The organism is Streptomyces sp. NPDC000410 (assembly GCF_040300305.1).
Classification (GTDB): Bacteria; Actinomycetota; Actinomycetes; order Streptomycetales; family Streptomycetaceae; genus Streptomyces.
The window spans coordinates 55494-112057 of sequence record NZ_JBEPDM010000022.1 but is presented as its reverse complement, the minus strand read 5'-3'; the positions used below and the strand labels follow the sequence as shown (position 1 = coordinate 112057).

The following is a 56564-nucleotide window of genomic DNA, read 5'->3' as shown; positions in this document are numbered from 1 at the left end:
ACGCCCGCGCTCAGCATGAGCGCGGACGTGTAGACGGCAGAAGATCCTGCCGGGGCGGGGTTACGGGCGGAAGCGCAGCACCTGCGGGTCGTGGTCGCTGTTCTGGGCCGCGAACTCCGCGTTGATGTGCACGCTGTCGTAGCTGAACTCGTCGATCGACGGGCTGGTCAGGATCTGGTCGAGCACCTGGCTGTTGCCCTGGAAGACGTACGAGTAACGCTCGGCACGTGGCAGGGACTTGATCGCCGGGTACAGCGCCCCGCCGTCCGTCAGCGCCTTCGTGGTCGCCGAGAACTCGAAGTCGTTGATGTCGCCGAGGACCACGACGTCGGCGCTCCGCTGCACCTTCAGGATGTCCTTGACGAAGGAGTTGACCGCCTGAGCCTGCGGGAGGCGCCTGGTCTCGGAGGAGCGGACCGGCGGCTGGTGGTGCGAGGCCAGGCCCTCGTCGCCGCCCTTCGAGCCGAAGTGGTTGGCGATCACGAAGACAGTGCGGCCCCGGAAGGTGAACTCGCCCGCGAGCGGCTTGCGGCTGTTCTCCCAGGCGGCGTTCGCCGGGTCGATCCGCCCGGGGGAGAGGGTGAGCGCGGCACGGCCCCGCTCGCCCTTGACCACCTTCGTGGCCGCCGTCGCGTCGCCGCCCGGACGGTCGGTGAAGGAGACCCGCTCCGGGTTGAACAGGAAGACCTGACGGATGTTGCCGCCGGGCTCGCCGCCGTCCTTGTTGTTCTCCGGGTCGACCGTGCGCCACTCGTACGCGGGGCCGCCCGCCGCCGTGATCGCGTCGGTGAACTTCCGGAGCGTCTGGTCGGCGGCGACCGTGCCGTCGTTCTTGGCGCCGTTGTTGTCCTGGATCTCCTCCAGGGCGACGATGTCCGGCGAGGCGAGGTTGTCGACGACGGCCTTCGCCAGAGCGTCGAACTTCTCCTGCGGGTCGGACGGGTCCAGGTTCTCCACGTTGTACGTGGCCACGGCCAGTTCGCCCCGGCGCTGCGGGCGTGTCGACTCGCGCTCCAGGCCGCGGTCGTTGACCGTGCCGAGGGTGCGGGCGGTGATCGTGTAGCCGCCGAACTGGTTGAAGTCCAGCGGGCCTTCGGTCGTCCCGGACAGCACGTCGCCGACGTTCGCCTTGGGGAACGGCTGCTGGGCGAGCGGCACCAGCGACTGGATCTGGAGCCGGCCGGTGTTCTGGGACTCGTACGAGCCGTAGCGTGCGCCGCCGCGCACGGTCGGGTTCTCCTGGGGCTTCACCGTCACCCACAGCTCGGAGTACGGGTCGGTGGCGCCGACGACGCGCGAGGTCCCGATGCGGACGTTGCTGCCTTCGAGCGACTCGTAGTAGTCGAGGGCGTACGAGCGGGGCTTGAGCGGCAGCGCGTTGATGCTGTTCGCGGCGGCCGGGTCGCCGGCCGGGGCGTACGCCGAGGGCACGGTCCGGGCGGAGACGGTGACCGGCGCGGGCAGCGCGTTGCCGGAGGAGACCACGGTGACGGCGGGCTTGGAGAGCTGGGTGAGCGACTGGTTCCCGGAGTTCACGCCGCCCGGGACGAACTCGCCTACCGTGCCGGAAACCTTCACGGCGTCCCCGACGGCGACGGTGGGGTTGGAGCCGGTGAAGACGAAGATGCCCTCACTGGTGGCCGGATTCGTGTCGGCCTGGGGGTCCTGGAGCCAGAAGCCGCGGGAGGAGCCGTACGTACGGACACCGATGACGATGCCCTCGACGTCGGTGACCTGCTGTCCGACGAGCGGGGAGACCCTGGTGGCGCCCTGGATGTCATGGATGCGCACCTCGGCGGCGGCGGCCGAGGAGGAGCCGGCGAGCAGCCCGGCGGCCAGGGCGGTGGCGATGACTGCCGAGACGGATGCGGACCTCGGTATGGAAGGCATCAGGAAACTCCTGCGTGGGGGTGAGGGGTGGTTCATGGCGCGAAACATTCTGTCTACGCGCGTCAATCTCTTGGCAGAGCAACCCCCTTGTCAAGAGCCGTCGGGTGTACGGAGGTTGACGGGTACATGAACCGGCCTTCATGGGTGGAAATGCGTCTACGCTGGGGGCCGCCCCGAGCCGGGGGCCGTCCCGACCCCGAACCGCGCACGCCCGAGGAGAACCAGCAGATGTCAGCAGACCGCCCCGCCGGACGCCCCACCCTGCCGCCGGTGCGGCTGCACTCAGAGGCCGAACTTGCGCGGAACGCGCTCGGTGCGCCGCTGCTGGCCCGCGCCGTCCGTCTCGCGCGCTGGGCCGGCCCCGGGACCGAGGTCGGCGCGGGCGGGGAGCTCGCCGAAGAGCAACTGCCCGCAGCTGTCGAGGCGTTGGGACTCGTCGCGGACGAGGACGGGGCCGCCGACGCCAGCGAGGCCTGGCGGATCGCCGTGGACACGGGGCTCGTCGAGGTCGTCGACCCGGACGACGAGACGGCGGAACACGGCACGGTGACCGAGGGCGGGAGCCTGCCGCTGATCACCGGCGGCAGCCCGCAGGATGTGCTCGCCCTCTGGCAGGACGCCTTCGACGCGGTCTTCGCCGACGCCACCGCGCCCATCCTCGACGACCTCGCCGACGTCATCGGCGAGGACGGCGAGATCGACTTCGAGGCGCTCGACTGGGACCCGGAGGCGGAGAGCGAGTTCCTCGAAGGCGTCCTCGGCAATCTGTATCTGCTCACCGTCTCGGAAGGCGGCGCGGGGGAAGGGCCCGTGCCCCTGCCCGCGCTCGCCGCCTCGATGATCGTTCCCGACGACATGGGTGAGCCCACCGACGACATCCTCGAGCAGGTGTCCGAGGCGATGATGCGGCTGGACGACCAGTTCCGGCTGCTGGAGCCGATCGGACTGGTCGAATACCGGCCGGTCGACGAGGCGCTGATGGTGGAGGAGGGCACGGAGGCGGCGCCCGCGGTCGACGACGAGGACGTGTCCCGGTACGGGCTGGTGAAGCTGACCCCGCTCGGCCTGTACGGGATCCGGGCCCGGATGCTGGAGGCGGGCGTGATGGCGCCCGCGGTCGGGGACCTGGCGGACAAGGGAGCGGAAGCGCTCCTGGACGGCGTCGCGTACTACCCCGAGGCGTCGGCGCGGGCCGAGACGGAGCTGTGGCTGGCCCGGCGCGAACCGTCCACGGCCGCCGGTGAACTCCTCGCGGCGGCCCGCGGCTCCGACCCCGGTGCGCCGCTGCGCCGGCTCCACTGTCAGCAGGCACTCTCCCTGGCCGGCGCGGACGCCGAACCGGCGGTCCGGGACGTCCTCGGCGACGCGGAACTGGGCGGCCTCGCGCGGGTCTGGCTCGCCGAGCGGGGCGCGGCGGATGTGCCCGCGCCGCCCGAGACGATGATCTTCTGGCTGGCCATCGACACGATTGCCGCGCAACTGGACGCGGACGGCGACCTGGAGGAGCTCCAGGAGCTGGTCGAGGGCCTCGTCGGCCGCCACAGCGGGTTCTTCGACGAGGCGTGGCGTGTCGATCATCCCGCGACGGCGGATGTGCTGGAGGCGATGGGGCGGCTTCACCGCGACAAGAAGACGGCGAAGGACGCCCGCAAGGCCGCGTTCAAGGCCCGTTCCCGCCGGGGCGCGTAACGCTTGGGCGCGAGCGGGCGGGCGGTGGGGTGAGGGTGGGGGGCGCCTGCGGCGGGCTTTGTCCCCTACCCGCCCTCCCCCAGAGCTTCGCCTGGGAGGTACCCCCATCCCGAAACTGGGGCTCCGCCCCAGCCCCCGTTTTGCGGGGGCTCCGCCCCCGAACCCCCGCGCCTCAAACGCCGGCGAGGCTGGATATGGGGGGCCGGGGCAGAGCCCGCCGCAGGCGTCACGCGCGACCCCGGGCGGGACACCGGTGTGCGGTGAACCGTCCCGTGGTGTTCACGTGCCGTTTATGCGGGAGCGAAAGCGTGTGGCCCGACACCGGCCAGACCCTCCCGTCCGCCCGTCACCACGCCCCTCAGGAGACCGCGATGCCGCTCACCCGCAGGGAATTCACCGGAAAGTCCGCGCTCACCGGCGCGGGACTCGCCCTCACCGGCGCCGTCGGAGCGCTGGCCACCGCGCCGGGCGCGCTCGCCGCCGCGGAGGCGGAGGAAGGGGCCGGACACGACGACCCCGGCTACGGGCCGCTGGTCCCCGACCCCAAGGGCGTCCTCGCGCTCCCGGCGGGGTTCACGTACCGGACCATCACCCACAGCGGCGTCACGAGGCTGGAGTCGGGCGAGTTCACCCCGTCCAACCACGACGGCACCGCCTCCTTCGACGGGCCTCGCGGCGTGACGCTCCTGGTCGTGAACCACGAGCTCAAGGGCGCCCGGTCGAAGTGGACGTACCCCGTCCCGCTCACCGACGGCCTCGTCTACGACCCTGCGGCGGCCGGCGGCTGCACGGTCGTGGAGACGCACCGCGACGGCCGCAGCGCGGAGTGGGTCGGCATCGCCGGGACGTCCACCAACTGCGCCGGCGGCCGTACCCCCTGGGGCACCTGGCTCACCTGCGAGGAGAACTCCGACCGGGCCGGTGAGAACGGCATGACCAAGGACCACGGCTACGTCTTCGAGGTCGATCCGTACGACCGACGGGCCAACCGCCACCCCAAGCCGATCAAGGCCTTCGGGCGGTTCGACCACGAGGCCGTCGTCATCGACCCGAAGCGCGGGCACGCGTATCTGACCGAGGACGACTCCGACCCCAACGGCCTGTTCTACCGCTGGGTCCCGCCGCACGGCTTCCAGCACGGCCGCGGCCGGCTGCGCCACATCCCCGACGACGCGGGCGTCCTCCAGGCGCCCAAGTGCTACGACGCGGGCGGCCGTTTCGTCGACGACCTGTCCCGCGCCACCCGCATCGGCACGGTCTACGGCGTCGACTGGGCCGATGTCCCCGACCGCGACGGCAAGGACGTGCCGGTGCGCGAGCAGTTCGGCGCGGGCGAGGTCACCCGCGCCCGCAAGCTCGAAGGCATGTGGTGGGCCGACGGCGGCGCGTACCTCGTCTCCTCGTACGCCCGCGAGGAGAGCCCCGGTCAGCCGCACGACGGCCAGGTCTGGTTCTACAACCCCAGCCGCCGCACCCTCACCCTCAAGGTGCTGCTCGGCGTGGCCTCCGGCTTCGACGGCCCCGACAACATCACCGTCTCCCCGTACGGCGGACTCGTCATCGCCGAGGACGGCGAGGGCGTCCAGCATCTCTTCGGCGCGACCGAGCGCGGCCGTACGTACCCCATCGCCCGCAACGAGCTCAACGACAGCGAATTCACCGGCGTGGTGTTCTCCCCGGACGGGCGGACGCTCTACGCCAACATCCAGGAACCGGGAATGCTGCTCGCCATCACCGGCCCGTGGAAGCGCGTACGGGCCCGCTGAACGACGCCGCTCGAAAGGCGCCCGGAAAAACCCTTGGCGCGGACCCGGCCCGCCTCCCTAGAGTGATCCTCGTCCAGGTGCGCAGGCAGGACCTACTTCCACTCTTAATGGGGAGGCCACGGGTTCGAGTCCCGTCACCGGCGCTCGTGCCGGTGTAGCTCAGTCGGCAGAGCACCAACCGTCGGTTCCGCCGAACTGTCCTCTGGACACCACAACTTCATGCACCTCCCGGTGCGCCAGGCCGCGGCTACTTGTTCACAACAAATCCCGCCGCAGCCACCTTTGATCTCGGGAGGCCCAGCATGCGAAGAGAGTGCCCGGTGCGCAGGCAACGGATACTTCCGGATCTGGCGGTTGCGGGTTCGAGTCCCGTCACGTCCTGAGGGACGCGTAGCTCAAGCGGATAGAGCACCAGGCATAAGCACCGTCGCCGACTCCTGATCTCGGGCACCCTCTTCGATGCTGAGCTTCCCCTGGAATTTCTGAATTCGGGGGAATTCGCATGGCACGCTTCAACATTCGCAAGACCAAGGCCCACGTGGTCTCGCCCGTGAGGACGACCGGGCGCACCACGGTCAACCACCAGGGGGGCCGGGGACACCTCCGGGACGCCAAGTCCGAGCTCTTCCTGCTCGCGGTGGCCAACTTCGTCTCGCAGCAGACCTTCTACGAGTCCGGCGAGGCCCGCGACGACCGGTTCGCCGCCCTCGTCCGCACCCTCGCGGTCGAGGACCCCGAGTGGACCGCCGGCCTCCTGGGCTGGCTGCGCGGTGACGCGGGCATGCGTACGGCCTCCCTCGTCGGCGCCGCCGAGTACGTCAAGGCCCGCCTCGACGCGGGCGCGACCGACGGCCCCTCGAACCGGCAGGTCGTCGCCTCCGTGCTGCGCCGCGCCGATGAGCCCGGGGAGCTGCTCGGCTACTGGACCTCGCGGTACGGGCGCGCCGTGCCCAAGCCCGTCAAGCGCGGTGTCGCCGACGCCGTACGCCGGCTCTACAACGGCAAGTCCCTGCTGAAGTACGACACCGCCTCGAAGGGCTACCGCTTCGGCGACGTCCTCAACCTGGTGCACGCCGCCCCCGACCCGGACAAGCCGTGGCAGGGCGAGCTGTTCCGGTACGCCCTCGACCGCCGGCACAACCCGGACACGGCCGTGCCGCCCGCCTCGAACCGTACGCTGACCGCCCACCGGGCGCTGATGGCGCTGCCGGTCGAGGAGCGGCGCGCCGTGATCACGGCGCCGGACGGTGCGGAGCGGCTGGCCGCGGCCGGGATGACCTGGGAGGCGCTGGCGGGCTGGCTGCAGGGGCCGATGGACGCGGCGGCCTGGGAGGCCGTGATCCCGTCCATGGGGGCGATGGCGCTGGTGCGCAACCTGCGCAACTTCGACGAGGCCGGAGTCTCGGACGAGGTCGCGGCGCAGGTCGCGGCGAAGATCTCGGACCCGGAGGTGGTGACCGCGTCGCGGCAGTTCCCGTTCCGTTACCTCGCGGCGTACCAGCACGCGCCGTCGCTGCGCTGGTCGTACCCGCTGGAGCAGGCGCTCGGGCACTCGCTGGGAGCCGTGCCCGCGCTGCCCGGCCGGACGCTGATCCTGGTGGACCGTTCCGGCTCGATGTGGGCGCCGCTCTCCGACCGCTCGCAGCTCAACCGGGCCGACGCGGCGGCGATCTTCGGCACGGCCCTGGCGATGCGGGCGGCCGATGCCGATCTGATCGAGTTCGGTTCGACCAGCAAGCCGGTGCGGTACCGGCGGGGCGAGTCGGTGCTGAAGGTTCTGGGGCGTTTCGGGAACCTCGGCGGCACCGACACCGCCGAGGCGGTACGCGCGCACTACAAGAAGCACGACCGGGTGTTGATCGTCACAGACGAGCAGGCGGCGTACAGCTTCCGCGGCGACCCGACCGCGCAGATTCCGGCGCACACACCCGTCTACACCTGGAATCTCGCGGGGTACCGGGCCGGTCACGCTCCGTCGGGATCGCCCGGGCGGCACACCTTCGGCGGCCTCACGGACGCGGCGTTCCGCATGGTGCCGCTCCTGGAGGCGGGCCGGGACGCGCACTGGCCGTGGGTGAAGGCTTGAACCAGGGGTGGGCGGAGGGCGCATACTTCCGGTAATGACAAAGTCAGCCGGATCCCGGCGCCATCTGCCCACCAGTCCCTTCAACCGGCCCACCCCGGACAGCCTCCCGATCGAGCAATTCGATGTGGGCGACCGGGTCTCGCATGATCAATTCGGACTCGGAAGAGTCATCGCGGTCGAGGGCGACAACGCTGTGCTCATCGACTTCGCGGGGCAGCAGGGAAGGATCCTGAGCCCCTACACCAAACTGTCCAAACTCTGATCGAACCGGGCCTGGGGCCGCCGCGCGGGCGACGACCCCAGGCCCGGTCGATCTCCGTGCCGGTCCGGTCAGAGCGCCTGTGCCGCGGGCTTGACCATGCCGCGGACCGTGCGGGACTTCACGAACTCGCCCATCGCGGTCATCTCCCACTCGCCGGAGAACTGCTTGATCAGCTTGGCCATCATCACGCCGGTCTGCGGCTCGGCGCCGGTGAGGTCGAAGCGGACCAGCTCCTCGCCGGTCGCCGCGTCGATCAGCCGGCAGTACGCCTTCGCGACCTCGGAGAACTTCTGGCCGGAGAAGGAGTTCACCGTGAAGACCAGGCCCGTGGCGTCGTCGGGCAGCCGGCCGAGGTCGACCATGATCACCTCGTCGTCACCGCCGCCCTCGCCGGTCAGATTGTCGCCGGAGTGCTTGACCGCGCCGTTCAGGATCGACAGCTTGCCGAAGTAGCAGCTGTCCAGATGGTTGCGCTGCGGGCCGTACGCGATCACCGACGCGTCCAGGTCGATGTCCCTGCCGCGGAACGCGGGCTCCCAGCCGAGGCCCATCTTGACCTGGGAGAGGAGCGGGCGGCCGCCCTTGACCAGGGATACGGTCTGGTTCTTCTGCAGGCTGACCCGGCCCTTGTCCAGGTTGATCTTCCCGGTGCCGGGCGCGGCGGCCGGCGGGGCGGAGGGCGGCGCCGGGGGAGCGGGCGGCGCGGCGACGCGCGGGTCCGCCACCGGGGCTGCGGGGGCCGGGACGGGGGCGGCGGGCGCCGGTGCCGCGGCGGGCGGCTCCTCCTCGACCGAGACGCCGAAGTCGGTGGCGATGCCCGCCAGCCCGTTCGCGTACCCCTGGCCGACCGCACGGGCCTTCCACGCGCCGTTGCGCAGGTAGATCTCCACGACCACCAGCGCCGTCTCCGCGCCCAGCTGGGGCGGGGTGAAGGTCGCCACCGCACTGCCGTCGTCGGCGTTGCGGATCGTGGCCGTGGGCTCGATGCCCTGGAACGTCTGCCCCGCCGCGTCCGGGCTCGCGGTGACGACGATCTTCTCGATCCCCGGGGGGACGGCCGCGGTGTCGACGATGATCGCGTCGGGCGCCGTGCCCCCGCCGGAGCGGTAGGTGACGCCAGGGCCCGTCGGCTGGTTGTAGAAGATGAAATCGTCGTCGGAGCGCACCTTGCCGTCGGCGGTGAGCAGCAGGCCCGATACGTCGAGCCGCACGGGGGCGGTGACGTCCACCGCCACGCGCGTGGCGGACAGGGGGATGTTCGAGCCAGGGGTCATAGCTGTCATGCCAGAGGTAACGACCGAGGTGGCTTTGCCGTTCCCTTACCTTGGCCCGAACAGGTCTAGCGCCGCCCGGACCGGTTCCTCGGGTGCTCGCGGGCCGTCCGCTCGTTCCCGAACCGGTACGCACCGGTCCAGCGGGCCATGACCAGCTGCGCGTCCCCGGACTCCACCTCGGTCAGGAACTTCTCCGCGCGCGCACCGCGCAGGGTGCCGGCGGCGCGGCCCCGGTGGGTGATGACGACGCTTCCGTCGCCGCGCTGCCGGTACTCGAAATCCGAAGGTCTTGGCATGGCCCGCATCCTGCCCTGTGCGGGTGTTCCGGTCACCCGGATTTCGGCTCGGTGTGGCCACTGGGGCGGATGGGTGACGAAGTGTCTGCCGAGGTGCGCGCGGTCCGGGGTGTCCGGGTTGTCCGGGTCGGGTTCGCCCTGTTCGGCGACGAGCTTGGGCGCGTACCGCTGCGAGTCGTCCTGCGGCTCGTGGCCGAGCGCCCGTGCCGTCGTCAGGTCCCACCACGGGCGTGTGTTGGCGGAGGAGCCGTGGACGACGGTATGGCCGACGTCCTCGGCGGTGAGCGAGGCGTGGAAGAGGCGTGCGGCGTCGGCCGGGCTCAGCCGGACGGAGACGGTGCCGCTGCGCGGGGCGTTTTCCCCTACCCGCCCCTTCCCGAAACTGGGGCTCTGCCCCAGCCCCCGCTGCGGGTGCTCCGCCCCCGGACCCCCGCCGGGGCCGCTGCCCAGGACCCCGCTCCTCAATCGCCGGAGGGGCTCATTCTGAGCCCGTCCGGCGTTTGAGGACACGGCCGAAGGCCGTACGGGGGTCTGGGGGCTTGCCCCCAGCCACGCGGCGGAGCCGCAAATCGACACTGCGGGATGGGGGTACCTCCCAGGCGAAGCTCTGGGGGAGGGCGGGGCGGGGAGCAGCATCGATGTGCGGCTCCGCCGCGTGGCCCGCCGCAGGCGCCCCCCGCCCGGTCAGGCCGATCGGCGCCGGCGGTAGCGACGTACCAGCGCGGGCAGCCACGGCAGCGCGCCCAGCACCGCCAGGAGCGAGAGCAGCGGTACCCGCCACCACGGCGAGATCGTCGCCGGTGGCGCGGGCGGTGTGCGCTCCACCCAGGGGCGGGCCGTCTTCGACCAGGCGAGGAACGCGTCACCGACCGGCAGCAGCCCGAAGGCGTACCGCTTGGTCCACGGTGTGCCGACCGGCAGGCCGAGCAGCTCGCCGTGGTTGGCCAGCGCCCCGGCGAGCGCGGTGTCGCCGTGGACCTGGGCCGCGCCGATGGTGACCACGGTCGCCGAGAGGCTCACCCCGAGCGGGAGCGGACCGGAGTCGACGTCGGCCGGACCGTCCTCGCCGTCGGGGTACTCCCGCACGGCCGGCCCGAGGCCGAGCGGCGAAACGATGTACCGGTCGCGAAAGCACGGGTACTGCGCCTCGGCGAATTCCGGGTCGATGTCGACGAGGAAGCGCTGGATGATGCTCTGCGACGTGCCCCTGGCCACCTCGGCCGGCGCGCCGGTGTCCGGGTCGGCCCGGTGCGGGAGCAGCCCGGTGCGTGGATCGAGCCGTTCGCGCACCCCCTTCAGCCACCGCTCGGCCGTCCCGGCGAACCGTGGGGGCAGCAGGGAGTCGTGCAGCCGCAGCGAGGCCATCGCCACGGTCGAGTCGACCGGCCACGCCTGCCCGGGGTACGCCGCCAGATAGGGGGTCGCCGAGGCGTCGAACGCGGCGCCGAGCGCGGCGGAATCCTCGGCGAACCGGCGCAGCTCGGCCGGATCGCGTTGCGCGGCCGGTTGCAGGCTCAGCACCCCACCGCGCAGCCAGTTGGACCAGCCGCGGTAGAAGACGCCGTACGACGGGACGAGGTCCGCGCTGAACGGGGCGCGGCCGGACGGCGAGTCCAGCCGCTCCAGCGCCCACCGGGCCTCCCGCAGCGCCTCCGACCGTTCGCCGGCCGGCTCGCGCATGCCGGTCTCGACCCAGCTCAGGCCGTACAGCACGTGCAGGAAGAAGTACCCCTCCGGGAACATCCGCTGCGCCTCGTCGCCGCCACCACCGTCGAGCGCCGAGCGCAGGAACGCCAACTGCCGCTCCACCCCGGGCGGTTCCCCGGCCGGGCCCGCGGTGGCCGGCGCGATCAGGCGTATCGCCCCCACCAGCGCGCAGAGGCTGACCACCACGGCGACGAGCCGACGCGACCATCGCAGCGACCGGCGCACAGTTGATCGAGTTCCGGACATGCGCCGACCCTACAGCGGCGTGTCGGACGGGCGGGACGCCGTCCGCCGCCCCTCGTGCCACAGCGCCGCGCCCGTCACCAGCGCTCCCAGCCCCTCCCACAGGCCTACGCCGAGGAACCCGGCCGGGGCGCGGCCGGTGACGACGGCGAGGGTGAAGACCGTGCAGGTCAGCAGACGGAAGGGAACCGTCCAGCGGAAGAAGGGCTTCCAGTCGGCCAGCGAGGCCAGGATGTAGTAGACGCCCATATTGACGGCGGCCATCGACGAGGCGGTGAGGAAGACCAGGGTGTGGTCTCCCTCCGCGCGGCGGGCGTCCGGCATGGGCTCGAAGCCCATGGACGTGAGGAGAGCGTCCGGGGAGATCAGCCCCACCACCCCCAGGGCGGCGGCGAGGACGCCGAAGACCGCCATGGTCCAGCCGGACAGGGAACGGGGCAGGGCGCGCACAGAAGTCCTCCGTGTTCGGATGGAGTTGAAGCATCGACGGCTCCTGCATACCGTGCGCTCCGCCCAGGCCCGCGACCGGGGTGGTCCGTGACCCGGGTGCCCCGCGACCGGGGTGGTCCGTGACCCGGGTGCCCCGCGACCGGGGTGGGCCCGAGCCGGGGTGCCCCGCGACCGGGCGGAGGCTAACCCAGCGCCGCCTTCATCATCTTCTGCGCGATCGGCGCCGCCAGCCCGTTGCCGCTCACCTCCGAGCGCGCCGCGCCCGAGTCCTCCACGAGCACCGCGACCGCCACCTCCTTCCCCTCCTCGCCGGTGGACTTCGCGTACGCCGTGAACCAGGCGTACGGCGTGCCGCTGTTGTCCGTGCCGTGCTGGGCCGTGCCCGTCTTGCCGCCCACCTCGGCGCCCTCGATCCGGGCGTTCGTGCCCGTCCCGTCCTCGACGACCGTGACCATGGCGCTGCGCAGCTGCTCCGCGGTGCCGGACGACACGATCCGCCGGGATCCGGTGTCCTCGTAGCTCCGCAAGGTGGTGCCGTCCGAGTCGACCACCTCGGAGACCATGTGCGGGGACTCCAGGACACCGTCGTTCGCCAGGGCGGCGGACACCATCGCTATCTGCAGCGGGGTCGCCGTCACATCGAACTGGCCGATGCCCGTCAGCGCCGTCTGCGCCGCGTCCATCCCGGACGGGTACAGGCTCTTCGCCGTGCGCACCGGCACGTCCTGCTCGGCGTCGTTGAAGCCGAACTTCTCGGCCATCGCACGGACCTTGTCCTGCCCCAGGTCCGCGGCCATCTTCCCGAAGACGTTGTTGCACGAGTACTGGAGCGCGGTGCGGATGGTGGCGTTCGCGCAGGGCGCGGACTTGTTCTCGTTCTCCAGGACGGTCCTGGTGTGCGGGAGGGTGTACGGGTCGGGGCTGTCCGTGCGCTCGTCCACCGACGCGTAGAGCCCGTCCTCCAGCGCCGCGGCCGCGACCACCAGTTTGAACGTCGAGCCCGGTGGCAGCGGCTGCCGCAGCGCCCGGTTGAGCATCGGCCGGTCCTTGTCGTCCTCGCTCAGCCGCTTCCAGGCGTCGCCGTCCGTCGTCCCGCTGATCTTCGAGGGGTCGTACGAGGGCGTGCTCGCCATCCCCAGGATCCGGCCGGTCCTCGGGTCGATGGCGACCGCCGCGCCCTTCTTGTCGCCGAGCGCCTCGAAGGCGGCCTTCTGCACGGCCGGGTCGATCGTGGTCAGTACGTCGCCGGGCTCGCTCTGCTTGCGGGTGAGCGCGTCCAGCGGGCTCTTCAGCCGGGTGTCCGTGCCGTCGAGGACCCCGCTGTAGATACCCTCCAGCTGGGTGGACCCGTACGCCTGCGAGCTGTAGCCGGTGACCGCCGCGTACAGCTCGCCGTCCGTGTACGTGCGCTTGTACGCGAGGTCGCTCCCCTCCGTCCGTTTCGAGCCGGTCACCGGGGATCCGGCCACGATGATGTCCCCGAGCGGCTGCGCGTACTGCGCGATGATCTTCCGCCGGTTGTACTTGTCGTCCGCGAGCGCCTTGCCCTCGTACCCCTGCACCCAGGTGGCCCGCACCAGCAGGGCGAGCACCAGGAGCAGGCTGAAGACGGCGGCGCGCCTGATTGTCTTGTTCATCCCAGGGGAGGACGAGCGGCCCGGAGGGGTACGTTCCGTTCTGCCGGGTTTCTCAGGGAATCCTCATCGCGGCCCACCAAGGCCCACCAAGGCCCACCAAGGATCATCGAGGGGCGATGAACCCCGACTCGTACGCCGCGATGACCGCCTGTGTACGGTCCCGGGCCCCCGTCTTCGCCAGGACCGCGGCCACGTGCGTCTTCGCCGTCGCCGGGCCGACCCCCAGCCGCTGCGCGATCTCCGCGTTCGTCAGGCCCGTCGCCATCAGCCGCAGCACGTCCGCCTCCCGCTCGGTCAGCCGGGCCGCCCACGGCGGGGCGGCCGGGCTGCGGCGGGAGTGCTCGGCGGCCAGACCGCGCACCGCGGCCGGGTAGAGCAGCGAGTCGCTGCGGGCGACCAGCCGGACCGCCGACACCAGGTCCTCCGCGGCCGCCCGCTTGAGCAGGAAGCCCGCGGCGCCCGCGCGCAGCGCGTCGTACACGTACGCGTCGTTCTCGAAGGTGGTCACGACCACGATGCGCGGGGGGCTCTCCAGCGTGGAGAGGATCTGCTCGGTCGCGCGGATGCCGTCGATCTCCGGCATACGGACGTCCATCAGCACCACGTCGGGGCGCAGCTCCCGTACGACGGAGACCGCCTCGGCGCCCGTGGAGGCCTCGCCGACGACCTCCAGGTCGGCCTCGGCGTCGAGGATCACCCGCAGAGCGGTACGGACCATGCGCTCGTCGTCGGCGAGGACGACCCGGGTCGCGCTCATCGCCCGTCGCCCAGCGGGATGCGGGCCGTCAGCCGCCAGCGGTCCCCGTGCGGGCCGGCTTCGGCGCGGCCGCCGAGCAGGGCCGCCCGTTCGGCGATTCCGCGCAGGCCGCGCCCGCCGCCCGGCCGTACCACCGGCGCCCGGTCGGGCAGCGGGTTCTCCATCGTGATCTCCAACTCCGTGTCGTGCACGTGCAGATGAAGCGACACCGGTGCGGTGTCGCCGTAACGCAGGGCGTTGGTCAGGCCCTCCTGGACGATCCGGTACGCCTCACGGGAGACGGCGTCCGGCACGGCGGCCGGGTCGCCCTTCGCCTCGTACGCGACGCGCCGCCGGCCGTGTGCGAGCAGCAGCCCGTCCAGCGCGTCGAGGCCCGGCGTGGGCAGTTCGCCGTTGTCGTCGCCCTGCCGCAACAGGCCGAGCACCGAGTCGAGTTCGCCCACCGTCCGCCGGGTGGTCTCCTCGATCGCGGACAGCGCTTCCCGTACGAACTCCATGTCGGCGGGGGCGTCGCTGTTCAGGACCCGCCGGGCGGCGCCCGCCTGGAGGGTGACCGCGCTCAGCGCGTGGCCCACCGAGTCGTGGAGCTCGCGGGCGAGCCGGTTGCGGACGGCGAGTTCGGCGGCCCGCCGCTCGGCGGCCGCCAGCCGGTCCTCCGGCGTCGGCCCCAGCAGCAGCGGCGCCTGCCTGGCGAGCAGCGCCCCGGCCCCGGCGGCGCAGGCCGCGAGCGCCAGCATCATCAGCGGCGCCGCGACCACGCCCGCGGTCACGACCCAGGGCCGGCTTGCCGGCCAGTAGTAGTTCACGAGCTCGGTGTCCCGCAGCGAGGCGGAGAACGGCAGCGCCATCAGCGTCACCGCGAACGGTGGCAGCGCCAGCGAGACCGCGCTGACCAGCCCGCCGATCCCCACATGCAGCGTGAACCAGGCGGCGGTGCGGGCCTTGGCCTGCCGGCTGCGCGCCGGGCCGTCCGCGAACCGGTCCGCCGCAACCCCGCACATCACGCGCGCCACGGCCACCGACATCGGCCGGGCGAGCGGGAAGAGCGCAGCGATCGCGGCCAGCGGCAGGGCGATCGCGTACGCCCCGAACTGCACGGCCAGGGTCCCGGCGAGCACGTTCGGAGCCTCGATGAACGGGCTCAGGATCATGGTGCCGACCAGCCAGAACGGCATCAACAGGGCGCCGCCCATGATCAGATGGACCCAGCGCAGCCGCGCCCGCTTCCCGAGCAGAGCCCCGCAGAGCTCTTTGACCGAACGTCTCACGCGGCGCGCCGCCGCAGGACCGAGGCGGTGGTGGCGGCGAGGAACAGTCCGGTGATCATTTCTCCAGCGTAGGTCAGCGTCATCAGCCCTGTGGCGGCGTTCTCCGGATCGATGTCGGGCATCAGTGTGGCGAGCAGCATCCAGCCGCCCCACGCGCCGAGGCACGCCGAGCCGACCCACGCGAGCCCCAGCGGCGTACGCACCGGCAGGGAGGGCGCGGGCCGGAAGGCGAGGAGCAGCGCGCCGGCTGCGGCGGCCAGGGGGAACAGGACGTGGACGCCCGCCAGTACGTAGAAGTCCGTGGTGCGCTGCGCGGCCCGGAGCGGGGAAAGACCGGCCGTCGAACCGGACGCCCACAGCAGGTGCATGACGGCGGGAAAGAGCGCGAGGAGCGATCCGGCCACGGCGGTGGACCGCACCAGCGGCCCGGTCACGGTGGTGGGCAGCTCCCAGACGGTGCCCCGCCACAGATGGCCCCAGCGCTCGCGGGCGTACAGCGCGAAGAGGGTCCCCAGGGTCAGGCCCTGCACGATGAAGCCGCCGTAGACGACGCTGAAGACCCAGTCGTGGAGGAACGGTTCCTTCGAGTCCTGCGGCAAGGATCCGTCGCCGAGGGAGAGCAGCAGCTGGATCGGGAATCCCACCATGATCGGGACGAGCAGGCCGGTCGCCGTCCACATCGGCACGGTCAGCAGCCACGCCTTCACGTGTCGGCCCCAGGGCCGGGTGAGCAGCAGCGCGAGGACGACGACGCATGCGTCCATCAGGACGGTCACACCGTTGGCGACGGCGATCATCCCGGGTTCCCTCAGCAGCACGCTGCCCTCCGGGATGCCGATCCTGCTGCCCGAGATCCAGGCGATCTTGAGCGAGAGGTACGGGAGGCAGGACGCGATGGTGAGGGCGCGCAGCGCCCGGCGGCCCCGGCCGATGGCGGGCGCCGCGGGTGGGGCGGGGGTGGCGAGCGACGGTGTCCGTGTCATGCCCTCCACACTCCTGGGCGGCGCCCGCCCGGTGCCTCCTGCGTGGTGAGGAACCGCCTCCGCCGTCCGGCGGAGACGGTGAGGGGGCCCAGGGCGGAGACGGCGCGGGCCCTCGGCGGGGACCGCCCTGGGCCACGAGGAGAAGTGGCCCAGTGTTCCGGCGCGGAAATGCACCATGTGGCACGCCACTTGAACGCGTAGATTGATCATCATGACGACGAAGAACTTCGCCCCTGTCCTCACCCGCGCCGCCGAGGCCGAGACCACCGCGGACCCGAGCAGCGTGATGACCCTGCTCGCCGACTCCGACACCACGGGCGGCTCGCTGACCAGCTACCGCTCCACCTTCGCCAAGGGCGCGGTCGGCGCCCCGGCCCATTTCCACACCCGGGCCTCCGAGATGTTCTACGTCATCGGCGGCGCGCTGGAGGTGCTGGTGGGGGAGGAGCTCACCGTTCTGGAGGCGGGCGACTTCCTCCTCGTGCCGCCGAACACCGCGCACGCCTTCGCCGCCGCGCCCGGGGCGGAGGCGGACGTGCTGTTCGTCTTCACCCCAGGCATGGCGCGCTTCGACTATCTGCGGCTGCTGGGCCGGGTGATGCGCGGCGAGGCGAGCCCGCAGGAGATCAAGGACTCCTCCGAGCTCTACGACAACCACTACGTCGACAGCCCGGTCTGGCGGGAGGCCCTCAGTCGCCGGGCATGAGCGCCCGACTCCCCCTGGGGTGCCCGCCGGGTCAGAGCCTGCGGGTGGCCAGGGTGAGGCGGTCCCGGGCGTCGAACAGCGCGTCCTTGATCATCTGCTCGTGCGCGGGGGTGAGCCGGGCCACCGGCACCGAGCAGCTGATCGCGTCCCGCGCCGGCGTGCGGTACGGGATGGCGACGCCGAAGCAGCGCAGCCCCAGCGTGTTCTCCTCGCGGTCGACGGCGTAGCCCTGCTCGCGCACCTGCCGCAGCTCCTCGATGAGCTGCTCCCGGTCGGTGATGGTGTGCTCGGTGAGCGAGGGCAGCGTCTCGGGGAGCATCTTGCGGACCTGCTCGTCGCTGTGGGTGGCGAGCAGCGCCTTGCCGAGCGAGGTGGAGTGGGCGGGCAGCCGGCGGCCGACCCGGGTGAAGGGCCGCAGGTAGTGCTGGGACTGCCGGGTCGCGAGGTACACGACGTTGACGCCGTCGAGGCGGGCCAGGTGGATCGTCTCGGTGGTGTCGTCCGAGAGCCGGTCGAGGGTGGGCCGGGCCGCCGCGACGACCTCGTCGCCGTCGATGTACGACGTCCCGACGAGCAGGGCGCGTACGCCGATGCCGTACCGCGTACCCGTCGCGTCCGTCTCCACCCAGCCCAGTTCGACCAGCGTGCGCAGCAGCATGTAGAGGCTGGACTTGGGGTAGCCGACGGCCTCCTGGACGGTGGCGAGGGAGTGCATACCGGGACGGCCCGCGAAGTATTCGAGCAACTCCACGGTCCGTACCGCGGACTTGACCTGCGCCCCACCCTGCTCGACAGCCGCCATGGCCCTTGACCCCTTCAAACGCCCGGAAATAGAGTCCCCACGTCCCCCATGCATTCATCATCGGGAACCCTGTTCAGAATACCGAACGCCTCCGGGAAGGAAGCCGCCGTGGGAGCAGCACCAGTCTGGAGTGTGGACCCCCGCACCGGGAAGGCACGCGAACAGGTTGCGGTCGAGGCCACAGCCGACGAGGTCGACCGCGCGGTACGCGCCGCCGAAGCCGCCAGGCCCGCGCTCGCCGACCGTACGGTGCGGGCCGCACTGCTCCGCGCCGCGGCCGACCTCCTCGACGCGGCGGGCGAACAGGTCGTCGAGGCCGCCGACGCCGAGACCGCCCTCGGGCCGACCCGGCTGACCGGCGAACTCGCCAGGACCACCGCCCAGTTGCGGGCCTTCGCCGAGGTCGTCGACGACGGCGCCTTCCTCGACATCCGCATCGACCACGCGGACGCCGACCGCACCCCGCCGTGGCCCGATCTGCGCCGCTGGAAGATCCCCCTCGGGGTCGTCGCCGTCTACTCCGCGAGCAACTTCCCGCTCGCCTTCTCCGTCCCCGGCGGCGACACCGCGAGCGCGCTCGCCGCGGGCTGCCCCGTCGTGATCAAGGCCCACCCCGACCATCCGGCCACCTCCGAACTGTGCGCGGCGCTGCTGCGCAAGGCCGCCCAGCAGGCCGGTCTGCCCGAAACCGTCGTGGCCCTGGTGCACGGCTTCGACGCCGGGGTCGAGCTCGTACGCCACCCGCTGGTCGCGGCGGCCGGATTCACCGGTTCCGTACGCGGCGGCCGCGCCCTCTTCGACGCCGCGGCCGCCCGCCCCGTGCCGATCCCCTTCCACGGCGAACTCGGCTCCCTCAACCCGGTCGTGATCACCGAGGCCGCGGCCGACGAGGGCGCGCGGACACTCGGAGCCGGCCTCGCCGGTTCGATGACCCTGGGCAGCGGACAGTTCTGCACGAAGCCCGGCCTCGTCCTCGCCCCGGCGGGCGACGCCGGTGACCGGCTGCTCACCTCCCTCGCCGCCGCCGTCAGCGAGAGCGAGCCCGGCGTGATGCTCGACCACCGGATGCGCGACGCGTTCGTCGCGGGCGTCGCCGAACGGGCCGCCCTGGACGGCGTGGAGGCGCCCGTCACCCCGGGCGCGGGCGGGGAGCACACCGTGAACGCGGGCTTCCTGACCGTACCGGCGCGGCGGCTGACCGCCGAGGGCCCGCACGATCTGCTGCTGGAGGAGTGCTTCGGGCCGGTGACGGTGGTCGCCCGGTACGAGACGCGGGACGAGATCGACGCCGTACTGTCCCGGCTGCCCGGCAACCTCACCGCCACCCTCCACGCCGCAGCCGACGACCCCGAGGCCCCCGGGCTCCTCGCCGCCCTCACCCCCCTCGCCGGCCGCGTCCTCGTCGGCGGCTGGCCCACGGGAGTCGCCGTCGCCCCCGCCCAGCACCACGGCGGCCCCTACCCGGCCACCACCTCCGCCTCCACCTCGGTCGGCGCCACCGCGATCGAGCGCTGGCTGCGGCCGGTCACCTACCAGTCGGCGCCGCCCGCACTCCTGCCGCCCGAGCTGCGCGACGACAACCCGCTCGGCCTCCCACGCATGGTCGACGGCCGGCCGGAGCCCCTGGCACGCTGACCGCGTGAGCGACGGGACCGACTTGCCCGGACTTCCCTTGCCGCTGCGCCCGTACGGCCCCGACGCCGACTGGGTGTACGAGAACGAACTGCTCATCGGGTGGGCGGGCGCACGCCAGGGCCTTTGCGTCCCTCCCCCATGGCTGACGCATGGTGGACCCCATCCGGCGATGCCCTCGAATCCGCGTCCGACGCGCCGCGACCGGGCCGGACGGACGGGGCGGCGGGTCAGACCCTCACCACGATCTTTCCGGTGTGGGAGTTGGACTCCATCAGCCGGTGGGCGTCCACGATCCGCTCCAGACCGTCGAACGTCTCGGCGACCACCGGCACCAGCGACCCGTCGCGCAGCCCGGAGCCGATGAAGTGGGCGGTGCGGCGCCTGCCCTCGTCACTGTCGACCACCGCGCCGTTGTTGTAGGTGTGCAGGGTCAGCGGCCAGTTCATCGACAGCGCGACCGGGCGTGGGTCGAGCCAGCCGTAGAGCACCGCCGTGCCGCCGGTCGTCAGCGCGTCGCCGATCGCGGCGAAGCCCGGTCCGCCGATCGCGTCGAAGGCCAGCCGCGCCCCCTGCCCGCCGGTGATCCGCCCGACCTCCTTCACCAGGTCCTCGGTGTCGGTCGTGATGACATGGGCCGCACCCAGGTCCAGCAGCCGCTGCCGCTTGGCCTCGCTCCGGGTCGTGGCGATCGGTACGGCGCCGATCCGCACGGCCGTCTGGATCGCCGCTGTACCGACCCCGCTGGACGCGCCGGTGATCAGCACATGGTCGCCGGGGCGCAGACCGCCCGTCGTCACCATGCCGCCGTACGCCGTGGAGTACGTCAGCCACGCGGCGGCGGCCGTCACCGGGTCCGTGCCCTCGGGGCGGGCGACCACGGACGTCTCGGGGAGCACGACCCGCTCGGAGTGGACCCCGTGCACGCCGAAGTCGAAGTTGGCCGCCGTCAGCACCGGATCGCCGGGCGCGAATCCGTCGACGCCGTCGCCGGTCGCCTCGACGACGCCGGCGGCCTCGTAGCCGATCCGGGAGCCGGGGAGCGTGGCCGGGTAGTAGTACGTGCCCGAACGGAACAGGGCGTCCGCGCGGTTGAGGCCGATGGCCTCGACCCGGATCAGCACCTCGCCCGGACCGGGCTCCTGCAGCGGCACGTCCTCGACGCGCAGGACCTCGGGGCCGCCGAGCTCGTGGAAGACAACTGCCCTGGTCAAAGAGGTATTCGTCATGGGAATGAACGTAGGCGGGTGCGGCGAGACGCTCCATGTCCCTGAGGCTCACTTTTATGTCCCCGCGTCTCGCACGCACTGCGTTACGGTGAGCGCATGGACGTACTGAGCGACGCGATCGCCGCCATGCGCACGGGTCGGCCCCACTCCTCACGCACCATCAAGTACGCGCCCTGGGGCGACCGTTTCCCGGCCACCGAGGGCGCCGGATTCCACGTCGTGCTCCAGGGCTCGGCGTGGCTGCTGCCGCCCGAGGACGCGCAGCCCGTCCTGCTCGGCCCCGGCGACGTGGTCTTCCTGGCCCGGGGCTACGGCTACGGCCTCGCCGACCACCCCGACACACCGCTCGACGAGGTCTCCCTCGCCCCTGACGGCAGCCGGCCGGGCACCCGGGCCGCCGCCGACCCGGCCACGGACCGTCGGCCGACGACGCTCATGCTGTGCGGGGCGTACCAGCTGAGCAGGGCGCGGGCGCATCCGCTGCTCGCCGATCTGCCCCCGGTGATCCGCTTCCCGGCCCGGGTCGGCCAGTACCCCGCGCTGCGCGCCACCGTCGAACTCCTCGGCGCCGAACTGGCCGAACCGCAGCCCGGGTCCGACGCGCTCGTGCCCGCGCTCCTGGACACGATGCTGCTGTACCTGCTGCGCGCATGGTGGCGCGAGGAGCGCGCGGGCGAGCCCACGGGCTGGGCGGCGGCCCTCGGCGACCCGGCCGTGACCGCCGCGCTGGACGCCATGCACGGCGACCCGGCCCACCCCTGGACGGTGGAGGAACTCGGCGCGCGGGCGGGCCTGTCCCGCGCCGCCTTCGCCCGCCGGTTCACCGCTCTGGTCGGCCAGTCCCCGCTGGCGTATCTGACCTGGTGGCGGCTGACCACGGCGGGCCGGCTGCTGCGCGAGTCCGACGCGCCGCTGCGCACGGTCGCGGCGCGCGCCGGATACGCCTCGGAGTTCGCCTTCGCCAAGGCCTTCAAGAGGGAGTACGGGCTGCCGCCGGGCCGCTACCGGCGCGACTCCGTGCCGTCGCCAGGCCCGTCGCCAGCGCCGTCAGCGTCAGCAGGCCCGCGCTGATCAGCAGACTCGTACGCATCCCGGTCACGAACCCGTCCGCGACGAGCGCGCCGAACGCCGCGACCGCCAGGCCGCCCGCCGTCTGGCGGGCCGCGTTGAGCACGCCCGCGGCGAGGCCCGCGCGCGCGGCGGGGACCGCCTCCATCAGGGCGGAGGTGAGCGGCGGGATCGTCAGGGCCGCGCCCAGGGCGAGGGGCACCGTCAGGGCCGCCACCAGCGGGGCCGGGGTCCGCGCGGTGACCGGCAGCAGGAGCAGCGCCCCCGAGGCGGCCACCAGCTGGCCCACGAGCATGGGCAGCCTCGGACCGTAGCGGCCCGCCAGGCGCCCCGCGAGGATGTTCACGACCGGGATCAGCGCGGTCATCGGCAGGAACATCAGCCCGGCCGCGAGCGCCGACTGCCCCCGCTGCTGCTGGAAGAACAGGCTCAGTACGAAGACGATCCCGTAGAACGCGACGCTGTTCGCCGCGCCGACCGCGACCGGCACCGACACCGCGCGGTCACGGAACAGGCCGAGCGGCACCACCGGGTGCGGGTGCCGCGACTCGACGGCGAGGAACGCCGCCAGCGCGACGACCCCCACCACCAGCGCCACGAGCCCCGCCCGGCCGCCCTCGATCACGGCGAACGTCAGCGCCGCGATCCCGGTGGCGGCGGTCAGCTGCCCCGGCAGGTCCAGCGGCGCGGGCCGGCGCCGCGAACGCGGCGTACGGGCCAGCAGGACGAGCGCCGCCGCCCCCGCCGGAAGGTTGACGAAGAAGATCGCCCGCCAGTCCCACGCCGTCGTCAGCGCCCCACCGGCCACCGGCCCGAGCGCCACGGCCACCGAGCCGCCCGCCGCCCACAGCGCCACCGCCCGCGCCCGCGGCCCCGCGTCCGGGAACGCCTGCCGCACCAGCGCCAGCGACGCGGGCAGCATCACGGCCGCCGCCATCCCCTGCACCACCCGCGCGCCGATCAGCGCCTCCAGCCCCGGCGCCAGCCCACAGCCCGCCGAGGCCAGCGTGAAGACGGCGACCCCGGCCGCGTACGCCCGCCGCGCCCCGATCCGGTCGGACAGCGCGCCGGTCGACAGCATCAGCGCCGCGAACGCCAGGGTGTACCCGTCCACAACCCACTGCAGCCCGCTCAGCCCGCCGCCCAGCTCGCCCTCGACGGCGGGCAGCGCCACATTCACGACCGACGCGTCCAGGGTGATCAGCGCGAACCCGAGCAGCGCGGCGACCAACGTCGCCCGCGCCCCCGGACCGGTCCCGGGCCGGATGCCGTCGCCAGGGGTGTCGTTCGCGTCATGAAGGGTGCGCGGGTCGGTCGGTTTCAATGCCATGGGGCCACCCTGCTGGCTGCTCCCCGGCGAAGGGAGTGGCTCGATCGCCATCCCTCCTGAGGATCTGGCCACACCCACCCGGCAACCGCCGTCTCCCGCCCCCGCGTCCTGACCATCATGGTCCCCACCGAGATACGCCCCGCCACCGCAGCCGACCTCGACGCCATCGCACTCCTGCACGCCGAGGCCCGCGCCACGTACTACCGCGGCCGCATCCCGGACCACCTGTTCGACAGCCCCGCCGAGCACGCCCGCACCCGCGACGGCTGGGGCCGGGCCATCGCGCGCGGCGACGTGCTGTGCGCCGTACGGGACGGGAAGATCGTCGGCGTCGCCGCGCACCGCTCGGACGACGGCGTCCTCACCCTCACCCAGCTCCACGTCGCCCCGTCCCACTGGCGCCACGGCATCGGCAGCGCCCTGCACACCGCATGCCTCACCGCCTGGCGCCGGGCCGGGGCGCGCACGGCCCGCCTGGAGGTCTACGAGCACAACACACGCGCCCAGGCCTTCTACGCGGCCAGGGGCTGGACCCCCGACCCGGACGGCCCGCGCGCCGGGGCCCATCTGGTGCTGATCCTCCGGCTCGACGGGGCGGCCGGGGAATGAGCGGGGCGCGGTGGCGGACGAGCGCGAGGCCGTCGAACTCGGGGCGAGCGCGGTGCCGTTCTTCGTCATCGACCGCCGCTACGAGGTCTCGGGCGGGCAGCCCGCCGAGATCTTCACCCAGGCCCTGGAGCAGGCGTGGCAGGGGCGGACGGTCGGAGCCCACGCGTAGGGGATTACGGGTGGTCGTGAAAATACGCGATTGACTCACGGTTGGCGGGGTTTCAGGGTGATCCCATGGACACCCTGAGCAGCGCCGAGTTCGCGCCCACGTCGACCTATCTGAACACCTCCAGCTGCGGTCTGCTGCCGCGCCGCACCGTCGAGGCGGTCAAGAAGCTCGCCGAGTCGGGCGCGGACGGACGGCCCGACGGCGCGGGCGACTTCGACACCGTCGAGGCCTCGCGGGCCTCCTTCGCACGGCTCGTCGGAGTGCACGAGGACCGCGTCGCCGTCGGCGGCTCGGTCGCGGTGCATGTCGCGCTGATCGCCGCGTCGCTGCCGGCGGGTGCCGAAGTCGTGTTTCCCGAAGGCGACTTCAGCTCCGTCATCACCCCCTTCACGGTGCGCGGCGATCTGAAGGTGCGGTACGCGCCGCTGGCCGGGATCGCCGACGCCGTCGGTCCCGGTACCGCGCTGGTCGGGCTGTCCGCCGTGCAGTCCTTCGACGGGCGCGTCGCGGATCTGGCGGCGGTGCGGGCGGCCGCGACCGCGCACGGTGCCCGTGTCCTCGTCGACGCCAGCCAGTCGGCGGGCTGGCTGCCGCTGGACGCGGGGGCGTACGACTACACCGTCACCGGTGCCTTCAAGTACCTGCTCTGCCCGCGCGGTACGTCGTTCCTCACCGTCACCGCCGAGGCGCAGGAGTCGCTGCCGCCGGCGCACGCGGGCTGGGTCGCGGCGCAGGGGTCGGCGGGGAGCTTCTACGGGCCGGTGGAGCGGTTCGCCGAGTCGGCCCGGCGGTACGACGAGCCGCCGTCCTTCCTCGCGTACCACGGGGCCGAGCAGTCCCTCGCCCTGCTGGAGGAGATCGGCGTCGACGCGATCCACGCCCACAACACGGCCCTCGCGGCCCGCTTCCGGGAAGGGCTCTCCGAGCTGGGCCACACACCCGTCCCGGGGGACTCCGGCATCGTCGCCGTCCCGGGGCTCGGTGACCGGCAGCCGGAGCTCGCCAGGGCAGGGGTCCTCGTCACGGGGCGCGGGGGCACTCTGCGGGTCTCGTTCCACCTCTACAACCGCGACGCCGATGTGGACCGCGCACTGGAGGCGCTGGCTCCCTAGAAACCGGGTCATTTCGCCTGTTCAGCGGCGCTCATTGGTCTTTCCGCCGAGGGATTTAGGCGTCCATGGTCGAGAACGCACCTTGCTTGCGGGGGTGTTGACGGATTGGATTGCCAAGATCAAGACGACGGGGTTGCTCCCCGGCGTCGAGGAGGAGACATCCATGCTCGACGGCTGTACGCCCTGGCCCGAGGAGTTCGTCGACCGCTACTGGGCGGTCGGGCACTGGCGTGGCAACACGCTGGACAACCTGTTGCGCGGCTGGGCCCTGCAGTACGGACCGCGGACCGCGCTCGTGCACGAAGGCACCCGCATCACGTACGCGGCCCTGAACCGGCGCGTGGACCGCATGGCCGCCGGGCTGCGGCAGCTCAGCATCCGGCCCGGGCAACGGGTCGTCGTCCAGCTCCCGAACGTGCCCGAGTTCGTCATCACCGTGTTCGCGCTGATGCGCGCCGGCGCGGTCCCCGTGCTCTGCCCGCTCTCGCACCGCGCGGCGGAGATGTCCGACCTGGTGCACGTCACCCAGGCCGTCGGCTACGTCGGTCCCGCGACGTACAAGGGCTTCGACCACAGGGCGATGGCCGCGGACATCGCGGCCGGCGGGCCCTTCCTGCGGCGGGTGTTCATCCTTGAGGAGCCGGGCACCTCGAACCCGTACGGCGGCTATACGACCGACCCGTCGGGCTGCCACTACTTCCCGCTGGGCGCCATCGACTCCCCGCCCGTCCCCGCGCTCGCGCTGAGCGCCGACCAGGTGGCGTTCTTCCTGCTCTCCGGCGGTAGCGGCGCGGAGCCCCAGCTCGTTCCGCGCACCCACAACGACTACGCCTACCAGGCGCGGGCCGCCGCCGAGCTGGTGTCGCTCACCGAGAACGACGTGTATCTGGCCGCGCTTTCCGCCGAGTCCCCCTTCACCCTCGGCTGCCCCGGAATCGTCGGCACCCTCTCCGTCGGCGGCACCGTCGTCCTGGCCGACGACCCGGGACCCGCCGAATGCCTGGCGGCCATCGAACGCGAGCGGGTCACCCTCACGTCGGTGGTGCCCGCCGACGCCGAGCTCTGGCTCGACGCGCTTCCCACGGTCCGGGCCGACGTGAGCAGTCTGCGCCTCGTGCAGATCGGCGGCGCGCCCGTGGACCGGGCGACCGCCGAAAGGACGGGCCACGCGTTGGGCTGTGGCCTGCAGCAGGTCTTCGGCATGCCCGAGGGGGTGCTCACGCTCACCCGGCCCGCCGATCCGGACGAGACCGTGCTCACCACGCAGGGCCGCCCGCTCTCGCCCGACGACCAGATCCGCGTGGTCGACGTCGACGGCAAGGACGTGGCCGACGGGGAGCCCGGCGAACTCCTCGCCCGCGGTCCGTACACTCCGCGGGGCTACTACCGGGCGCCCGACCACAACGCGCGTTCCTTCACCGCCGACGGCTACTTCCGCACCGGAGTCCTGGCGCGGCGCACCCCGGGCGGCAACCTGGTGGTGACCGGCCGTATCGCGAAGTAGCGTCGCCCGCCCGCCGGGCGGACGGGACGTCGAAGACACGACCTGGCCGGCGCTGTGACCGCAAAGGTTCGCCGGGCGTCGCGAGCCGGTGAACCTCTCCGGTCGCAGCGCTAGCTAGGGGGTGTCCGGGCAGCCCCCCGTCTCCGTGCAGAGGTTCCCCTCGACCTTGGCCAGCAGCCGGGCCAGCTCGGTGCGCTCCTCGGGGTCGAGCCCGGCGAGGGTGCGCTGCTCCAGTTCGCCCCAGGCCCGCGACACCTCGGACAGGAGCGCGCAGCTGGCTTCGGTGGCCTCGACCAGCACCGCGCGCCGGTCCGCCGGGTCGGGGCGGCGCCGGACGTGGCCCGACTGCTCCAGGCGCTGGAGCATCTTGGTGACGGTCGACGGGTCGAGTTCGCAGGTCTTGATGAGGTCCGACTGGCGTACGGGTCCGCCGGCCCAGAGATGCATCATCACCATCTCCTGGCCGGGGTAGAGCCCGACCTGCTTGAGCAGTTTCCCGGCGGCGATCCGGTGGAGCCTCGCCACCCGGGAGACGGCATGGCTGACCGGGCCGCTGCGGGCGGCGGCCGGCAGCCTGTCGACGGTACAGACGGGGTCGGCCTCGGGTTTCATCGGGCCTCCTCGGGGCGCCGCTGGGGAATTCTGTGGCGCCTTCGACGGTCCCACACGTGCCCACCCACAGATTACCTTGGTCGGCCAACGAATGGGTTACAGTGGACCTCGGCGCACTTACTTGGCCGACCAATAGTCTCGTTCTCCGGGAGCCGTCATGACCACCGCCTTCGACCCGATCGACCTGTCCGGCACGCAGCTCGCCAACCGCATCGCGATGGCGCCGATGACCCGCAGCCGCGCCCACGGACCGGGCCTGACCCCGACCGACTCCGTGGTCGAGTACTACGCGCAGCGCGCCTCTGCCGGTCTGATCATCACCGAGGGCATCCAGCCCTCCGTGATCGGCCAGGGCTACCCCAACACCCCCGGTCTGCACAGCCGCGAGCAGGTCGCCGCCTGGCGCGAGGTCACGGACGCCGTCCACGCCAAGGGCGGCCGGATCTTCGCGCAGCTCATGCACGCGGGCCGGATCGGGCACCCCGTGATCTGGCCGGACCAGGAGCTGGTCAGCGTCGCGCCGTCCGCCGTCACCCCCGCCGGCCAGCTGTTCACGGGCGAAGGTCTCCAGGACTTCGTCCCGCCGCGCGAGCTGTCCGGTGACGAGGTGCGCGCCACCATCGGCGAGTACGTGGACGCCGCGCGCAACGCGATCGAGGCGGGCTTCGACGGGGTGGAGCTGCACGGTGCCAACGGCTACCTCATCCACCAGTTCCTCTCCACCAACACCAACCGGCGCACCGACGAATGGGGCGGCTCCGTCGAGAACCGCATCCGCTTCGCGGTCGAGGTGACCCGGGCCGTGGCGGACGCGATCGGCGCCGGGCGCACGGGCCTGCGCATCTCGCCCGGGAACACGTACAACGACATCGCCGAGACGGACACCGAGGCGACCTACACCGCGCTGGTCGGCGCCCTGGAGCCGCTGGGCCTCGGCTACCTCCACGTCGTCGAGATGGTGCCGGGCCACCGGGAACTGACACTCGCCCTGCGCAAGGCGTCCACCAGCACCTTCATCCTCAACCCGTTCACCGACGGGCCGACGGGACCCGATGCGCTCGCGCTGGTCGAGGACGGCGTCGCCGACATCGTGGCGTACGGCGCGCTCTTCCTCGCCAACCCGGACCTGCCGGCCCGGCTCGCGGCGGGTGGGCCCTACAACACCCCCGACACCGCCACGTTCTTCGGCGGGGACGACAAGGGCTACATCGACTACCCGGCCCTCACGAACTGACGGGCGCACGGGTACGAGGGAACAGGGGATACGGGGGAAACGGGGGGAGGGGGCCGGTCGCGTACTCCGCGTCCGGCCCCCGGCCCGTGTCCAGCGCCTCTGGCTCGTCGTGCTCAGCGCACAGGAGTGAAGTCCCTCGCTCCGATGAAGGAGGGCCGCGGCACCGGCGCCGCGAAGGGCTCCTGGGCCGCGTTCTCCACGCTGTTGAAGACGATGAAGACATTGCTGCGCGGATACGGGGTGATGTTGTCCCCTGAGCCGTGCATGCAGTTGCAGTCGAACCAGGTCGCCGAACCCGCCCTGCCGGTGAACAGCCGGATCCCGTGCCGGTCCGCGAGCGCGGTCAGGGCCTCGTCCGACGGGGTCCCCGCGTCCTGCATCTTCAGCGACTGCTTGTAGTTGTCCTCGGGCGTGGCGCCCGCGCAGCCGAGGAACGTGCGGTGCGAGCCGGGCATGATCATCAGCCCGCCGTTGGTGTCGTAGTTCTCGGTGAGCGCGATCGACACCGACACGGTCCGCATCCGGGGCAGTCCGTCCTCGGCGTGCCAGGTCTCGAAGTCGGAGTGCCAGTAGAAGCCGGAGGCCCCGAAGCCGGGCTTCACGTTGATACGGGACTGGTGGACGTACACGTCCGAGCCGAGGATCTTCCGGGCCGTGCCCACCACCCGCTCGTCCCGGACCAGACCCGCGAAGACCTCGCTGATCCGGTGCACCTCGAAGACCGACCGTACGTCCTGCGACTTCGGCTCGACGATCGCGCGTTCGTCGGCCCGTACCGCCGGATCGGAGATCAGCCGGTCCAGCTCGGCGCGGTAGACCGCGACCTCGTCCGGAGTGATCAGCTGCTCGACCGCGAGGAAGCCGTCCCGTTCGTACGACTCGAGGCCGGGCGCGTCACCCCAGACGACCGGGTCCTGGCGCGGGGTGAGCGCCTCGGTCGTGCCGCGCGTCGGGTAGAGATCCGTCACCGTCGTCGTCATGGTCACGCCTCCTCCGTCAGCTGGGGGTCCCCCCAGGCCTCCGGCTCTGGGGGAGGGTAGACGCCGTTCTCGTCGTGGTCCTCCCGTCCGGTCACGGGAGGGTTGAAGACACAGACGCAGCGGAAGTCGGTCTTCGGGCGCATGGTGTGCCGCTCGTGGCCGTCCAGCAGGTACATCGTGCCGGGCTCGATCCAGTGCGTCTCGCCGGTCTCGTCGTTCGTGAGCTCGGCCTCACCCTCCACGCAGAGCACGGCCTCGATGTGGTTCGCGTACCACATCGACGTCTCCGTACCCGCGTACAGGACGGTCTCGTGGAGCGAGAACCCGGCCTTCTCCTTGGCGAGCACGATCCGCTTGCTCTCCCAGGTGCCGGACTTCGACTTGACGTGCCGGTCGGTGTTCTCGATGTCCTTGAACGATCGGACGATCACGGTGCGTTCAGATCCCTTCTCTTACGTACGGTGCCCGGCGGTGCCGGGTGGTGTCGGGGCGCCGGACGGCCTCAGGCGGTCTCGCGGACGGCGCGGGCGAGGGTGCGCAGCCCCTCGTCCAGCTCGTCGACGGTCACGGTGAGCGGCGGCAGCAGCTTCACCACCTCGCTCTGCGGACCCGAGGTCTCCAGCAGCAGCCCGAGTTCGAAGGCGCGCGCGCAGACGGCGCCCGCGCGCGCCTTGTCGGCGAACTCCAGGCCCCAGACCAGGCCGCGGCCCCGGTAGTGGGCCCCGTCGGCCGAGTTCTCGTCGCAGATCGCGAGCAGCGCCTGCTCGACCTGCTCGCCACGGGCCAGCGTCTGCTTCTCCATCTGGCCGTCGGCCCAGTACGTGTCCAGGGCCGCGGTGGCGGTCACGAAGGCCGGGTTGTTGCCGCGGAACGTGCCGTTGTGCTCGCCCGGCTCCCAGACGTCCAGCTCCGGGTTGAACAGGCACAGCGACATGGGCAGTCCGTAGCCGCTGATGGACTTCGACAGGGTGACGATGTCCGGGGTGATGCCCGCCTCCTCGAAGGAAAAGAAGGCACCGGTGCGGCCGCAGCCCATCTGGATGTCGTCGACGATGAGCAGCATGTCGCGGCGGTGGCAGAGGTCGGCGAGGGCGCGCAGCCACTCGGGACGCGCCACGTTGATGCCGCCCTCGCCCTGCACGGTCTCGACGATGACCGCGGCCGGCTTGTTCAGGCCCGAGCCCTGGTCCTCCAGGAGCCGCTCGAACCAGAGGAAGTCCGGGACCTGGCCGTCGAGATAGTTGTCGAACGGCATCGGGGTGCCGTGCACCAGCGGAATCCCGGCCCCGGCCCGCTTGAAGGCGTTGCCGGTGACGGCGAGCGAGCCGAGCGACATCCCGTGGAAGGCGTTGGTGAACGAGACGATCGACTCGCGCCCCTTCACCTTGCGGGCCAGCTTGAGCGCCGCCTCCACCGCGTTGGTGCCGGTCGGGCCGGGGAACATGACCTTGTACGGGAGGTCGCGCGGCCGCAGCACGATGTTCTGGAAGGACTCCAGGAACGCGCGCTTGGCGGTCGTCGCCATGTCCAGGCCGTGCGTGATGCCGTCGCGTTCCAGGTAGTCGAGCAGCGCGCGTTTGAGTACCGGGTTGTTGTGGCCGTAGTTGAGTGATCCGGCACCGGCGAAGAAGTCGAGGAAGGTGTGGCCGTCCTCATCGGTGAGGCGGGCGCCCTGCGCGCGGTCGAACACGGCGGGCCAACCACGGCAGTAGCTGCGCACCTCCGACTCCAGGGTCTCGAAGACGCTCAGGGCGGGCGGGGTGATGGTCACAGCGGTTCTCTCCTGAGGTGGGGGTCGTCGGACGGCGGTCGGACTGCGGTCAGGCGGCGATCGGGCCGATGCGGTACAGCACTTCGGGCTGGTGCCCTCCGTCGGGGAACAGCCCCCCGTCGAAGAGGACCTCGCGCTCCAGCGACGCGCCGCGGCGCTCGGCGTACGACGTGAACAGGCGGTCGGAGGCGGTGTTGTCCGGGGTGACGGTCGTCTCGATGGAGCGGATACCGTGCGCGGCGCCGACGCGGTGGGTCAGCGCGTCGAGCAGCGTGCCGGCCAGACCGCGGCCGCGGTGGCCGTGGTCGACGGCGACCTGCCAGACGACGAGTACGTCCGGGCGCTGCGGTCTGATGTATCCGGTGACGAACGCGATCGGCTCGCCGTCCGTGCCGCGGGCCACCACGGAGGTCGCGGCGAAGTCACGGCACCACAGCAGATAGCTGTACGAGGAGTTGAGGTCGAGAACCTCGGAGTCGCGGGCTATTCGCCAGATCGCGGCTCCGTCCTCCACTCGTGGGCTGTCGATGCTCAATGCGGTGGTCATGCGGATTGAATTTACCGAGGGAATTCTCGGATTGCATCGGGGGAGGGGGTTGGGTGGCGCACCTTTCTGTGTTATCGCGCGGGCGCGGGCGCCGCGCGAGGCCGTACCGAACTCTCCCCGTTTGACCGGGAGTTATGGGACAAAAAAATCTTGGATGTGGGGTCGGTCACATGCGTGTAACCTGTCTGGAATATGGGATTCGGGCCCTGTCGAAACTTTAGTGTTTAGGGTGCTGAAAACCGGGCAGAAGAATGCGGGGAGCTACTCTCGATAAAGTAGCTCCCCGCATTTTTGAATTCATGCGCTATTTGTTTGTTTGTCGAGGGTGTGAAGGTGGGGTGCTGTCGGGTGTGGGGCAGGACCGGGATCAGCGCCGCCAGGCGTCCGCCGCCGCCCGGCGGGCCCCCTCCAGGTCCACCTCGCGGCCGTACTCGCCGAGTGCCCCGCCCAGCGCCGCCAGTGAGGACTGCACGGCGCCACGGCTCGCGTCCGCCCCGTAGTGGTTCACCCGGATCATCTCCGAGGACAGCGCGCCGCCCCCCGCGACCAGCGGCAGTGCCGGATCGGCCGCCAGTGCCTTCGCGACCAGATCGGAGGCGTCGACACCGGCGGGGGAGCGCAGTGTGGTCGCCACCGGGGCCGCGTCCTTCGCCTCGTGGACGTACGGCGTGAGGCCGCCGCCCAGCGCCAGCGCGCCCGCGCGCGTCGCCGCGGCGGCGGAGGCGTGCCGTCCCGTCAGCGCGTCCAGGCCCTCCGCCTCGATCCGCTCCAGGCAGGCGTCCAGCGCCAGCATCTCCAACTGCGCGGGGGCGTGGAGCAGTGCCTTGCGGCCGCCGTCGATCCAGCGCTCCTTCCAGTCCAGCAGCGAGAGGTACGAGTGGCGGGGCGCGGCCGGGTTCGCCGCGAACCGCTCCCAGGCGCGCTCGCTCACCGACACCGCGGAGACCCCGGCCGGGCCGCCCATCGCCTTCTGCGCCCCGATCACACACAGGTCGACGCCCCACGCGTCGGGCAGCAGCGGCTCGGCGCCCACGGAGGCGACGGCGTCCAGCATGAACAGCGCGCCATGGGCGCGGACCACCTCGCCGATCTCCGCGACCGGGTTGGTGTTGCCGGTGGCCGCCTCGGCGTGGACGAGGGAGACGAAGTCGATCTCCGGGTGCTCGTGCAGCGCCCGCGCGATCAGGTCGGCGGTCACGGCGGTGTGGAACGGCACCGACAGATCGATCACCGCCGCCCCGCAGTCACGCAGCCAGTTCCCGAAGGTCTGGCCGTACGGCCCCGTGACCACGTTCAGCGCGGCCGAACCCGGCCGGGCGCCGCTGCGGATGCAGCCCTCCAGCGGGAGCAGCGCCTCGCCCTGGGTGATGACCACGTCCTGCTCGGTGGAGAGCAGGGCGGCGACCCTTCGCTCGATGTCCGCGAAGTGCGCGGCGGTCAGCGGGGCCAGGTCCAGGAACGGGTGTGTCACGGCGGTGCTCTCTTCGCTCTCTGCGGGGCGTGTCATCGGGACGTGTCTTCGGGTCGTGTCTTCGGGTCGTGTCTTCGAGTCGTGCGAGGTCGTCGAACGTTCTCGGTTGTCCTCGGTCGTCCTCGGTCGAGGGTAGGGCAGGGCTCGTAGAGTGCTGGTCATGAGCGATCACGTGGTGCTGCATGTGAAGGGGCGGGTGCTCGTCGGGCCCGAGGAGGTGCGGGACGAGCTGTGGGTGGTCGGCGGCCGGATCACGTACCGGCGGCCCGCCGGCGAGGCGCGGACGATCGAGGGCTGGGCGCTGCCGGGGCTCGTCGACGCGCACTGCCATGTCGGCCTCGACGCGCACGGCGCGGTGGACGAGGCGACCAGCGAGAAGCAGGCGCTGACCGACCGGGACGCCGGCACGCTCCTCATCAGGGACGCGGGCTCGCCCGCCGACACCCGGTGGATCGACGACCGGGAGGACCTGCCGAAGATCATCCGGGCCGGGAGGCACATCGCCCGCACCCGCCGCTACATCCGCAACTACGCCCACGAGATCGAGCCCGAGGACCTCGTCGCGTACGTGGCGAGGGAGGCGCGGCGCGGTGACGGCTGGGTCAAGCTCGTCGGCGACTGGCTCGACCGCGAGGCGGGCGACCTGGGCGCGTGCTGGCCGCGAGGCGCCGTCGAGGCGGCCATCGCCGAGGCGCACCGGCTGGGTGCGCGCGTCACCGCGCACTGCTTCGCCGAGGACTCGCTGCGCGATCTGGTCGAGGCGGGTATCGACTGCATCGAGCATGCGACGGGGCTGACGGACGAGACCATTCCGCTGTTCGCCGAACGGGGCGTGGCGATCGTCCCCACCCTGGTCAACATCGCCACGTTCCCGCGGCTCGCGGCGGGCGGGGAGGGGAAGTTCCCGCGCTGGTCGGCCCATATGCGGCGGCTGCACGAGCGCCGCTACGACACGGTCCGCTCGGCGTACGACGCCGGCATCCCCGTCTACGTCGGCACCGACGCGGGCGGATCGCTGCCGCACGGGCTCGTCGCGGCGGAGGTCGCGGAGCTCGTGAAGGCGGGCATCCCGGCGGTGGAGGCGCTCTCGGCGACGGCGTGGGGAGCGAGGCGCTGGCTGGGGCGGCCGGGGCTGGAGGAGGGCGCCGAGGCGGATCTGGTGGTGTACGAGGCCGATCCGCGGGCGGACGTGCGGGTGCTGGCGGCGCCGCGCAGGGTGATTCTGCGGGGGCGGGTCATCGGTTGACGTGGTGGTGACGCGGGAGGGGTTCGGATCGTTGAGGCACCTGGCGTGCGTGCGCTGCGTATCGGGCGTGCGCCTCGTCTGCGCCCGATCTGCGCCGGGTATGCGCCGTGTTCGGGCCATCAGGCGGTGGTGACGGGAATACTTGTGCCCTCTTAATCGAATGCCTGGGCGGAAACCCCCCTTTGGGGTGAACTCACGTCAGGTGTCTGCCGGTTCACTCTCAGTGCGTAAGGATTCCGGTGTTCTCAGTCGCCGCCACCGCGCACGAGTCCCTGTTGCGGGCGGGTTCGGTGACGTCATGTCTCCTGTGGGGGTTCCACCACCTTGAACAGCAACACCTGCCGCACGCTCTCCGCCGCGCTGACCACCGGGCTGGTCACCGGGCTGGCCGCCGGGCCGATGGCGCTCGCCGTCGCGGCACCGGCCCACGCCACGGGCGGCGGTGACGGGCGGGCGAGTGCGGTCGTGCTCCGCACCGGCCTCGACGTCTCCCTGCTCAACAAGACCGTCAACGTGCCGCTGAAGGCCTCGCTCAACGAGGTGCAGGCGCCCGCGAGCGCCGAGAAGACCGCCCTGAGCGTGCAGCTGGACAGCGTCGACCGGGGCAGGCCGTTCAGTGTGCTCCGGGCGGACGTCGCGACGGCGAAGGCGACCGCGGACCGGCACAGGGCGGAGGGGCAGACCAACCTCGCCCATGCGAGGGTGCACGTCCCCGGGCTGCCGTTGCTGTCCCTCATCGAGGTCGAGAAGGTCACGTCCAAGGCGGTGTGCGAGGCGGGCAAGCAGCCCGTCGCCCAGTCGAACCTGCTCGGCACGGTCAGGGTGCTCGGGAAGAAGGTCACCCTGACGGCGGGCGGTACGACCCGGGTCGCGGTGCCCGGGGTCGGTGAGGTCACGCTCGACCTGTCCCGTACGGAGGTCACCTCGCGGACGGCCGCGGCCACGGCGCTCGAACTGAAGGTGTCCGTCAACCCGCTGGAGCTGAACGTCGCGGAGGTCGAGGGGACGGTGACGCTGGCCGCGGCGACGTGCGAGTCCCCGTCGGCGTCGGCGGCACCGGCGTCCGCTCCGGACATCAAGCCCCAGGCGGCGGCCGAGCCCCTGAAGGCGCCGGACCTCGCCGAGACCGGGGGCAGCTCGCTGACCCCGTACCTCACTGCCGGCGCGATCGCCCTCCTGGCGATCGGCGCGACCGCGGTGGCCCTGGCCCGCCGCCGCGCCCGCGCCTGACCCGGTCCCACGCGGCAGCCGCCGGTTGCCCCGGGTCGAGGTCATCGGCCAGGCCACCGCCGGTGGGTGGCGGAGCGGGGTCCCTCCGGGCTCGACTCCTCGGCGTCGGCGGCAAACCGCCCCCCAGGTAGACGACCGGCCATTACCTCCCCCAGAGCTTCGCCTGGGAGGTACCCCCAGGCCTGCGGGGCCGACCCTCCACGCCCCCACCCCGACTCCGTCTACCGGGTGCGGGCCGTGGGCGGGCGGGACGCGCCAGGGTGGGCTCGGATCCGCCGCCCGCCTGCGGGCCCTGGGTGGGTGGGACACGCCGGGGTGGGTTCAGCTCCGTCTACCGGGTGCGGACCGTGGGTGGGCGGGACGCGCAGGGCGGGTTTAGCTCCGTCCGCCGGGCGCGGGCCGTCGTCCGTGGTTTGTGGGCATGCGTTCCGCGGGGCGGAACGGGTGGGCACAAACCACCCACCGGCCCGCAGCCATGCAGCTGCCTCGGGTGGCACCGGACGGGGCGCCCGGCCCCCTGGGGGGGCACGTACCCCCAGCGGCCCCGGCCCGCACCTGCCTCCGGTGGCACCGGGGCGCCCTCGCCGACGGGCGCCTCCCGGTCAAGCCCGCCCGTGAGGCGCCGCGCGCCCACCCCGCCCCCCGCCGGAGGCTCATCGCGGTGACGCGCCGCACGCCGCCACCATCGTCAGCGCCTGATCCAGCGCCTGCAGGAAGCGGTTCGTTGTCGCGCGGTCGCGGACCGCGAGCCGCAGCCACCGCCCGTCCAGCCCCGGAAACGTATCCCCGCGCCGCGCCGCGAAGCCCAGGCCGCGCAGTCGCTCCCGCACCTCGTCCGCCCGGTCGATACGGACCAGGACGAAGGGACCCTCCGCCGCCGGTACCACCCGTACCTCGTCGAACTCCGCCAGCCCGGCCAGCAGATGGGCCCGGTCCTTGGCGATGCGTTCGGCGGCCTCGGCCGCCTCCGCGAGGGCCCGCGTGGACACGCACGCCTCCGCCGCCGCGAGGGCCGGCGTGGACACCGGCCACAGCGGCTGCGCCCGCTCCAGCGCGGCGATCGTCTCCGGCTCGGCGAGTACGTAACCGATCCGCAGCCCCGCCAGCCCCCACGTCTTGGTGAGGCTGCGCAGCACCACCAGCCCGGGGACGTCGGTCCGCGAGGCCAGGGCCTCCGGCTCGCCCGGCACCGCGTCCATGAACGCCTCGTCGACCACCAGGATCCGGCCCGGCCGGGCCAGCCGGGCGATGTCCGCGGCCGGATGCAGCACCGACGTCGGGTTCGTCGGATTGCCGACGGCGACCAGATCGGCCGACTCGGGAACGGCCGCCGGATCCAGCCGGAAGCCGTCCTCCTCCCGCAGCAGCACCCGCGTCACCTCGTGCCCCGCGTCCCGCAGGGCGGCCTCCGGCTCGGTGAACTGCGGGTGCACGACCACCGGCCGCCGCACCCGCAGCGCCCGGGCGAGCAGCACGAACGCCTCCGCCGTTCCCGCCGTCAGCAGGACCCGCTCCACGGGCAGCCCGTGCCGCGCCGCGACGGCCGCCCGTGCCGCCCGGCCGTCGGGGTACGCGGCCAGTGAGGTCAGCGACCCGGAGATGTGCTCGCGCAGCCAGTCCGGGGGAGTACCGGTACGGACGTTGACCGCCAGATCGGTCAGCCGCGGATCGCGCACCTCCGCGTCACCGTGGTGCCGCAGATCGTGGCGGTCAGTGGGCGAGTGCATGATGCTCCCGCACGAGACCCGCGACGGCCTCCCGGTAGCGCTCCACGACCAGATCCGCCAACTCCTCGACGGGGCCGATCACGTCCGCGTACCGCACGGCGGTCTCCGGGTGCGCCTCGGCCCAGCCGTCCGCGTGCAGCCGGGCCCGGTCCACCGGGCCGCCGTCGAACAGGACGTACGGCAGGACGACGATCCGGCGTGCCCCGAGCCGTACGCAGCGGTCGAGCCCGGTCGGCACATCGGGTGCGGCCGACGAGACGAACGCCGTCTCGACGCCGGCGTACCCCCGGCCCTCCCAGAGCAGTCGCGCGGCGCGGTGCACCTCGGCGTTGGCCTGCGGGTCGGTCGAACCGGGCGCCACCAGGAGGACGGTCACCTCGGCGCGGTCCCGCGGCGTACGGGCCGTCCCGCCGAGCGCCTCGTCCAGCCGCCGCTCCAGCACGGCGAGCAGCGCGGGATGCGCCCCCAGAGCACGCCCCCGCGCGACGGCGACCTCCGGGTAGTCGCGGCCCGCGGCCTCCAGCGCCTCGGCCACGGCCGTCTCGGCACGCGCGTCGGGCACCAGGGCCAACGAGACCGCCGCGAGCCGCTCCGTACCCGCGGCGACGAGCTCGGCCACGGCCTCGCCGAGCGGCCAGCGGTCCGCGCCGACGAGACCGCCCGCCACGGGAATGTCGGGGTGACGGCTGCCCAGCAGCCCAACGAAGTCCCGGAAGGCCGCCGCCGCGGCGTCGTGCCGGGCGCCGGGTGCGGCGATGAGCAATGCGGGCGGGGAAGTCACACGTTCTCCTTGCGGACGGGGCGGCGTTGCGAGGCCGGCCGCCGACGGTCATGACCGAGATCATGTCCAACCCGACCGGATCCACTCCGGGCGGGTGCCGGGTCGACCCCGGGCGGTTATGTGGCCGAATCCGGCACGTTACCGCTCCGCTCCCGGCACCGGAACCGAGCCCCCTGCCGCAGTCCCGGGCCGCCCCGGATCCGGCCGGCCCGCAGGCAGGTACGCGATGGCGGCAGGGGGCTCTGCGGGGCCTGTTCCTGGTGTCCGGTGCGCCTCGTCGATGGCGGGTGTCGTGGTTTCGGCCGTCGGGTTCGGCTGGTCCGCAGGCAGGTACGCGATGGCGGCAGGGGGCTCTGCCGGGTCTGTTCCTGGTGTTCGGTGTGCGTCGTCGATGGCGGGTGTCGTGGTTTCGGCCGTCGGGTTCGGCTGGTCCGCAGGCAGGTACGCGATCGCGCAGGTCGCTCTGCCGGGGCGGCTCCCGGTCCCCGACGTCCGCTTCGGTACGAGGAGTTCGCCACCGCCGGCGAGCGCCGCGGCCTCGGCCACCGAAGGGGTGCCCACCGCGTCGCGCGGGGCCGTGGACGGGTGCGGGACGGGCACCCGGGCCAGATCCCGCGCCGGGTACGTCCGCAGCGGGACGCCGAGCCGGGCGGCGGCCGCCACGATCCCCGGCTCGTCCGCCTTGGTGTCGACGGTCGCCAGGGCGACGACCCGCCCGGCCGCCTCCCCGGCCTCCCGCAGGGCGCGGCGGACCAGCCCGAGGACCTCCTCCGGCGGTACGCCTCGGCGGGCGCCGACCCCGACGACCAGGGCCTGCCCGAGTGCGCCCGCGCCGGGTCTCACGCCCGGCCGGACCAGCCCGCGCACTGGTCCACCAGGCGGCGCGCCGCACCGGGCGCCCCGGCCCAGTGCGTGTGCACGTAACTCGCGTGCACACCCTGCTGGACGAAGCCCTCGACCCGCCGCTCGGGCTGCGTCAGCCCCCACGCGGCCTGCGGTCCGGCTCCCGGCTCCAGGACCGTGCGGTGGAACTCGTGCCCGCGCATCCGCGTCCCAGCCGCCGCCAGCACGCTGTCGCTGACCGCCACCGCGTCCCGGTAGCCGAGCGTCAGCCGCTCCGACATCCGCGCGTCGGCGTCCAGCACCCCGCACATGGGCCTGCCGTCCAGCGAACGCGCCAGATAGAGGAGCCCGGCGCACTCGGCCGCGATGGGCGCCCCCGCACGGGCCAGCTCGGCGACCGCCTTGCGCAGCCGGGAGTTGGCGGACAGTTCGGGGGCGTACACCTCGGGAAAGCCACCGCCGATGACGATGCCGCTGGTGCCCTCGGGGAGCTCCTCGTCGCGGAGGGGGTCGAAGGGGACGACCTCCGCCCCGGCGGCCCGCAGCAGTTCCGCGTGCTCGGCGTACGAGAACGTGAACGCGGCTCCTCCGGCCACCGCGATCACGGGGTTGCGCCCGCCCGGTACTCCTCCCGCGTCGGGCTCCCACGGGGCCTCGGTGACCTCCGGCGCGCTCCTGGCCAGGGCGAGCAGCCCCTCCAGGTCGCACCCCGACCGCACCTGCTCCGCCTGCGCGGCCACCGCGTCCAGCGCCTCCGCGCGCCGCTCGGCCACCGGCACCAGCCCCAGATGCCGGGACGGCGTCGCGACGGCCGGCGCCCGCCGCAGCACGCCCAGGACCGGCACACCGGACTCCTCCAGGGCCTCCCGCAGCAGCGCCTCGTGCCGGTCGGTCGCGACCTTGTTGAGGATCACCCCGCCGAGCCGGACCTCCGGGTCCCACGACGCGAAACCGTGTACCAGCGCCGCCACCGAACGCGACTGCGACGACGCGTCCACGACCAGCACCACCGGCGCCCGCAGCAGCTTCGCCACCTGAGCCGTCGAGGCCAGTTCGCCCGCGCCCGACGCGCCGTCGTACAGCCCCATCACGCCCTCGATCACCGCCAGATCGCAGCCGCGCGCGCCGTGCGCGAAGAGCGGCGCGATCAGGCCCGTACCGCACATGTACGCGTCGAGGTTGCGGCCCGGTCTGCCGGTGGCGAGCGCGTGATAGCCCGGGTCGATGTAGTCGGGTCCGACCTTGTGCGGGGAGACCGCCAGACCGCGTGAGGCGAACGCCGCCATCAGGCCCGTGGCGACCGTGGTCTTGCCGCTGCCGGACGCGGGCGCGGCGATGACGAGCCGGGCTACCACTCGATACCCCGCTGACCCTTCTGACCCGCGTCCATCGGGTGCTTGACCTTCGACATGTCGGTGACGAGGTCGGCGAAGTCGAGAAGGGCCTGCGGGGCGTTGCGCCCGGTGATCACCACGTGCTGGGTGCCGGGGCGGTCGCGCAGGACCTGGATGACCTCGTCGGTGTCGATCCACCCCCAGTGCAGCAGATACGCGAACTCGTCCAGGACGTAGAACTTGTACGTCTCCGCCGCCAGATCGCGCTTGACCTGTTCCCAGCCCTCCCGGGCCTTGTCCTCGTGGGACTGCTCTCCCTCGGCCGGGGCGCGCTGGATCCAGGACCAGCCCTCGCCCATCTTGTGCCAGTCCACCTTCCCGCCCTCACCGGACGCCCCGAGCACCTTGAGCGCGTTCTCCTCGCCGACCTTCCACTTCGCCGACTTGACGAACTGGAACACCCCGACCGGCCAGCCCTGGTTCCAGGCGCGCAGCGCCATCCCGAAGGCGGCGGTCGACTTCCCCTTGCCGACGCCCGTGTGCACCATCACCAGCGGGCGGTTACGGCGCTGACGGGTGGTGAGTCCGTCCTCCGGTACGACGCTCGGCTGTCCCTGCGGCACTACGCGGCCCTCCTCGAATCGCTGCCAGTGTTGCCAGTGTTGCGGATGTCCCGTACGAGTCCGGCGATGCTGTCCGCGCGCAACTCGTCCAGCGTGATGACGGTGCCGCTCAGATCGACGGCCAGCCGTCCGGCGAGACCGAGCCGGACCGGGCCGGTCTCGCAGTCGACGACGACGGACGCGGTGTCGTCGGCGGCGTGCAGCCGTGCCGCCCGCCCGGCCAGCGCCACCGGGTCGGGGCCGCCGGTCGCGCGGCCGTCGGTCACCACCACCAGCAGCGGGCGGCGCGCCGGATCGCGCAGCCGCTCCACGCGCAGGACGTCGTGCGCCTTGAGCAGCCCGGCCGCCAGGGGCGTACGCCCTCCCGTGGGCAGCCGCTCCAGCCGCGCGGCCGCCGCGTCCACCGACGAGGTCGGCGGCAGCGCCAGGTCCGCGCCGGAACCCCGGAAGGTGACCAGGCCGACCTTGTCGCGCCGCTGGTACGCGTCCAGCAGCAGCGACAGGACCGCGCCCTTGACCGCGCCCATCCGCTGCCGGGCCGCCATCGACCCGGACGCGTCCACGACGAACAGCACGAGGTTGCCCTCGCGGCCCTCGCGGGTCGCCTGGCGCAGATCGTCACGGCGGACGACGAGTCCGGGTCCGGAGCGTCCCCGCGCCCGCTGATGGGGCGCGGCGGCCTGCACCGTCGCCGCCAGGTGCAGCTTGGTCAGCGCGCCTTGGGGACGCCGGGAGCCGGTGGTCCTGCCGTGTTCGGTACGGGCGCGGGAGCGGCGCCCGGCCGCGCCCTCGCCGAGGCCGGGCACGCTGAGCATCTTCGTACGGAACGGCTCGGCGGCCCGTACGGCGGCCTGCTCGCCGGCGCCCGCACCGGGGGAGGGGGCGGCGGACGGCTCGGGCTGTTCGGCCTGTTCAGGCTGCTCGGGCTGCTCGGCGGGCGGCGGCGCGTCGGGCCCCTGCCCCTGCGGGGGAACGGCGCCACCGCCACTCGGGCCGCCGTCCGGACCGTCGGGGTCCGGCTCCGGCTCCGGGTCCGGCTCGTCGTCCCCGCCGAACTGCTCCAGCGTCTCGTCGAGCTTGTCCTCGTCCAGGCCCGGCGCGTCGAACGGGTTCCGGCGCCGCCGGTGGGGCAGCGCGAGGAGCGCGGCCTGCCGGACGTCCTCCTCCCGTACGTCCGTACGCCCGGCCCACGCCGCGAGCGCCGTCGCCGTCCTGGCCATCACGATGTCGGCGCGCATGCCGTCCACCTCGAACGCCGCGCAGGTCGCCGCGATCTGCCGCAGCGCCGCGTCACCCAGCTCCACCTGCGGCAGCAGGGCGCGGGCCGCGACGATCCGCTCCCGCAGCGTCGCCTCCTCGTCCGCCCAGCGCGCCGCGAAGGCGCCGGGATCGTCGTCGTACGCCAGCCTCCGCCGCACGACCTCCACCCGCTGCTCGGGCTCCCGGGACGCGGCGACCTCCACGGTCAGCCCGAACCGGTCCAGCAACTGCGGCCGCAGCTCGCCCTCTTCGGGGTTCATCGTCCCGACCAGCAGGAACCGCGCGGCATGCCGTACGGAGACGCCCTCGCGCTCCACGTACGAGGCGCCCATCGCGGCCGCGTCCAGCAGCAGGTCCACCAGGTGGTCGTGGAGGAGGTTGACCTCGTCGACGTACAGCACGCCCCGGTGCGCGTCCGCGAGGAGTCCCGGCTCGAACGCCTTCACGCCCTCCGCGAGCGCCCGCTCGATGTCCAGCGCGCCGACGAGCCGGTCCTCCGAGGCGCCGACGGGCAGTTCGACCATGCGGGTCGGCCGCGCCACCCCGGGCCCGGCCTCGTGCGGGCCGTCCGGGCACGCCGGGTCCGGCGCGCCGGGCGCGCACGCGAACCGGCATCCCGCCACCACGTCGACGTCCGGCATGAGCGCCGCGAGAGCGCGTACGGCCGTCGACTTGGCCGTGCCCTTCTCCCCACGCACGAGCACACCACCGACCGCCGGACTGACCGCGTTGAGCAACAGCGCCAGCCGCAGGTCGTCCATGCCGACGACGGCGGTGAACGGATAGGGGGTGCTCATCCGGTGATCACTCCTTCGCTGTGGCCGCGGGGTTCGCGGCGGTGTGTGGCTTTTCCGGCCCGTCCGGCGTTTGAGGACACGGCCGGAGGCCGTACGGGGGTCTGGGGGCTTGCCCCCACGCGGCGGAGCCGCGAATCGACACTGCGGGAAGGGGCGGGTAGGGGGAAAAGGCCCGCCGCAGGCGCCCTGGCCTCACCGCGCCCCCCACCGCGCACACGGCACCGCGCCCCCGCCCCTCACGGCGCCCCCGGCGCGATGAACGGCAGCCCCGCAGGCGCCCCGCCCTCGATCAGCCGCAGCAGCGCATCCGTGTCCGCGTGCTCCTCGATCAGGTCGCCGAGCCGGTCCAGCTGCTCCTCGCGCAGGGTCCCGAACGACGTGTCCGGGGCCGGCACGAAACGGCGCCCGGCGGCCGCGGCCACCGCGCGCAGGAACGCCCGCCGGAAGCCGTCGCTCTCCAGCGACCCGTGCCAGTGCGTGCCCCACACCGCGCCCACCCTGCACCCGTCCAGAAAGGGCTCGCCGCCGAGCACCTCGGCGACCCCGTGGTGGATCTCGTAACCCTCGACCCGCTCGCCGAGCGCCTCGCCCACCGGCCGGGCCAGCGTCTTCTCGGGCGCGAACCGCACCCGGACCGGCAGCAGTCCGAGCCCCGCGACGGAACCGGCCCGGGACTCGACCTCGTCGTCGATCCGCTCGCCCAGCACCTGGAAGCCGCCGCAGATGCCCAGCACCGGCCGGCCCTCGGCCGCGCGGCGCGCGATCGCGTCCGCGAGCCCGCGCTCGCGCAGCCACTCCAGGGCGCGCACCGTCCCGCGTGTGCCCGGCACCACGACCAGGTCCGCGTCCACGAGCTCCTCGGCGCGGTCCACGAACCGCACCACCACGCCCGGCTCCGCCGCCAGCGCGTCCACGTCCGTGAAGTTGGACATCAGCGGTACGGCGCACACCGCGACCCGCAGCACGTCCTCGCCGACGGGCGGGGCGACCACGGATTCCCTGACCGCGCCCCGCAGGGAGACGCGCAGGCCGTCCTCCTCGTCGATGCCGAGGCCGTGCGCGTACGGCAGGACGCCGTACGTCCGCCGTCCGGTCAGCCCGTGCAGCATCTCGAGACCCGGCTCCAGCAGCGTCACATCGCCCCGGAACTTGTTGACCAGATAACCCGCGATCAGCGCCTGGTCCTCCGGGGCGAGCAGCGCCGTCGTACCGAAGAACTGCGCGAAGACCCCGCCGCGGTCGATGTCCCCGACCACCAGCACCGGGAATCCCGCGGCTCGGGCGATGCCCATGTTGACGATGTCCGTGCGGCGGAGATTGATCTCGGCCGGGCTGCCCGCGCCCTCGCAGATGACGGCGTCGTACGTGCTCCGCAGCTCCTTGAGGCACTCCACGACCGGCTCGAACAGCTCCTTCTGCCGCCCTCCGTGCAGCCTTTTCCCGGGGGACGACCCCCCAGACCCCCCGAAGAACCCGCGCGCACTCAGCTCGCCCACCGGCCTGCCCATCAGGACGACCTGGCTGGAGCGGTCGCTGCCCGGCTTGAGCAGCACCGGGTTCATCAGCGCCGACGGCTCCACGCGGGCGGCCTGCGCCTGCATGGCCTGGGCCCGGCCGATCTCCGCGCCCTCGCGGGTCACGAACGAGTTGAGGGACATGTTCTGGCCCTTGAACGGCGCGACCTTCACCCCCTGGCGCACCAGCCACCGGCAGATCCCGGCCGTGACGACGCTCTTGCCCGCGTCCGATGTGGTCCCGGCGACCAGCAGTCCGCCGCTCATGTACGCCTCCCCCTCATGAGTCCGTACGCGAGCCGCCCGCCCGCGCACACCGCGAGAGCGAGCATGCCCACGCGCCGTGACAGCCGTACCGCCCGCTCGATGTCGTCGACCTCGACGGCCCGGCCGTCGCTGCCCAGCACGGGCCGGTGCTCGACCCGTCCCGCGTACGAGAGCGTTCCGCCGAGCCGTACGCCGAGAGCCCCCGCGAACGAGGCCTCCACCGGACCCGCGTTGGGGCTCGGGTGCTTCGCCGCGTCGGCCCGCCAGGCGCGCACGGCTCCGCGCGGGTTCCCGCCCGCGACCGCGGCCAGCGCGGCGGTCAGCCGGGCGCCCGGCCCGCCCGCGACGTCGTCGAGCCGTGCCGACGCCCAGCCGAACCGCCGGTAGCGGGGCGACCGGTGGCCCACCATCGCGTCCAGGGTGTTGACCGCGCGGAAGCCCACGAGGCCGGGCACTCCGCCGAGCGCGCCCCACACCAGGGCGCCGACAACCGCGTCCGAGGTGTTCTCGGCGACCGACTCGACGACGGCGCGTGCGATTCCGGGGCCGTCCAGCGCCTGAGGGTCACGTCCGCACAGATGCGGCAGCCGCTCCCGGGCGACCTCGATGTCCCCGGCCGCCAGCGCCCCGCCGATCGCCCGGGCCTCGCGCCCCAGCGACGTACCGCCGACGACGGCCCAGGTCGCGGCGGCGGTCAGGGCGATGGACGCGGTACGGGAACGGCGCGCGGCGCGTGCGGCCAGCGCACCCGCGGCCACCGCGCCCCCGGCACACACCGCGGTGTGCACCGCACCCCATCCGCGGTGGTCACGCCACAACACGCCCTCCACGGCCCCCGCGGCTCGCCCGAAGGCGGCGACGGGATGCCCGCGGCGCGGATCTCCGAGCACGAGATCGGCGACCAGACCGGCGGTGGCGCCGTACGCGAATACAACTGCGGCCGAACGGCAGCCGGGCATGGCGCAATGTCCTCACTCAGGGTCCGCGCCCTGGCTCGACGTGACCGGCGGCGAGAGTTCCTGGCTCCCGGGGGACGCGTCGCCGCGCCGCCCGGTGACAGTGGCGGGACCGCGCCGGATTCGCACCGGACTTCCTCTTCTGCCGCCGTAATTGGCCCCGGCAGTCCACCACGCGGCGCGAACGCCCGTCAACTCACCTTGACCTGCGGCGGAACAGTGTGCCGCGGCACACATGCCGGTACCCCCGGACGGTTCTCCGTCCGGGGGTACCGGCATGTGCGCGTGTACGGCGTCCGAGCGTCAGGCGACGATCAGATAGATCCCGTACGCCACGGCCGCCGCGCAGAGCGCGAAGCACGCGTACGCCCCTGTGCGGGCGAGGGCCGCGGAGCCTCCCTGTGCGGAGGCGGCTTCCTGCTTGGCGAGACCCACGATGCCCAGGGTGAACAGGCCCACCAGGGCGACGGTGACGACGATGCTCACGCCGAAGACGGAGCCGAGAGCTGCCCAGTCGATCTTCATGCTGTTCTTTCCTTAGACCGTGGCGGCGGGGGCCGGGGCGGCCTCGGCGGCCGGGGCCGGGATGGTGGTCTTGAGCTCGCCGGCCGGCGGCGGGGTGACGGCCGCGATGGCGGCGGTCACGACACCGGCGGGTTCGGCGATCTCGTCGTCGGCGACGTTCGTGTGGTCGACCGGCTTGCGACGGGAGAGCGCCCAGATCACGGCGGAGCCCGCGATCAGCAGCAGGGCGACGGCGGCGATGCCCCAGGTGCCCTGGGCGGTCAGGAACTCCGCCCCGGCGGCGACCAGCGCGGCGGCCGGCAGGGTCAGGCCCCAGGCCACGAACATCCGGGTCGCGGTGGACCAGCGGACCACACCGCCCTTGCGGCCGAGCCCCGCGCCCATCACAGCGCCGGAGCAGGACTGGGTGGTGGAGAGCGAGAAGCCGAGGTTGGAGGAGGCCAGGATGACCGTCGCGGCGCTGGTCTGGGCGGCGAAGCCCTGCTGCGGCTGGAGGTCGGTCAGGCCCTTGCCCATGGTGCGGATGATGCGCCAGCCGCCCAGGTACGTACCGAGCGCGATCGCGACACCGGCCGAGACGATGACCCACATCGGAGGATTGGCACCCGGGGCGAGAACCCCGCCGGTGACCAGGGCCAGCGTGATGACGCCCATGGTCTTCTGCGCGTCGTTCGTGCCGTGGGCGAGGGAGACGAGGCCCGCGGAGGCGATCTGGCCGGCGCGGTAGCCCTTGGAGGTGGCCCTGTCGTCGGTCCGGCTGCCGATCCTGTACGTCAGCCTGGTCGCGACGAGCGCGGCGAGACCGGCGACGAGCGGCGCGGCCACGGCCGGGATCAGCACCTTGGTGACGATGGTGCCGCCGTTGACGGCGGAGAAGCCGACCGACATCACCGCTGCGCCGATGAGGCCGCCGAACAGCGCGTGGGAGGAGCTGGACGGCAGGCCCAGCAACCAGGTGAACAGGTTCCACAGGATGGCGCCGACGAGGGCCGCGAAGATCACTTCTGTGCGGATGCCCTTTTCGTTGATGATCCCGCCGGAGATCGTCTTGGCGACCTCCACGGACAGGAACGCGCCGACGAGGTTGAGGACGGCGGACATCGCCACCGCCGTCTTGGGCTTGAGTGCACCGGTCGAGATGGTCGTCGCCATCGCGTTGGCCGTGTCGTGGAAACCGTTCGTGAAATCGAACACGAGAGCGGTAACGATCACGATCCCGAGGAGAAGCGTGATGTGTTCCATTTACCCGGGCTTCTATTGGACGTCAGTGGCTCGCCGACCGTAGGCAATCTGAATGAACGGAAGGTGAACTGGGTCGGGCTTTGTGGTGTCTCAAGGTCAGACGCCGCCGCTCCCTTCGGACCGGAACGGCGGCAGAACCCGGGCGGCTGGCGGGTGGCGAGCCGTTTCAGCCGTTCGTGCGACCTGTTGACGGGGCTGTCGAAGAGATTCTGATCACCCGGAAGGCGTTCGTTGTCGTCCCCGTACGGCACTCGAACGCCACACTCGAACGCCGTCACCTCCACAGGTGCCGCCGCGCCTGACAGGATCGCCCCATGGCAGAGCAGCAGAGCGTCCCGGACGTGATCGCGCGGGCATGGGCGGACCTCGTGGCCACCGCCTGCAGAATCGTTTCGGACGGGCTCGTCGTCGGGACCTCGGGCAACGTCTCCGTACGCGTCCGGGACCGGGACCGCGAGCTCGTGCTGGTGACCCCGAGCGGAGTGCCGTACGACCGGCTGGCCGCGGAGAAGCCGGTCGCCGTCGGCCTCGACGGGCGGCAGGTGCTCGGAGAGCTCACCCCCACCAGCGAGCTCCCGATGCACCTGGCGATCTACCGCGACACCGACGCGGCCGCCGTCGTGCACACCCACGCCGTGCACGCCACCGCCGTCTCCACCCTGGTCACCGAGCTGCCGCTGATCCACTACATGGCCGCGGCCCTCGGCGGGCCCGTCCGCGTGGCTCCGTACGCCCTCTACGGCACGGACGACCTGGCCGACCACATGCTCCGGGCCCTCGCGGACCGCACGGGATGCCTGCTCCAGAACCACGGAACCGTCACGTACGGAGCCACACTCGACCAGGCCTTCGACCGGACCGCGCAGCTGGAGTGGATGTGCCACGTCTGGCTCACCGCGAGCTCCCTCCCCGGCCGCGAGCCCTCCCTCCTCTCCCACACGCAGCTCCAGCACGTGGCGGAGAAGCTCCGCGGCTACGGCCAGCGCCCCTGACCGCCGGCTGCCGACGGCCCGCCGACGTCACTCGCCGCGCCCCCGTCCACTGGCAGCGCGGGCGTGGCGTACCGACACTGGAACGGTGCGCCCGGCTACAGCGACGGCAGCGGCCGTCACCACAGTGATCGGTCTCGGCGCGGCCGCCCTCGCGGCCGGCCGTTACGCCAGCGACGCCGCCCTCAAGGCGCCGCCCGGCCGCCCCCTGCCCGGCGAGGGGCAGCTCACCGTGCACGCCACGGGACCGGGCCGCATCACCCTCACCCGCAGCCTCGTCTCCCTGCGCCCCGGTACGTACGGACTCACCGGCATCGACGTGCACGCGGTCGTGGGCCGCGTTCTCGACGACGTACCGCACGAGGCCGACACCGTCGTCCGGCGGCTCGAGAGCGTCGGACACGGCAGCCTCGACATCGGCACCCGGGTGCGCTTCACCCCGCAGCTGTACTCCGGCACCCCGAGCAGCGCCCTGGGGATCGACCACGAGGACGTGGAGATCCCCGGCGAGCTCGGCGACCTGCCCGCCTGGCTGGTCCGCGGCGCCCGCACCACCTGGATCATCGCCGTGCACGGCCTGGGCGCCGGCCGGGAACAGTCGATGAACCTCATGCCGTTCCTGACCGGCCGCAAGTTCCCCGTGCTCGCCCTCGCCTACCGCGGCGACCCCGGCGCGCCCGGCTCCCCGGACGGGCTGGGCCACCTCGGCGACTCCGAATGGCGCGACCTCGACGCGGCCGTCCGCTTCGCCGTCCGAGCCGGCGCCCAGCGCGTGATCGTGCACGGCTGGTCCACCGGCGCCTCGATGGCCCTGCACGCCGCCGCCAGCTCCGCCCTCCGTGACCGGATCGCCGGACTCGTCCTGGACTCGCCCATGCTGGACTGGGAGGCCACGCTGCGCGCCCTCGCCGCCGCCCACCGCACCCCCTCCCCGCTGCTCCCGCTCGCCGTACGCGCCGCCCAGGGCCGCACCGGACTGCACAGCGACCGGCTGGCGGTCGCCGCCGCCCCTGACGGCCTGCGCGTGCCCACGCTGATCTTCCACGGCCCCGACGACACGTTCGCCCCCTGGCAGCCCTCCCGCGACCTCGCGGCCGCCCGCCCGGACCTGGTGACCCTGCACACCGTGCCGGAAGCCCCGCACGCCGCCATGTGGAACGCGGACCCGGCCCGCTACGAAGAGGCCCTCCGGCGCTTCCTCACCCCCTTGATCTAGCCGAGTACGCCCGAGGCCCCGCCTGCGGGCAGGCGCTGTGGGCGCCCGCCTCCGGGACCGCCTTTCCTCGAGATCCTCCATTCCGTTTGGGCTTTCGGGCCGTCAGCGGGAAGACTGCTCCCCGTGACGTCCCGTAACCTGCGCGACTCCCGGCTCCGTCTTGTCCGCCCACGTCCCACCGTCACGGCCCGCCGCGCCGTGACGAACCGGCGCACCCGGCCCGCTCCGCGACCGCCCGAGGGCACGCCGCCGCCCGCGGAACTGGCTCGCCAGGCGCGCGCGGTCCTCGCCGACGCGGTCCGCGTCGCCCGCTGGGCCGCGGCGCAGCGGGCGACCGGCAGCGCCGATGAGCGCGAACGGGCCTCCGAGGACCTGAGCCTGACGCCGGACCAGCTGCGCGCGGGCTGGGACCGCGCACGGCTGGCCGGTCTGGTCGAACTGCACGGTGACACCCCCCGCCCTGGCTGGCGGCTGAACGCCTGGGACCGTGACGACACCGCCGTGCTGCGCGGCTGGGTCGCCCTCTTCGACGCCTGGTCCCTCGTCCACCCGGCCCCCGCCGATGTCGCCCCCGCGGCGGTCGCGGAGGTCGTCGAGGCCGTCCCCCAGGTGCTCTCCCTTCTCCAGCTCTCCGCCGGCCCCGTGCTCGTACCGGCCCTGCTCGACCTGCTCCAGCAGCGTGTCGTGGAACTGCGCGAGGAACGCTGCGAGGTGCCCTACGACACCCAGCCCGCCCCCGCCGCGCCCGACTCCACGGCCGACGCACCCACGGCCGACGCACCCACCTCGGACGCGCCCGCCGCCGATGTCCCCCTCTCCGCTCTTCTCGACTGGGCCCTGGAGGGGCTGGCCGCCGTCGGCGCGCTCACCCTCGGCGAGAGCCACGCGACACTCACCCCGCTCGGCAACTGGGCGGTCTGGGTCAAGCTGGAGCAGATCTGCGTCGCCGCCCAGAGCCCCGCCGGCCACATCGAGCAGTCCGCCGAGGAGATGCTGCGCGGCTGCGCCCGGCTGACCCCGGGCCCCGCCCGTGACGAGTACCGCGCCTGGCTCGCCGCCCGCACCGTCTCCAGCGCCGTCACCGAACTCCTCGCCGCCGCCCGCGGTGAGGACGCGCTGCTGCGCGGCCTCGCCTTCGAGGCGCTCCGTGTCGTCGGCGCGCCCGCCGAGGCCGGAGTCCGCGCCGCCGCCGAAGAGCCGTCCCTGCGGGCGTACGCACTGCTCTGGCTCGCCGAGTACGACGGGGCAGACCCCGAGGATGCCTCCGAGGTGCTCACCCGGGAGGAGGCGACCTGGCTCTGGGTCGACACCGCGGCGGCCGTCGCCGACCACGGCGAGAGCGCCCTGCTCGTCCGCCACCTCGACTCGGCCGTCCAGGGCACCGTGCCCGCCCTCCTGGACGAGGTCCGGGCCGTGGGCCACCCGCGCACCGTCCAGGTCCTGGTCGCGCTCGCGGCGGCGCACCCCGACCCCGCCCTGGCCAAGGCCGTCCGCCGGGCCGCCTTCCAGGTCCACACCGGAGGCGCCTGACACGCCCGGCGCACGTCCGGAGCGAGCCCGGCGCACGCCCGGCCCACGTCCGGAGCGAGCCCGGAGCAAGCCAGGCGGACTTCTGGACAAGCCCGGAGCGAGCCCGGCGGACTTCTGGACAAGCCCGGAGCGGGCTCGGAGCATCCGGCCGGTTCTCGGCGGCTACCGGACGGCCGGGAGCCGAGCAGCCCGGGAGCCGGAGCGAGCCGTGTGCCTAGGCGGTGTCCGCCGCCCCCGCCCGATACGTCCCGAAGCTCCAGACATTGCCCTCCAGGTCGCGCGCCACGTAGTCCCGGGAGCCGTAGTCCTGATCGGTGGGCGGCACCACGATCTCCGCCCCGTGCTCCACGGCCCTGCCGTGGTGCGCGTCCACGTCGTCGACGTGGACGAAGACGCCCACCGGGCCGCCGCCCTCCATCAGTTTGTCGAACTGACTGCCCGTGCCCTTGCTGCCCAGCATCACCATCCCGTTCCCGAACGACAGCTCGGCGTGCACGACCTTGCCGTCCTCCGCCTCGTAGACGGCGCTCTCGGTGAAGCCGAAGGCCTCGGTGAGCTGCTTGATGGCGGCCTTGGCGTCCGCGTACAGCAGTGTCGGACAGATGCTCAGTACCTCTGCCATCCCGGTCACTCCCCAGTCCTCGCTCGACGACAGAAATGTGATCTGGGTCTCAGTGTGGCAGGGGGTACTGACAATGCCCGGCAGTCCGCCAAAGCCCCGCCTCAAACACCGCCCGAAGCCTGTCCCGAGCCCCGCCCCGATGTCCCGCCCGAAGCCCGCCCCGAGCCCCGTCCCCGACCGGCGAAGTCCCCGCTCAGCGGAAGGTGTTGCACTGCGCCATGTCGCCCGTACGGAACCCGTTGTAGAACCACTGCTGCCGCTGCGCCGCCGAACCGTGCGTCCAGGACTCCGGGGTGACCCGGCCCTGGTACCTCTCCTGGATCCGGTCGTCGCCGACCGCCGCCGCCGCGTCCAGGCCGTCGCGGATGTCGGCGTCCGTCAGCCGTGTCAGCAGCGGCCGGCCCGTCTTCTCGTCCGGGGTCGTCGTCGCATGGTGTGCCCACACCCCGGCGTAGCAGTCCGCCTGCAGCTCCACGCGCACCGCGTTGCTGCCCGCGCCCGTCCGGCGGTCCTGCGCCCGGCCCAGCGTGCCCATCAGGTTCTGCACGTGGTGGCCGTACTCGTGTGCCACGACATACGCCTGGGCGAACGGCCCGCCGGTCGAGCCGAACTTGGTCCGCAGATCGTCGAAGAACCCGAGGTCCAGATAGACCTGGTGGTCGCCCGGACAGTAGAAGGGGCCGACCGCCGAGGTGGCGGTGCCGCAGGCCGTGCCGACCCGGCCCGTGAACATGACGGTCCGCGCGTCCGCGTAGCGCCCGCCGCGCCGCGCGTACTCCGCGCGCCAGAAGTCCTGGACGCTGTTGACGACCGCGACGATCCGGCAGTCCTCCCGGGTGTTCGCGTCCGCGCCCGTGCGGCAGGACTGGCTCACCTCCGCCGCCGACGAGGCGCCCACCGCCGGCTCGGGGCTCCCGTCGGAGAGGCCGAGCTGCTCGGGGCCCACCCCGAAGATGACGCCCAGGATCAGGGCGATGAATCCGATGATGCCGCCGCCGACCGTGGCCCTTCCGCCCGGGACACGGCTGCGCCGTACGTCCCGTACTTCCGAGGTGTCCAGGTCGGCGTCGTCGTCGAACTGCATGCCCCGAGTATCGATCAGTGCAGTACCTCTCGCCCCTTTTACCTCTCCCCGTATGGGGCTGTATGAGGCTGTACGAGGCCCCCGTGGCGCACCCGGAGCGTGGGGAGGACCACAGAAAATCGGTTGCACAGGCCCGGTAGACTGGGCCGTATGGCAATTCTCCTTGTGGATTAGACGGCGTCGAAGCAGCCGCACGCCCCGTCGTCCTTCCGCCGTCCGTCCCTTCTGGAGTCTTTCCGTGATCACCGCTTCCGGCATCGAGCTGCGCGCCGGCGCCCGCATTCTCATCGAGTCCGCCAACTTCCGCATCGCCAAGGGCGACCGCATCGGCCTCGTCGGCCGCAACGGGGCGGGCAAGACCACCCTCACCAAGTGCCTCGCCGGTGAAGGCATCCCCGCCGCCGGCCAGATCGCCCGCTCCGGCGAGGTCGGCTACCTCCCGCAGGACCCGCGCACCGGCGACCTCGACGTCCTCGCCCGCGACCGGATCCTCTCCGCCCGCGGCCTCGACGTACTGATCCGCAAGATGCGCGAGAACGAGCAGCGCATCGCCACGGGCGCCGGCGCCACCCGCGACAAGGCGATGAGGCAGTACGAGCGCCAGGAGACCGAGTTCCTGACGAAGGGCGGTTACGCCGCCGAGGCCGAGGCGTCCACGATCGCCGCCGCGCTCAACCTGCCCGACCGTGTCCTCGGTCAGCCCCTGCACACGCTCTCCGGTGGTCAGCGCCGCCGTGTCGAGCTCGCCCGGATCCTCTTCTCGGACGCCGACACGCTGCTCCTCGACGAGCCGACCAACCACCTGGACGCCGACTCCATCGTGTGGCTGCGCGACTACCTGAAGACGTACCGGGGCGGCTTCATCGTCATCTCCCATGATGTCGACCTCGTCGAGACCGTCGTCAACAAGGTCTTCTACCTCGATGCCAACCGCTCGGTCATCGATGTGTACAACATGGGCTGGAAGCTCTACCAGCAGCAGCGCGAGGCCGACGAGAAGCGCCGCAAGCGCGAGCGCCAGAACGCGGAGAAGAAGGCCGCCGCGCTCAACGCCCAGGCCGACAAGATGCGCGCCAAGGCCACCAAGACCGTGGCCGCGCAGAACATGGCACGCCGCGCCGAGCGGCTGCTGTCGGGCCTCGACGAGGTCCGGGTCTCCGACAAGGTCGCCAAGCTGCGCTTCCCCGAGCCCGCGCCCTGCGGCAGGACCCCGCTGACGGCCGAGGGGCTGTCCAAGTCGTACGGCTCCCTCGAGATCTTCACCGATGTGGACCTCGCCATCGACAAGGGCTCCCGCGTCGTCATCCTCGGCCTCAACGGCGCCGGCAAGACCACGCTGCTGCGGCTCCTCGGCGGCGTGGAGAAGCCCGACACCGGACAGGTCGTCGAGGGTCACGGCCTCAAGCTCGGGTACTACGCCCAGGAGCACGAGACGCTCGACCCGGACCGCACGGTCCTGGAGAACATGCGTTCGTCGGCGCCCGACCTCGATCTGGTCGAGATCCGCAAGACGCTGGGCTCCTTCCTGTTCTCCGGCGACGACGTCGACAAGCCGGCCGGGGTGCTCTCCGGCGGTGAGAAGACCCGGCTGGCCCTGGCCACGCTGGTGGTCTCGTCGGCGAACGTGCTGCTGCTCGACGAGCCGACGAACAACCTGGACCCGGCCAGCCGCGAGGAGATCCTCGGCGCGCTGCGTACCTACAAGGGCGCGGTCGTCCTGGTCACCCACGACGAGGGCGCGGTCGACGCGCTCCAGCCGGAGCGGATCATCCTGCTGCCGGACGGGGTCGAGGACCTGTGGGGCGCGGACTACAGGGATCTCGTCGCGCTCGCCTGACGGGTTCCGGTCCCGGAGGCCGCCGGTTCCGCCCGGCCCGGCTTCCGTTTCCGCCGGGCCCCGGTCCCGACGGCTTCCGTTTCCGGTTTCCGCCGGGTCCCGGTTCCGGTCCCCGGGCCGGATCGGACCCGGTTGATCCACCGCGTATCGATCATTCGGCTCATGGGTGATCCTTCATCTGAGTGAGTGGGTCTCGTACCTCGGCGTGGCGGTCCGCTGAAACGGTCCGCCACCGCCGGAACCGCCCCGTCCGGACGACTGCGCCTCTGACCAGGAATTTCACCCTGTGAGACGAGGAAACGTCACAGCGCCCACCACCGGAATCCTGGATTCCGATCATGTTGACGGGCCTGAGAGCGTCAAACGTTGTCGGACGGACCTTGTCGAATGGGTGGCCATGGAGCCCTGAAGGGGTGATCATGAGAAGTCCAGAGCGCACTTCCCATGAGGAGGCACGGGTGGCCGAGACTCTGAAGAAGGGCAGCCGGGTGACCGGCGCCGCGCGCGACAAGCTCGCGGCAGACCTGAAGAAGAAGTACGACTCCGGTGCGAGCATCCGGGCGTTGGCCGAAGAGACCGGCCGCTCCTACGGATTCGTCCACCGGATGCTCAGCGAGTCCGGAGTAATTCTCCGGGGTCGTGGCGGAGCGACGCGAGGCAAGAAGGCCGCCTCGGCCTGAGGCCCGAGACGGCGTCCGGGGCAGGCCGACCGGTTTCGGATTCGGTGTCGGCCACCCGGTCGAGCGCAAGGTCGACCGGGTGGTTACTGTGTAGTCACTTAATGGACGCTGCACTGACCGCACCGGAACCGGAGGCCCCTCATGACCTCGCTCGATTCGCTGGACTCTGTGCTCGACAAGGACGGCGTACGGCTCACCGTCGAAGACGCGGTGGCCACGGTGACTCTCACCAACCCGGCCAAGCGCAATGCCCAATCTCCCGCTCTCTGGCGGGCGTTGGCGGAGGCCGGGCGGTCGCTGCCGGGCAGTGTGCGGGTCGTCGTGCTGCGTGGCGAGGGCAAGTCCTTCTCCGCGGGGCTCGACCGGCAGGCGTTCACGCCCGAGGGCTTCGACGGCGAGCCGTCGTTCATCGACCTCGCGCGCGGCTCCGACGAGGAGCTCGACAAGGTCATCGCCGAGTACCAGGCCGCCTTCACCTGGTGGCGCCGTAACGACATCGTGTCGATCGCGGCGGTCCAGGGGCACGCGATCGGTGCCGGCTTCCAGCTCGCCCTCGCCTGCGATCTTCGGATCGTCGCGCAGGACGTGCAGTTCGCCATGCGCGAGACCAGCCTGGGTCTGGTCCCCGACCTCACGGGGACGCACCCGCTCGTCTCGCTCGTCGGCTACGCCCGCGCGCTGGAGATCTGCGCCACCGGCCGCTTCGTGGCCGCCGACGAGGCCGAGCGGATCGGTCTCGCCAACCTCGTCGTGCCCGGCGAGGAACTCGACGCGGCCGCTCGCGACTTGTCGGCGGCGCTGCTCGCTGCGCCGCGTGACGCGGTCATCGAGACCAAGGCGCTGCTGCGGGGCGCGGCGGGGCGTACGTACGAGGACCAGCGCACGGCCGAGCGCGCCGCTCAGGCACGCCGCCTGCGTGACCTCGCGGGCCTGGCGGACTAGCGCCTGAGCGTCCGTGTGAAGGCGCGCACCGGTCCGAGGGCGCGCGCCGTGCGGAAGATATCCGCCGTACGGACGAGGCGCGCCGCGCTGACGGCATCTGCCGTACCGACGAGGCACGCCGTACGGACGAGGCGCGCGGTCAGGGGCCGGTGGCCACGTCCGTGATCACGACCGTGACCGGGGTCGCGGACGGCAGCAGCGGAGTTACGGCCTCGCGGACGGACCGGGCGACCTC

The 56564-nt window shown here is 72.7% G+C and carries 51 protein-coding genes, 1 tRNA gene, 2 pseudogenes and 1 riboswitch (2 of these 55 cut by a window edge); of the genes and pseudogenes, 22 read left to right on the top strand and 32 right to left on the bottom strand.

The window, feature by feature from the left end:
* Window positions 1-33, top strand: partial view of an antibiotic biosynthesis monooxygenase gene (locus ABT342_RS22380; RefSeq protein ID WP_351576519.1) — the end only. Its footprint begins 672 nt before the window's first position; the window shows 33 of its 705 coding nt (coding positions 673-705); the start codon falls outside the window, past its left edge; its stop codon occupies window positions 31-33.
* A 27-nt stretch (window positions 34-60) separates the two neighbouring features.
* On the opposite strand, the gene ABT342_RS22375 is transcribed toward ABT342_RS22380, so the two are convergent.
* Window positions 61-1890, bottom strand: a complete 1830-nt coding sequence (locus tag ABT342_RS22375; RefSeq protein WP_351576515.1) for a DUF8508 domain-containing protein — start codon at window positions 1888-1890, stop codon at window positions 61-63.
* 228 nt (window positions 1891-2118) lie between these two features.
* Here ABT342_RS22375 and ABT342_RS22370 point away from each other — a divergent pair, with 228 nt between their 5' ends.
* The 5 genes from ABT342_RS22370 (at window position 2119) to ABT342_RS22350 (ending at window position 7693) form a co-directional block, all read left to right on the top strand.
* Window positions 2119-3579 (top strand): hypothetical protein, encoded by a 1461-nt coding sequence (locus ABT342_RS22370; protein ID WP_351576512.1) that lies wholly within the window; start codon window positions 2119-2121, stop codon window positions 3577-3579.
* A 371-nt stretch (window positions 3580-3950) separates the two neighbouring features.
* Entirely contained in the window at window positions 3951-5345 is a 1395-nt protein-coding gene (locus ABT342_RS22365; protein ID WP_351576548.1) for an alkaline phosphatase PhoX, read from the top strand.
* A 70-nt stretch (window positions 5346-5415) separates the two neighbouring features.
* Window positions 5416-5485: transfer RNA gene (locus ABT342_RS22360), tRNA-Lys, on the top strand.
* A gap of 362 nt (window positions 5486-5847) precedes the next feature.
* Window positions 5848-7431, top strand: a complete 1584-nt coding sequence (locus ABT342_RS22355; RefSeq protein ID WP_351576509.1) for a TROVE domain-containing protein — start codon at window positions 5848-5850, stop codon at window positions 7429-7431.
* 34 nt (window positions 7432-7465) lie between these two features.
* Entirely contained in the window at window positions 7466-7693 is a 228-nt protein-coding gene (locus tag ABT342_RS22350) for a hypothetical protein (RefSeq protein WP_351576506.1), read from the top strand.
* A gap of 68 nt (window positions 7694-7761) precedes the next feature.
* Here the strand turns inward: ABT342_RS22350 and ABT342_RS22345 are convergent, their stop codons facing one another.
* The 9 genes and pseudogenes from ABT342_RS22345 to ABT342_RS22305 all read right to left on the bottom strand — a co-directional run bounded on the left by ABT342_RS22345 (window position 7762) and on the right by ABT342_RS22305 (window position 16308).
* Window positions 7762-8976, bottom strand: coding sequence for a TerD family protein (locus ABT342_RS22345; RefSeq protein WP_351576503.1), 1215 nt, complete (start codon window positions 8974-8976; stop codon window positions 7762-7764).
* A gap of 56 nt (window positions 8977-9032) precedes the next feature.
* The gene (locus ABT342_RS22340; RefSeq protein ID WP_351576545.1) at window positions 9033-9263 is read right to left on the bottom strand and encodes a hypothetical protein; all 231 of its coding nucleotides are present in this window, start codon (window positions 9261-9263) and stop codon (window positions 9033-9035) included.
* A gap of 51 nt (window positions 9264-9314) precedes the next feature.
* A pseudogene (locus ABT342_RS22335) lies at window positions 9315-9599 on the bottom strand (NAD-dependent epimerase/dehydratase family protein); the annotation flags it as partial.
* Window positions 9600-9947: 348 nt separating this feature from the next.
* Entirely contained in the window at window positions 9948-11216 is a 1269-nt protein-coding gene (locus ABT342_RS22330; RefSeq protein ID WP_351576500.1) for a hypothetical protein, read from the bottom strand.
* A gap of 9 nt (window positions 11217-11225) precedes the next feature.
* Complete coding sequence (locus ABT342_RS22325) at window positions 11226-11627, bottom strand: hypothetical protein (protein WP_351576541.1); 402 nt, start codon at window positions 11625-11627, stop codon at window positions 11226-11228.
* A gap of 218 nt (window positions 11628-11845) precedes the next feature.
* Window positions 11846-13300, bottom strand: a complete 1455-nt coding sequence (locus tag ABT342_RS22320; RefSeq protein WP_351576496.1) for a peptidoglycan D,D-transpeptidase FtsI family protein — start codon at window positions 13298-13300, stop codon at window positions 11846-11848.
* A 103-nt stretch (window positions 13301-13403) separates the two neighbouring features.
* Window positions 13404-14057, bottom strand: a complete 654-nt coding sequence (locus tag ABT342_RS22315; protein WP_351576493.1) for a response regulator transcription factor — start codon at window positions 14055-14057, stop codon at window positions 13404-13406.
* A complete protein-coding gene (locus tag ABT342_RS22310) occupies window positions 14054-15250 on the bottom strand; it encodes a sensor histidine kinase (RefSeq protein ID WP_351576538.1) in 1197 nt (398 codons plus the stop codon). Before ABT342_RS22310 ends, ABT342_RS22315 begins: the two co-directional genes overlap by 4 nt.
* Window positions 15251-15321: 71 nt before the next feature.
* On the bottom strand, window positions 15322-16308 hold the full coding sequence (locus ABT342_RS22305; protein ID WP_351576490.1) for a hypothetical protein: 987 nt from the start codon (window positions 16306-16308) through the stop codon (window positions 15322-15324).
* Window positions 16309-16519: 211 nt separating this feature from the next.
* Here ABT342_RS22305 and ABT342_RS22300 point away from each other — a divergent pair, with 211 nt between their 5' ends.
* A complete protein-coding gene (locus ABT342_RS22300; RefSeq protein ID WP_351576487.1) occupies window positions 16520-17014 on the top strand; it encodes a cupin domain-containing protein in 495 nt (164 codons plus the stop codon).
* 31 nt (window positions 17015-17045) lie between these two features.
* On the opposite strand, the gene ABT342_RS22295 is transcribed toward ABT342_RS22300, so the two are convergent.
* Entirely contained in the window at window positions 17046-17816 is a 771-nt protein-coding gene (locus ABT342_RS22295; protein ID WP_351576485.1) for an IclR family transcriptional regulator, read from the bottom strand.
* Window positions 17817-17924: 108 nt separating this feature from the next.
* Here ABT342_RS22295 and ABT342_RS22290 point away from each other — a divergent pair, with 108 nt between their 5' ends.
* Window positions 17925-19451: an aldehyde dehydrogenase (NADP(+)) gene (locus ABT342_RS22290; protein ID WP_351576483.1), complete on the top strand. Its 1527-nt coding sequence runs from the start codon at window positions 17925-17927 to the stop codon at window positions 19449-19451.
* Window positions 19452-19678: 227 nt separating this feature from the next.
* Here ABT342_RS22290 and ABT342_RS22280 read toward each other — a convergent pair whose 3' ends face one another.
* On the bottom strand, window positions 19679-20677 hold the full coding sequence (locus ABT342_RS22280; protein WP_351576480.1) for a zinc-dependent alcohol dehydrogenase family protein: 999 nt from the start codon (window positions 20675-20677) through the stop codon (window positions 19679-19681).
* A 96-nt stretch (window positions 20678-20773) separates the two neighbouring features.
* Between ABT342_RS22280 and ABT342_RS22275 the strand changes: the two genes are divergently transcribed.
* Window positions 20774-21748 (top strand): AraC family transcriptional regulator, encoded by a 975-nt coding sequence (locus tag ABT342_RS22275; RefSeq protein ID WP_351576477.1) that lies wholly within the window; start codon window positions 20774-20776, stop codon window positions 21746-21748.
* Here the strand turns inward: ABT342_RS22275 and ABT342_RS22270 are convergent.
* Window positions 21648-23075 (bottom strand): MFS transporter, encoded by a 1428-nt coding sequence (locus ABT342_RS22270; protein WP_351576474.1) that lies wholly within the window; start codon window positions 23073-23075, stop codon window positions 21648-21650. The genes ABT342_RS22275 and ABT342_RS22270 overlap by 101 nt on opposite strands.
* 117 nt (window positions 23076-23192) lie before the next feature.
* Here ABT342_RS22270 and ABT342_RS22265 point away from each other — a divergent pair, with 117 nt between their 5' ends.
* The 4 genes and pseudogenes from ABT342_RS22265 to ABT342_RS22250 all read left to right on the top strand — a co-directional run bounded on the left by ABT342_RS22265 (window position 23193) and on the right by ABT342_RS22250 (window position 26469).
* Window positions 23193-23684 carry a GNAT family N-acetyltransferase gene (locus tag ABT342_RS22265; protein WP_351576471.1) on the top strand — a complete coding sequence of 164 codons (492 nt, stop codon included), beginning with the start codon at window positions 23193-23195 and terminating at the stop codon, window positions 23682-23684.
* Window positions 23685-23697: 13 nt separating this feature from the next.
* A pseudogene (locus tag ABT342_RS22260) lies at window positions 23698-23853 on the top strand (DsbA family oxidoreductase); the annotation flags it as partial.
* A gap of 65 nt (window positions 23854-23918) precedes the next feature.
* On the top strand, window positions 23919-24965 hold the full coding sequence (locus ABT342_RS22255) for an aminotransferase class V-fold PLP-dependent enzyme (protein ID WP_351576468.1): 1047 nt from the start codon (window positions 23919-23921) through the stop codon (window positions 24963-24965).
* 97 nt (window positions 24966-25062) lie between these two features.
* Window positions 25063-26469 (top strand): (2,3-dihydroxybenzoyl)adenylate synthase, encoded by a 1407-nt coding sequence (locus ABT342_RS22250; protein WP_351576465.1) that lies wholly within the window; start codon window positions 25063-25065, stop codon window positions 26467-26469.
* Window positions 26470-26583: 114 nt separating this feature from the next.
* On the opposite strand, the gene ABT342_RS22245 is transcribed toward ABT342_RS22250, so the two are convergent.
* On the bottom strand, window positions 26584-27081 hold the full coding sequence (locus ABT342_RS22245; protein WP_351576462.1) for a MarR family winged helix-turn-helix transcriptional regulator: 498 nt from the start codon (window positions 27079-27081) through the stop codon (window positions 26584-26586).
* A 157-nt stretch (window positions 27082-27238) separates the two neighbouring features.
* Here ABT342_RS22245 and ABT342_RS22240 point away from each other — a divergent pair, with 157 nt between their 5' ends.
* On the top strand, window positions 27239-28315 hold the full coding sequence (locus ABT342_RS22240; RefSeq protein ID WP_351576459.1) for an alkene reductase: 1077 nt from the start codon (window positions 27239-27241) through the stop codon (window positions 28313-28315).
* Between the two features lie 113 nt (window positions 28316-28428).
* Here the strand turns inward: ABT342_RS22240 and thpD are convergent, their stop codons facing one another.
* The 5 genes from thpD to ABT342_RS22215 all read right to left on the bottom strand — a co-directional run bounded on the left by thpD (window position 28429) and on the right by ABT342_RS22215 (window position 33084).
* Window positions 28429-29295: an ectoine hydroxylase gene (thpD, locus tag ABT342_RS22235; protein WP_351576456.1), complete on the bottom strand. Its 867-nt coding sequence runs from the start codon at window positions 29293-29295 to the stop codon at window positions 28429-28431.
* Between the two features lie 2 nt (window positions 29296-29297).
* A complete protein-coding gene (locus ABT342_RS22230; protein ID WP_351576453.1) occupies window positions 29298-29726 on the bottom strand; it encodes an ectoine synthase in 429 nt (142 codons plus the stop codon).
* Between the two features lie 71 nt (window positions 29727-29797).
* Window positions 29798-31066, bottom strand: a complete 1269-nt coding sequence (gene ectB, locus ABT342_RS22225) for a diaminobutyrate--2-oxoglutarate transaminase (protein ID WP_351576450.1) — start codon at window positions 31064-31066, stop codon at window positions 29798-29800.
* Window positions 31067-31115: 49 nt separating this feature from the next.
* Window positions 31116-31613, bottom strand: a complete 498-nt coding sequence (ectA, locus tag ABT342_RS22220; RefSeq protein WP_351576448.1) for a diaminobutyrate acetyltransferase — start codon at window positions 31611-31613, stop codon at window positions 31116-31118.
* A gap of 367 nt (window positions 31614-31980) precedes the next feature.
* Window positions 31981-33084: a pyridoxal-phosphate-dependent aminotransferase family protein gene (locus tag ABT342_RS22215; RefSeq protein WP_351576535.1), complete on the bottom strand. Its 1104-nt coding sequence runs from the start codon at window positions 33082-33084 to the stop codon at window positions 31981-31983.
* Window positions 33085-33244: 160 nt separating this feature from the next.
* Here ABT342_RS22215 and ABT342_RS22210 point away from each other — a divergent pair, with 160 nt between their 5' ends.
* Window positions 33245-34330, top strand: a complete 1086-nt coding sequence (locus tag ABT342_RS22210; RefSeq protein WP_351576445.1) for an amidohydrolase family protein — start codon at window positions 33245-33247, stop codon at window positions 34328-34330.
* A gap of 324 nt (window positions 34331-34654) precedes the next feature.
* A complete protein-coding gene (locus ABT342_RS22205) occupies window positions 34655-35560 on the top strand; it encodes an SCO1860 family LAETG-anchored protein (protein WP_351576442.1) in 906 nt (301 codons plus the stop codon).
* Window positions 35561-36213: 653 nt separating this feature from the next.
* Here ABT342_RS22205 and cobC read toward each other — a convergent pair.
* From cobC to ABT342_RS22155, 10 genes are all read right to left on the bottom strand, one after another.
* Window positions 36214-37287, bottom strand: a complete 1074-nt coding sequence (gene cobC, locus ABT342_RS22200; RefSeq protein WP_351576439.1) for an Rv2231c family histidinol phosphate aminotransferase CobC — start codon at window positions 37285-37287, stop codon at window positions 36214-36216.
* Window positions 37271-38068: a sirohydrochlorin chelatase gene (locus ABT342_RS22195; protein ID WP_351576436.1), complete on the bottom strand. Its 798-nt coding sequence runs from the start codon at window positions 38066-38068 to the stop codon at window positions 37271-37273. The genes cobC and ABT342_RS22195 overlap by 17 nt, the downstream gene beginning before the upstream one ends.
* Window positions 38069-38206: 138 nt before the next feature.
* Window positions 38207-38911: a cobalamin biosynthesis protein gene (locus ABT342_RS38250; protein WP_502965589.1), complete on the bottom strand. Its 705-nt coding sequence runs from the start codon at window positions 38909-38911 to the stop codon at window positions 38207-38209.
* Window positions 38908-40266, bottom strand: coding sequence for a cobyrinic acid a,c-diamide synthase CobB (locus ABT342_RS22185; RefSeq protein ID WP_351576433.1), 1359 nt, complete (start codon window positions 40264-40266; stop codon window positions 38908-38910). The genes ABT342_RS38250 and ABT342_RS22185 overlap by 4 nt, the downstream gene beginning before the upstream one ends.
* Complete coding sequence (cobO, locus tag ABT342_RS22180; protein ID WP_351576430.1) at window positions 40260-40868, bottom strand: cob(I)yrinic acid a,c-diamide adenosyltransferase; 609 nt, start codon at window positions 40866-40868, stop codon at window positions 40260-40262. The genes ABT342_RS22185 and cobO overlap by 7 nt, the downstream gene beginning before the upstream one ends.
* Window positions 40868-42925 (bottom strand): putative cobaltochelatase, encoded by a 2058-nt coding sequence (locus ABT342_RS22175; protein ID WP_351576427.1) that lies wholly within the window; start codon window positions 42923-42925, stop codon window positions 40868-40870. Before ABT342_RS22175 ends, cobO begins: the two co-directional genes overlap by 1 nt.
* A gap of 236 nt (window positions 42926-43161) precedes the next feature.
* On the bottom strand, window positions 43162-44706 hold the full coding sequence (locus ABT342_RS22170) for a cobyric acid synthase (RefSeq protein ID WP_351576424.1): 1545 nt from the start codon (window positions 44704-44706) through the stop codon (window positions 43162-43164).
* Complete coding sequence (locus ABT342_RS22165; RefSeq protein ID WP_351576421.1) at window positions 44703-45665, bottom strand: cobalamin biosynthesis protein; 963 nt, start codon at window positions 45663-45665, stop codon at window positions 44703-44705. Before ABT342_RS22165 ends, ABT342_RS22170 begins: the two co-directional genes overlap by 4 nt.
* A 52-nt stretch (window positions 45666-45717) precedes the next feature.
* Window positions 45718-45831, bottom strand: a riboswitch (cobalamin riboswitch).
* Window positions 45832-45965: 134 nt separating this feature from the next.
* Window positions 45966-46187 carry a hypothetical protein gene (locus ABT342_RS22160; RefSeq protein ID WP_351576418.1) on the bottom strand — a complete coding sequence of 74 codons (222 nt, stop codon included), beginning with the start codon at window positions 46185-46187 and terminating at the stop codon, window positions 45966-45968.
* A 12-nt stretch (window positions 46188-46199) separates the two neighbouring features.
* Window positions 46200-47429: an inorganic phosphate transporter gene (locus ABT342_RS22155; RefSeq protein ID WP_351576415.1), complete on the bottom strand. Its 1230-nt coding sequence runs from the start codon at window positions 47427-47429 to the stop codon at window positions 46200-46202.
* A 314-nt stretch (window positions 47430-47743) separates the two neighbouring features.
* On the opposite strand from ABT342_RS22155, the gene ABT342_RS22150 reads away from it, so the two are divergent.
* From ABT342_RS22150 to ABT342_RS22140, 3 genes are all read left to right on the top strand, one after another.
* On the top strand, window positions 47744-48421 hold the full coding sequence (locus tag ABT342_RS22150) for a class II aldolase/adducin family protein (protein WP_351576412.1): 678 nt from the start codon (window positions 47744-47746) through the stop codon (window positions 48419-48421).
* Window positions 48422-48506: 85 nt separating this feature from the next.
* Entirely contained in the window at window positions 48507-49634 is a 1128-nt protein-coding gene (locus ABT342_RS22145; RefSeq protein WP_351576409.1) for an alpha/beta hydrolase, read from the top strand.
* Window positions 49635-49757: 123 nt separating this feature from the next.
* The gene (locus tag ABT342_RS22140; protein ID WP_351576406.1) at window positions 49758-51164 is read left to right on the top strand and encodes a hypothetical protein; all 1407 of its coding nucleotides are present in this window, start codon (window positions 49758-49760) and stop codon (window positions 51162-51164) included.
* Window positions 51165-51378: 214 nt separating this feature from the next.
* On the opposite strand, the gene ABT342_RS22135 is transcribed toward ABT342_RS22140, so the two are convergent.
* Window positions 51379-51786, bottom strand: coding sequence for a VOC family protein (locus tag ABT342_RS22135; RefSeq protein ID WP_351576404.1), 408 nt, complete (start codon window positions 51784-51786; stop codon window positions 51379-51381).
* Between the two features lie 193 nt (window positions 51787-51979).
* Window positions 51980-52870, bottom strand: a complete 891-nt coding sequence (gene ypfJ, locus ABT342_RS22130) for a KPN_02809 family neutral zinc metallopeptidase (protein WP_351576401.1) — start codon at window positions 52868-52870, stop codon at window positions 51980-51982.
* Between the two features lie 238 nt (window positions 52871-53108).
* On the opposite strand from ypfJ, the gene ABT342_RS22125 reads away from it, so the two are divergent.
* The 3 genes from ABT342_RS22125 (at window position 53109) to ABT342_RS22115 (ending at window position 56329) form a co-directional block, all read left to right on the top strand.
* Window positions 53109-54707 carry an ABC-F family ATP-binding cassette domain-containing protein gene (locus tag ABT342_RS22125; protein WP_351576399.1) on the top strand — a complete coding sequence of 533 codons (1599 nt, stop codon included), beginning with the start codon at window positions 53109-53111 and terminating at the stop codon, window positions 54705-54707.
* 458 nt (window positions 54708-55165) lie between these two features.
* Window positions 55166-55387 carry a helix-turn-helix domain-containing protein gene (locus ABT342_RS22120; protein WP_030163146.1) on the top strand — a complete coding sequence of 74 codons (222 nt, stop codon included), beginning with the start codon at window positions 55166-55168 and terminating at the stop codon, window positions 55385-55387.
* A 141-nt stretch (window positions 55388-55528) separates the two neighbouring features.
* The gene (locus tag ABT342_RS22115; protein ID WP_351576396.1) at window positions 55529-56329 is read left to right on the top strand and encodes an enoyl-CoA hydratase/isomerase family protein; all 801 of its coding nucleotides are present in this window, start codon (window positions 55529-55531) and stop codon (window positions 56327-56329) included.
* A gap of 139 nt (window positions 56330-56468) precedes the next feature.
* On the opposite strand, the gene ABT342_RS22110 is transcribed toward ABT342_RS22115, so the two are convergent.
* A protein-coding gene (locus ABT342_RS22110) for a hypothetical protein (protein ID WP_351576393.1) crosses the window boundary here: on the bottom strand, window positions 56469-56564 show its end. Its footprint extends 588 nt past the window's final position; the window shows 96 of its 684 coding nt (coding positions 589-684); the start codon falls outside the window, past its right edge; it ends in the stop codon at window positions 56469-56471.

Coding starts and splice junctions, on each gene's coding strand:
- ABT342_RS22150 (WP_351576412.1), top strand. CDS start 47,744: ATGGCAGAGCAGCAGAGCGTCCCGGACGTGATCGCGCGGGCATGGGCG.
- ABT342_RS22375 (WP_351576515.1), bottom strand. CDS start 1,890: ATGCCTTCCATACCGAGGTCCGCATCCGTCTCGGCAGTCATCGCCACC.
- ABT342_RS22300 (WP_351576487.1), top strand. CDS start 16,520: ATGACGACGAAGAACTTCGCCCCTGTCCTCACCCGCGCCGCCGAGGCC.
- ABT342_RS22115 (WP_351576396.1), top strand. CDS start 55,529: ATGACCTCGCTCGATTCGCTGGACTCTGTGCTCGACAAGGACGGCGTA.
- ABT342_RS22155 (WP_351576415.1), bottom strand. CDS start 47,429: ATGGAACACATCACGCTTCTCCTCGGGATCGTGATCGTTACCGCTCTC.
- ABT342_RS22255 (WP_351576468.1), top strand. CDS start 23,919: ATGGACACCCTGAGCAGCGCCGAGTTCGCGCCCACGTCGACCTATCTG.
- ABT342_RS22245 (WP_351576462.1), bottom strand. CDS start 27,081: ATGAAACCCGAGGCCGACCCCGTCTGTACCGTCGACAGGCTGCCGGCC.
- ABT342_RS22365 (WP_351576548.1), top strand. CDS start 3,951: ATGCCGCTCACCCGCAGGGAATTCACCGGAAAGTCCGCGCTCACCGGC.
- ypfJ (WP_351576401.1), bottom strand. CDS start 52,870: ATGCAGTTCGACGACGACGCCGACCTGGACACCTCGGAAGTACGGGAC.
- ABT342_RS22370 (WP_351576512.1), top strand. CDS start 2,119: ATGTCAGCAGACCGCCCCGCCGGACGCCCCACCCTGCCGCCGGTGCGG.
- thpD (WP_351576456.1), bottom strand. CDS start 29,295: ATGACGACGACGGTGACGGATCTCTACCCGACGCGCGGCACGACCGAG.
- ABT342_RS22275 (WP_351576477.1), top strand. CDS start 20,774: ATGGACGTACTGAGCGACGCGATCGCCGCCATGCGCACGGGTCGGCCC.
- ABT342_RS22345 (WP_351576503.1), bottom strand. CDS start 8,976: ATGACAGCTATGACCCCTGGCTCGAACATCCCCCTGTCCGCCACGCGC.
- ABT342_RS22280 (WP_351576480.1), bottom strand. CDS start 20,677: ATGACGAATACCTCTTTGACCAGGGCAGTTGTCTTCCACGAGCTCGGC.
- ABT342_RS22270 (WP_351576474.1), bottom strand. CDS start 23,075: ATGGCATTGAAACCGACCGACCCGCGCACCCTTCATGACGCGAACGAC.
- ABT342_RS22355 (WP_351576509.1), top strand. CDS start 5,848: ATGGCACGCTTCAACATTCGCAAGACCAAGGCCCACGTGGTCTCGCCC.
- ABT342_RS22315 (WP_351576493.1), bottom strand. CDS start 14,057: ATGAGCGCGACCCGGGTCGTCCTCGCCGACGACGAGCGCATGGTCCGT.
- ABT342_RS22135 (WP_351576404.1), bottom strand. CDS start 51,786: ATGGCAGAGGTACTGAGCATCTGTCCGACACTGCTGTACGCGGACGCC.
- ABT342_RS22165 (WP_351576421.1), bottom strand. CDS start 45,665: ATGCCCGGCTGCCGTTCGGCCGCAGTTGTATTCGCGTACGGCGCCACC.
- ABT342_RS22210 (WP_351576445.1), top strand. CDS start 33,245: ATGAGCGATCACGTGGTGCTGCATGTGAAGGGGCGGGTGCTCGTCGGG.
- ABT342_RS22170 (WP_351576424.1), bottom strand. CDS start 44,706: ATGAGCGGCGGACTGCTGGTCGCCGGGACCACATCGGACGCGGGCAAG.
- ABT342_RS22325 (WP_351576541.1), bottom strand. CDS start 11,627: ATGGCGGTCTTCGGCGTCCTCGCCGCCGCCCTGGGGGTGGTGGGGCTG.
- ABT342_RS22240 (WP_351576459.1), top strand. CDS start 27,239: ATGACCACCGCCTTCGACCCGATCGACCTGTCCGGCACGCAGCTCGCC.
- ABT342_RS22330 (WP_351576500.1), bottom strand. CDS start 11,216: ATGTCCGGAACTCGATCAACTGTGCGCCGGTCGCTGCGATGGTCGCGT.
- ABT342_RS22175 (WP_351576427.1), bottom strand. CDS start 42,925: ATGAGCACCCCCTATCCGTTCACCGCCGTCGTCGGCATGGACGACCTG.
- ABT342_RS22350 (WP_351576506.1), top strand. CDS start 7,466: ATGACAAAGTCAGCCGGATCCCGGCGCCATCTGCCCACCAGTCCCTTC.
- ABT342_RS22295 (WP_351576485.1), bottom strand. CDS start 17,816: ATGGCGGCTGTCGAGCAGGGTGGGGCGCAGGTCAAGTCCGCGGTACGG.
- ABT342_RS22160 (WP_351576418.1), bottom strand. CDS start 46,187: ATGAAGATCGACTGGGCAGCTCTCGGCTCCGTCTTCGGCGTGAGCATC.
- ABT342_RS22320 (WP_351576496.1), bottom strand. CDS start 13,300: ATGAACAAGACAATCAGGCGCGCCGCCGTCTTCAGCCTGCTCCTGGTG.
- ectA (WP_351576448.1), bottom strand. CDS start 31,613: ATGACCACCGCATTGAGCATCGACAGCCCACGAGTGGAGGACGGAGCC.
- ABT342_RS22265 (WP_351576471.1), top strand. CDS start 23,193: ATGGTCCCCACCGAGATACGCCCCGCCACCGCAGCCGACCTCGACGCC.
- ABT342_RS22305 (WP_351576490.1), bottom strand. CDS start 16,308: ATGACACGGACACCGTCGCTCGCCACCCCCGCCCCACCCGCGGCGCCC.
- cobC (WP_351576439.1), bottom strand. CDS start 37,287: ATGCACTCGCCCACTGACCGCCACGATCTGCGGCACCACGGTGACGCG.
- ABT342_RS22340 (WP_351576545.1), bottom strand. CDS start 9,263: ATGCCAAGACCTTCGGATTTCGAGTACCGGCAGCGCGGCGACGGAAGC.
- ABT342_RS22310 (WP_351576538.1), bottom strand. CDS start 15,250: ATGGGCGGCGCCCTGTTGATGCCGTTCTGGCTGGTCGGCACCATGATC.